This is a genomic window from Acidipila rosea (assembly GCF_004339725.1).
Lineage (GTDB): Bacteria > Acidobacteriota > Terriglobia > Terriglobales > Acidobacteriaceae > Acidipila > Acidipila rosea.
Genome location: NZ_SMGK01000008.1, coordinates 1 through 57671 on the forward strand (window position 1 = coordinate 1; position 57671 = coordinate 57671).

General features: G+C 56.3%; 48 protein-coding genes and 1 tRNA gene (1 of these 49 running past the window's edge). 26 read left to right on the top strand and 23 right to left on the bottom strand.

Annotation, left to right across the window (positions count from 1 at the left end):
• Positions 1-48 precede the first annotated feature (48 nt).
• The 3 genes from C7378_RS18250 (at position 49) to C7378_RS16800 (ending at position 3550) form a co-directional block, all read left to right on the top strand.
• Entirely contained in the window at positions 49-894 is an 846-nt protein-coding gene (locus tag C7378_RS18250; RefSeq protein WP_131999462.1) for a lipopolysaccharide biosynthesis protein, read from the top strand.
• A gap of 125 nt (positions 895-1019) precedes the next feature.
• Positions 1020-2018, top strand: coding sequence for a glycosyltransferase (locus C7378_RS16795; protein ID WP_131999296.1), 999 nt, complete (start codon positions 1020-1022; stop codon positions 2016-2018).
• 89 nt (positions 2019-2107) lie between these two features.
• Positions 2108-3550 (top strand): UDP-glucose dehydrogenase family protein, encoded by a 1443-nt coding sequence (locus tag C7378_RS16800; RefSeq protein ID WP_131999298.1) that lies wholly within the window; start codon positions 2108-2110, stop codon positions 3548-3550.
• Positions 3551-3723: 173 nt separating this feature from the next.
• Here C7378_RS16800 and cysK read toward each other — a convergent pair whose 3' ends face one another.
• The 7 genes from cysK to C7378_RS16835 all read right to left on the bottom strand — a co-directional run bounded on the left by cysK (position 3724) and on the right by C7378_RS16835 (position 12503).
• Positions 3724-4767: a cysteine synthase A gene (cysK, locus tag C7378_RS16805; RefSeq protein ID WP_131999300.1), complete on the bottom strand. Its 1044-nt coding sequence runs from the start codon at positions 4765-4767 to the stop codon at positions 3724-3726.
• Positions 4768-4855: 88 nt separating this feature from the next.
• On the bottom strand, positions 4856-5728 hold the full coding sequence (locus tag C7378_RS16810) for an ABC transporter permease (protein ID WP_131999302.1): 873 nt from the start codon (positions 5726-5728) through the stop codon (positions 4856-4858).
• Positions 5729-5740: 12 nt separating this feature from the next.
• Positions 5741-6661: an ABC transporter permease gene (locus tag C7378_RS16815; protein ID WP_131999464.1), complete on the bottom strand. Its 921-nt coding sequence runs from the start codon at positions 6659-6661 to the stop codon at positions 5741-5743.
• A 50-nt stretch (positions 6662-6711) separates the two neighbouring features.
• On the bottom strand, positions 6712-8139 hold the full coding sequence (locus tag C7378_RS16820) for an ABC transporter substrate-binding protein (RefSeq protein WP_165876866.1): 1428 nt from the start codon (positions 8137-8139) through the stop codon (positions 6712-6714).
• Between the two features lie 265 nt (positions 8140-8404).
• Entirely contained in the window at positions 8405-9853 is a 1449-nt protein-coding gene (locus tag C7378_RS16825; protein ID WP_131999306.1) for a M81 family metallopeptidase, read from the bottom strand.
• A 368-nt stretch (positions 9854-10221) separates the two neighbouring features.
• Positions 10222-11496, bottom strand: a complete 1275-nt coding sequence (locus C7378_RS16830; protein ID WP_131999308.1) for a Gfo/Idh/MocA family protein — start codon at positions 11494-11496, stop codon at positions 10222-10224.
• 11 nt (positions 11497-11507) lie between these two features.
• Positions 11508-12503, bottom strand: coding sequence for a sugar phosphate isomerase/epimerase family protein (locus C7378_RS16835; RefSeq protein ID WP_131999310.1), 996 nt, complete (start codon positions 12501-12503; stop codon positions 11508-11510).
• A 424-nt stretch (positions 12504-12927) separates the two neighbouring features.
• Between C7378_RS16835 and C7378_RS16840 the strand changes: the two genes are divergently transcribed.
• Both C7378_RS16840 and C7378_RS16845 read left to right on the top strand, forming a co-directional pair.
• Positions 12928-14076 carry an ROK family transcriptional regulator gene (locus C7378_RS16840; protein ID WP_243648327.1) on the top strand — a complete coding sequence of 383 codons (1149 nt, stop codon included), beginning with the start codon at positions 12928-12930 and terminating at the stop codon, positions 14074-14076.
• 32 nt (positions 14077-14108) lie between these two features.
• Positions 14109-15341 (top strand): lactonase family protein, encoded by a 1233-nt coding sequence (locus C7378_RS16845; protein ID WP_131999314.1) that lies wholly within the window; start codon positions 14109-14111, stop codon positions 15339-15341.
• Here C7378_RS16845 and C7378_RS16850 read toward each other — a convergent pair.
• The 4 genes from C7378_RS16850 to C7378_RS17875 all read right to left on the bottom strand — a co-directional run bounded on the left by C7378_RS16850 (position 15331) and on the right by C7378_RS17875 (position 19316).
• On the bottom strand, positions 15331-16329 hold the full coding sequence (locus tag C7378_RS16850) for a nucleoside hydrolase (RefSeq protein ID WP_131999316.1): 999 nt from the start codon (positions 16327-16329) through the stop codon (positions 15331-15333). The two genes, C7378_RS16845 and C7378_RS16850, sit on opposite strands and share 11 nt — an antisense overlap.
• A 38-nt stretch (positions 16330-16367) precedes the next feature.
• A complete protein-coding gene (locus C7378_RS16855) occupies positions 16368-17297 on the bottom strand; it encodes a ribokinase (protein ID WP_131999318.1) in 930 nt (309 codons plus the stop codon).
• Positions 17298-17395: 98 nt separating this feature from the next.
• Complete coding sequence (locus tag C7378_RS17870) at positions 17396-17968, bottom strand: hypothetical protein (RefSeq protein WP_207901466.1); 573 nt, start codon at positions 17966-17968, stop codon at positions 17396-17398.
• Positions 17943-19316: a hypothetical protein gene (locus tag C7378_RS17875; protein WP_207901467.1), complete on the bottom strand. Its 1374-nt coding sequence runs from the start codon at positions 19314-19316 to the stop codon at positions 17943-17945. Before C7378_RS17875 ends, C7378_RS17870 begins: the two co-directional genes overlap by 26 nt.
• 460 nt (positions 19317-19776) lie before the next feature.
• On the opposite strand from C7378_RS17875, the gene C7378_RS16865 reads away from it, so the two are divergent.
• Both C7378_RS16865 and C7378_RS16870 read left to right on the top strand, forming a co-directional pair.
• Positions 19777-20130, top strand: a complete 354-nt coding sequence (locus C7378_RS16865; RefSeq protein WP_131999320.1) for a PadR family transcriptional regulator — start codon at positions 19777-19779, stop codon at positions 20128-20130.
• The gene (locus C7378_RS16870; protein WP_131999322.1) at positions 20127-22778 is read left to right on the top strand and encodes an ABC transporter permease; all 2652 of its coding nucleotides are present in this window, start codon (positions 20127-20129) and stop codon (positions 22776-22778) included. Before C7378_RS16865 ends, C7378_RS16870 begins: the two co-directional genes overlap by 4 nt.
• Positions 22779-22988: 210 nt before the next feature.
• On the opposite strand, the gene C7378_RS16875 is transcribed toward C7378_RS16870, so the two are convergent.
• From C7378_RS16875 to C7378_RS16910, 8 genes are all read right to left on the bottom strand, one after another.
• Positions 22989-23213 (bottom strand): hypothetical protein, encoded by a 225-nt coding sequence (locus tag C7378_RS16875; protein WP_131999324.1) that lies wholly within the window; start codon positions 23211-23213, stop codon positions 22989-22991.
• A 1-nt stretch (position 23214) separates the two neighbouring features.
• A complete protein-coding gene (locus C7378_RS16880; protein WP_131999326.1) occupies positions 23215-23733 on the bottom strand; it encodes an NADH-quinone oxidoreductase subunit B family protein in 519 nt (172 codons plus the stop codon).
• Positions 23734-23742: 9 nt separating this feature from the next.
• The gene (locus C7378_RS16885) at positions 23743-25290 is read right to left on the bottom strand and encodes a hydrogenase large subunit (protein WP_131999328.1); all 1548 of its coding nucleotides are present in this window, start codon (positions 25288-25290) and stop codon (positions 23743-23745) included.
• 2 nt (positions 25291-25292) lie between these two features.
• Positions 25293-26747, bottom strand: coding sequence for a hydrogenase 4 subunit F (locus tag C7378_RS16890; RefSeq protein WP_131999330.1), 1455 nt, complete (start codon positions 26745-26747; stop codon positions 25293-25295).
• Position 26748: 1 nt separating this feature from the next.
• Positions 26749-27414, bottom strand: coding sequence for a formate hydrogenlyase (locus C7378_RS16895; RefSeq protein ID WP_131999332.1), 666 nt, complete (start codon positions 27412-27414; stop codon positions 26749-26751).
• Positions 27407-28372: a respiratory chain complex I subunit 1 family protein gene (locus C7378_RS16900; protein ID WP_207901468.1), complete on the bottom strand. Its 966-nt coding sequence runs from the start codon at positions 28370-28372 to the stop codon at positions 27407-27409. The genes C7378_RS16895 and C7378_RS16900 overlap by 8 nt, the downstream gene beginning before the upstream one ends.
• Entirely contained in the window at positions 28369-30453 is a 2085-nt protein-coding gene (gene hyfB / locus C7378_RS16905) for a hydrogenase 4 subunit B (protein ID WP_341539163.1), read from the bottom strand. The genes C7378_RS16900 and hyfB overlap by 4 nt, the downstream gene beginning before the upstream one ends.
• 169 nt (positions 30454-30622) lie before the next feature.
• On the bottom strand, positions 30623-31018 hold the full coding sequence (locus C7378_RS16910) for an ArsR/SmtB family transcription factor (protein ID WP_243648329.1): 396 nt from the start codon (positions 31016-31018) through the stop codon (positions 30623-30625).
• Positions 31019-31636: 618 nt separating this feature from the next.
• Here C7378_RS16910 and C7378_RS16915 point away from each other — a divergent pair.
• The 4 genes from C7378_RS16915 to C7378_RS16930 all read left to right on the top strand — a co-directional run bounded on the left by C7378_RS16915 (position 31637) and on the right by C7378_RS16930 (position 36112).
• The gene (locus C7378_RS16915; RefSeq protein ID WP_131999334.1) at positions 31637-32041 is read left to right on the top strand and encodes a hypothetical protein; all 405 of its coding nucleotides are present in this window, start codon (positions 31637-31639) and stop codon (positions 32039-32041) included.
• 218 nt (positions 32042-32259) lie between these two features.
• On the top strand, positions 32260-34455 hold the full coding sequence (locus tag C7378_RS16920; RefSeq protein WP_243648330.1) for a glycosyltransferase family 4 protein: 2196 nt from the start codon (positions 32260-32262) through the stop codon (positions 34453-34455).
• A 191-nt stretch (positions 34456-34646) separates the two neighbouring features.
• Positions 34647-35522 carry a glycoside hydrolase family 130 protein gene (locus tag C7378_RS16925; protein WP_243648331.1) on the top strand — a complete coding sequence of 292 codons (876 nt, stop codon included), beginning with the start codon at positions 34647-34649 and terminating at the stop codon, positions 35520-35522.
• Positions 35523-35734: 212 nt separating this feature from the next.
• The gene (locus C7378_RS16930; protein WP_243648332.1) at positions 35735-36112 is read left to right on the top strand and encodes a hypothetical protein; all 378 of its coding nucleotides are present in this window, start codon (positions 35735-35737) and stop codon (positions 36110-36112) included.
• 252 nt (positions 36113-36364) lie between these two features.
• On the opposite strand, the gene C7378_RS16935 is transcribed toward C7378_RS16930, so the two are convergent.
• Positions 36365-36441, bottom strand: a tRNA-Val gene (locus C7378_RS16935).
• 139 nt (positions 36442-36580) lie between these two features.
• On the opposite strand from C7378_RS16935, the gene C7378_RS16940 reads away from it, so the two are divergent.
• Positions 36581-36760, top strand: a complete 180-nt coding sequence (locus C7378_RS16940) for a hypothetical protein (RefSeq protein ID WP_131999340.1) — start codon at positions 36581-36583, stop codon at positions 36758-36760.
• A gap of 8 nt (positions 36761-36768) precedes the next feature.
• Here the strand turns inward: C7378_RS16940 and C7378_RS16945 are convergent, their stop codons facing one another.
• Positions 36769-38931 carry a M28 family metallopeptidase gene (locus tag C7378_RS16945; protein WP_131999342.1) on the bottom strand — a complete coding sequence of 721 codons (2163 nt, stop codon included), beginning with the start codon at positions 38929-38931 and terminating at the stop codon, positions 36769-36771.
• 191 nt (positions 38932-39122) lie between these two features.
• Between C7378_RS16945 and C7378_RS16950 the strand changes: the two genes are divergently transcribed.
• The gene (locus C7378_RS16950) at positions 39123-39320 is read left to right on the top strand and encodes a hypothetical protein (RefSeq protein ID WP_131999344.1); all 198 of its coding nucleotides are present in this window, start codon (positions 39123-39125) and stop codon (positions 39318-39320) included.
• A 1-nt stretch (position 39321) separates the two neighbouring features.
• On the opposite strand, the gene C7378_RS16955 is transcribed toward C7378_RS16950, so the two are convergent.
• Positions 39322-40437, bottom strand: coding sequence for a glycosyltransferase (locus C7378_RS16955; RefSeq protein WP_243648334.1), 1116 nt, complete (start codon positions 40435-40437; stop codon positions 39322-39324).
• A 139-nt stretch (positions 40438-40576) separates the two neighbouring features.
• Between C7378_RS16955 and C7378_RS16960 the strand changes: the two genes are divergently transcribed.
• Positions 40577-41617 (top strand): CgeB family protein, encoded by a 1041-nt coding sequence (locus tag C7378_RS16960; RefSeq protein ID WP_165876867.1) that lies wholly within the window; start codon positions 40577-40579, stop codon positions 41615-41617.
• A 68-nt stretch (positions 41618-41685) separates the two neighbouring features.
• Complete coding sequence (locus C7378_RS16965; RefSeq protein ID WP_131999350.1) at positions 41686-43101, top strand: UDP-glucose dehydrogenase family protein; 1416 nt, start codon at positions 41686-41688, stop codon at positions 43099-43101.
• Here the strand turns inward: C7378_RS16965 and C7378_RS16970 are convergent.
• Complete coding sequence (locus tag C7378_RS16970; RefSeq protein WP_131999352.1) at positions 43098-44048, bottom strand: SDR family oxidoreductase; 951 nt, start codon at positions 44046-44048, stop codon at positions 43098-43100. The genes C7378_RS16965 and C7378_RS16970 overlap by 4 nt on opposite strands.
• A gap of 46 nt (positions 44049-44094) precedes the next feature.
• On the opposite strand from C7378_RS16970, the gene C7378_RS16975 reads away from it, so the two are divergent.
• The 11 genes from C7378_RS16975 to C7378_RS17025 form a co-directional block, all read left to right on the top strand.
• Positions 44095-45042: a type I phosphomannose isomerase catalytic subunit gene (locus C7378_RS16975; RefSeq protein WP_131999354.1), complete on the top strand. Its 948-nt coding sequence runs from the start codon at positions 44095-44097 to the stop codon at positions 45040-45042.
• A gap of 11 nt (positions 45043-45053) precedes the next feature.
• Positions 45054-46169: a mannose-1-phosphate guanylyltransferase gene (locus tag C7378_RS16980; RefSeq protein ID WP_131999356.1), complete on the top strand. Its 1116-nt coding sequence runs from the start codon at positions 45054-45056 to the stop codon at positions 46167-46169.
• A gap of 41 nt (positions 46170-46210) precedes the next feature.
• A complete protein-coding gene (locus tag C7378_RS16985) occupies positions 46211-47659 on the top strand; it encodes a phosphoglucomutase/phosphomannomutase family protein (protein ID WP_131999358.1) in 1449 nt (482 codons plus the stop codon).
• Between the two features lie 70 nt (positions 47660-47729).
• The gene (gene pgi, locus C7378_RS16990; protein ID WP_131999360.1) at positions 47730-49355 is read left to right on the top strand and encodes a glucose-6-phosphate isomerase; all 1626 of its coding nucleotides are present in this window, start codon (positions 47730-47732) and stop codon (positions 49353-49355) included.
• A gap of 100 nt (positions 49356-49455) precedes the next feature.
• Positions 49456-50712 (top strand): BON domain-containing protein, encoded by a 1257-nt coding sequence (locus C7378_RS16995; RefSeq protein WP_131999362.1) that lies wholly within the window; start codon positions 49456-49458, stop codon positions 50710-50712.
• Positions 50713-50920: 208 nt separating this feature from the next.
• Entirely contained in the window at positions 50921-54493 is a 3573-nt protein-coding gene (locus C7378_RS17000) for a carboxypeptidase-like regulatory domain-containing protein (protein ID WP_131999364.1), read from the top strand.
• Positions 54494-54557: 64 nt separating this feature from the next.
• Positions 54558-54773, top strand: coding sequence for a sulfur carrier protein ThiS (gene thiS / locus C7378_RS17005; RefSeq protein WP_131999366.1), 216 nt, complete (start codon positions 54558-54560; stop codon positions 54771-54773).
• The gene (locus C7378_RS17010) at positions 54774-55784 is read left to right on the top strand and encodes a metallophosphoesterase family protein (protein ID WP_131999368.1); all 1011 of its coding nucleotides are present in this window, start codon (positions 54774-54776) and stop codon (positions 55782-55784) included.
• A 148-nt stretch (positions 55785-55932) separates the two neighbouring features.
• A complete protein-coding gene (locus tag C7378_RS17015; RefSeq protein WP_131999370.1) occupies positions 55933-56826 on the top strand; it encodes a phosphoribosylaminoimidazolesuccinocarboxamide synthase in 894 nt (297 codons plus the stop codon).
• Between the two features lie 8 nt (positions 56827-56834).
• Positions 56835-57392 (top strand): CvpA family protein, encoded by a 558-nt coding sequence (locus C7378_RS17020; protein ID WP_131999372.1) that lies wholly within the window; start codon positions 56835-56837, stop codon positions 57390-57392.
• Between the two features lie 62 nt (positions 57393-57454).
• Positions 57455-57671, top strand: the 5' portion of a protein-coding gene (locus C7378_RS17025; protein WP_131999374.1) for a helix-turn-helix domain-containing protein. It continues 68 nt past the right edge of the window; the window shows 217 of its 285 coding nt (coding positions 1-217); it begins with the start codon at positions 57455-57457; its stop codon lies beyond the right edge, outside the window.

Sequence of the window (57671 nt, forward strand, 5' to 3'; positions counted from 1 at the left end):
TCCCACTTCCCCACACCCCCGACGGCGGCTACTTGAACTCAGAAATAGCTGCGCTACACTAACTCATCCAACGGCACAAAACATCGGGCACGCCAGGAGCGCGGACTAGCACGAAGAATGCTTGCCTATGGTTTAAGTTATAGCGGTGCGATAATGATATGGCAGTTGCGTCTGCTTGTTAACCCTCTTGTTGTCGGTAGATTTGCCGGCGCGCAAGGTGTCGGTTTCGTGGCTCTGGCTATACGCCTCGTGGAGGTGCTTGCTTTCGTCAAGCAGGCTACATGGAGAGTTGCGATGGCGGCTCTTGCTAAATTAGATGGAGATAGTACAAGGCTTAGGAGAAGCATCAGCGAAGGTATGCGGCTACAGGCCATTGCGGTCGGGCTACCCCTGACGATATTTGCAGGAGTTGGACCCATACTGTTGCCCTATATATTCGGGCCTCGGTGGAATCCTGCTTTCAAATTGTTCCCCTTCATAGCTCTCTCGTACCTGATTAGCGCAACGTTTAATCTACACACTTCGGTGTTAGCTCTTCTCCGTCATAATCTTGAAATTATGAAGTTCCATGTTGCCCATGTATTCCTGTTTGCAAGTGTCGCCGTATTGCTTGTCCCCAGGTTCGGATACATTGGCTATGGATGGGCCGAGATAGGCGCTTTCGCTAGCTATTACTTATTACATCGATATATCAGCGAAAGAGTTAACAGTCCTGACTATCGGTCCCCATTGATATGGTGCCTTGTGTGCTGCATTATCTTGGTGATTTGTGGCACAGTAGGCAAGCTGGGTATTGTCTCGCTCGTGCTTCTTCCAGTGCCGCTGCTATTTGCACGAGAGAGAGAATACCTAGAAGTATATGTTCGTATATTGATGAGGGACAGTATTGCCTAGGCGCCTCCGGAAAAGTTGGCTGGTGCTTGTGTCTGGGCCTAGTGAACTTCCTCTATGCCACCGATGATGAAGTGCAGAAAGCTCCTTAAGGCAGTGGTTAAAGTGAATGCGACAAGAGGAAGCCGGTGAAAGTTCTTATTGCTACCGCCATGTATCCCACGGAGGGTAATCCCGCCTTTGGATCATTTGTGCGTTGCCAGGAGATATTCCTGAGGCGCGCCGGGGTTGACGTTGATGTTCTTGTGTTGCGCGGCCGCTATCGCAAGCTGATTTACCCTAAGGGTATATTCCAACTGAGACAACGTCTTAATGATATTTCCCTAGTGCATGCCCACTATGCCTATGTCGGATTAGTCGCTAGGGCGCAGTGGCAGGTTCCTCTTGTACTTACATATCATGGTGATGATGCACTGGGTACAGTCACTAAAGAGGGAAGTGTAAGCAGGAAGAGTCGTATTGTCGCAGCTGGATGTCGCAAGCTGGCCCACTATTGTGATGCTGTGATAGTCCAAAGTAAACGGATGGCGGGCAAGTTCCAGGAGGAATGTGTTCATGTCATTCCACATGAAGTTGATCTAGATAAGTTCCACCCCACAAATATCAATCGGGCGAGGGAGCAGCTTGGGTTGTCGCATTCGAAAAACTACGTTTTGTTCGCAGCAGATCCCGCAATCCCTGTCAAGAACTTCCCGCTTGCAAACGCTGCAGCAGCGTTACTACGAACCCGGACTAAGGATGTAGAGCTCTTAGTCGTTTGCAGGGAAACGCAGGAGAGACTCGCCTTGTACATGAGCGCCTGTGATGCGCTTGTCTTTCCTTCCTATCAGGAGGGATCCCCCAATATCATCAAACAGGCTATGGCCTGCAATTTACCGATTGTCGCAACAGATGTGGGTGATGTAGAAGAAATAATCGGCAGAACAAGAGGGTGTTATATCTCGCAGCCTAACCCAGAGATGTTTGCCCGTTTCCTGGGTACTATTCTTGCCTCTCCATTCAGAACTGCAGGGCGTGATGAAGTAAAACATTTGTCAGGTGAACTCGTGGCGGATCGCCTCATACAAGTCTACGAAGAGGTGCTGCGTAGGCGATATACGAACTCCCTTTCTTCGCTACGGTTCTGATATCCGCTACCATCATGAACCGGCTTGTAAGCGCCGGGTTTAAGCAGATGCCGTTCTCACGATAAGGCTTAATATCAACGAGGATAAATATGAATATTTCTGTCATCGGTGCGGGTTATGTTGGCTTGGTGTCAGCCGTGTGCTTCGCGGAACTGGGACATACGGTTATCGGTGTGGACAATAATCCTGAGAAACTGCTGGCGCTGGACGAAGGAAAAGTTCCTATTCACGAAAATCTTTTGCCGGAGTTACTCCAGAGGCATCTTGGTCATCGGCTAACATTCAGTAGTTCTATCTCACATGCTGTTCGAGAGTCAGATGTAATCTTCATCACTGTAGGTACTCCGCAGTCCGCTACTGGCCATGCAGACCTCGGCTATGTGGAAGCGGTCACACGGGAGATAGCAAAGCATATTACCTCCATGAAGTTGATCGTAGAGAAAAGTACGGTCCCCGTCCGCACGAGCGATGCAATTCGTCGAACGATGACGCTCAATGGGGCTTCCCCTCGCTTATTCTCCGTAGCCTCGAATCCGGAATTTCTCCGGGAGGGGTCGGCGGTTACTGATTTTCTTTACCCGGATCGTATTGTCATTGGGGTTGAAGACTCTTTTAGCGAAGAAAGATTGAGGGAGATATATTCGCCCCTTTGTGATGGCAGCTATTATCGTCGGGAAGACCTGATCCCGGGGTGCGGAGCGAGTGCTGCTCATTTCATTGTCACCAATACGAACAGTGCCGAACTCATTAAGCACACTTCCAATGCGTTCCTCGCCATGAAGATTTCGTTTATGAATGCAATTGCAAATATTGCCGAGCGCGTTGGTGGTGACGTAGATCAAATCAGGGAAGGCGTAGGTGCAGATAGACGGATTGGGACGAGCTTTCTGAATGCGGGAATTGGATATGGCGGCTCCTGCTTCCCTAAGGATGTGCTCGCTTTCCGCGCCGTAGCGCGTGAGGTTGGCTACGACTTTGATCTTCTCGATGCCGTCATGAGAATCAATAAAGATCAGAGACATCAATTCCTACGCAAGGTTCGTGATGCTCTTTGGACACTTCGTGATAAACGGATCGCGGTATTTGGTCTCGCGTTCAAGGCAGGAACAGACGATGTCAGGGAGTCGCCTGCGATTGAGATTGTGGAGGCCCTCGTAAATGAAGGATGCCTGATCACTGCATATGATCCAGTTGCCATGCCTCGGGCCCTGAGCGAACTCGGATTGCGGGTTGGCGAGAATACCGTTAGGATGGCCAGCGACCCCTACATCGCAGCTGAGGACGTGGATGCCGTGCTTATACTTACAGAATGGAATGAATTTGCCAGCCTCGATCTACCCAGGCTTCATAGTCAGATGCGCTTGCCTGTGGTCATTGACGGACGCAATCTTTACCGGCCGGAAGTAATGGAGGCTGCAGGGTTCGTGTACTACAGCGTTGGCCGTGCTGCTGTGTTCCCACTTGGGCGCTTGAATGCAATGCCAGAGTTATTGATTGACGAGGCCGCTTGCTTGTCACATCAGGCTGGTTGACTCAATGCAAGATCGTTAAGATTGATTTGAATTCTATACAAGAGCTCAATGGGATGAGCTTTAGCGGTGCAGGCATTTCTGATCGCAGCGAATCGTATGGTTCACGTTCAGAATATCTTCCCTTGGGAAGCCTTATCCGTGAAAAGCTCTTAGTTGGTTGTTGGGATCGCCGCCTAAATCCATCCACTGGGGGTAGAGTGGGCGATCGCCAGCTCCTCTTCAGTCATATCGATTGAAACATCCCCAAAGAGTGGCGTACTCAGATAGCGTTCACCCGTGTCGGGCAACATGCAAAGTATGGTTGATCCTTTCGGGACATTGGCTGCGACGCGCAGCGCTGCTGCGAAAGTTGCGCCGGAAGTTATACCCACAAAAATTCCTTCCTTGCGGGCAAGATCCTTGCTGCAACGCATCGCCTCGGCAGTCTCGATGCGCAAGACCTGGTTGATGATCTTCATGTCGACGGTGTCACCGACAAGTTTCGCGATGAAGTCCGGACTCCAGCCTTGGAGGGCGTGAGGATGCCATGCCGGGTGTCCGGCTGACGGAGATCCATCCGCGTTTCTCTGCTGTTCGATTCCACTGGCAACCATGGGGGCTTCGTCCGGCTCGCAAACGACGATCCTCGTATCGGGGCGCTCCTTGGCGAGTACCCGCGCAACGCCCTTCAGCGTACCTCCGGTGCCAAATCCTGTAACCCAATAATCCAGCCGCTCACCTTTGAAGTCATTCAGTATCTCTTGCGCCGTGGTGCGTGAGTGCATGTCGGCATTAGCTTCGTTTTCAAATTGGCGCGTGAGAAACCAACCGTGCGTCTCGGCGAGTTCAATAGCTTTGGCGACCATGCCCATGCCCCGACCCGCAGCAGGAGTAAGCACAACTTTCGCGCCTAGGAAGCGCATGAGCTTACGTCGCTCGATACTGAACGTTTCCGCCATTACTAAGACAAGTGGATAGCCCTTCTGCGCGCATACCATTGCCAGACCGATGCCGGTATTGCCGCTCGTTGCTTCGATCACCGTCTGTCCCGGTTTGAGCCGACCGGTTCTTTCCGCATCCTCAATCACTCCGAGAGCAAGGCGATCCTTAACAGAACCGAGTGGATTGAAAGCCTCGACTTTTACGTAGAGGTTTATGTCATCCGGCGCGAGCTTGTTGATTTTGACCACAGGGGTATTACCGATTGTTTCAAGGATGTTGGCATATTTATGTCCCACGGCAATTTCCTCCATCTACACAAGGGGCTCGCGTCGCTTGCGATCATCGCGGCGGTCGAAGGCAGCGCCTTCAGAGTAACTTAAATGATCAGCCTTTGTGAAACCGTGGATCGAAGCGATCGCGCAGACCATCTCCCAGCAGGTTCAGGCCCATCGCGGTCACCGTGATTGCCAGCCCAGGAAAGAGCGTAAGGTAGGTAGCCACTCCAAGGAAGTTTCGCCCGCTTGCCATCATCGCTCCCCACTCGGTTAATGGAGGCTGTGCTCCCAGCCCCAGAAAGCTCAATCCGGATGCGGTCAGCACCACATCACCCGCCGTGAGGGTGGCCTGCACAAGGATAGGAAGCGCTGCATTGGGGAGAATATGGCGGAATAGAATGCGCCCCGGGCTTGCACCCAAGGCTCGTGCTGCTTCAGAAAATTCCGAACCTTTAAGAGTAAGCGTGAGGTTTCGTGCCAGCCTGATATAGGCCGGGATCGCAAAGACAGAAATGGCAATCAAGCTATCAAAGAAGCCAGGGCCTAGAATCGCTACAATCAGGATTGCCAACACGATGCCGGGAAATGCATAAAGCGTATCGCTGGCCCAGAGGATGGTGCTATCCACCATCCCTCCCGCATAACCGGCTAAAAGCCCGAGGGGCACCCCAATGGTCAGTGACATGCCAACGCTGAGCGCTATCTCCAGCAGCGATAGCCGTGCTCCGAAAAGGACTCGTGCAAACATGTCGCGACCATATTCATCCGTTCCGAAAATATGTCCATGGCCGGGTGGCAAAAATGTGATGGCAAGATTCTGGGTATAGGGGTCGCGCTGAGCGAGCAGAGGCGCGAATGCTGCTGCCAGCACCAGCAGGACTATGATCGTTGCGCCTACACTCAGGTTTGCGTAGCGAAGATTTGACCGAACCCGGGCTGTCCAGGGTTGCACTATATTCCCAGGTAGAGTGTCTTCTGTCATGCGATCATTCTCTTACTCAAAACGGATCCTTGGATCCAGCACCCCAATCATGACCTCCACGATCAGATTGATCAGGGTCACGAGCGCGACGGTAAGTAAGGTAATCCCCTGTATGGTGGCATAGTCGCGATAGCGTACCGCATCTACCATCAAACGCCCTAGCCCCGGCCAGTTGAAAACAGTCTCAGTAATCACGGCGCCTCCAAGCAGCGAGCCAAAATTCATCCCCGCAATCGTCACAATGGGGATCAGCGCATTGCGCAACCCATGCTTAATGTAGAGGCCTGCTCCCGTTAGACCCTTTGCCCGCGCTGTTCGCATGTAGTCCTGGTTAAGAATTTCGAGCATACTTGCTCGACACATCCGCGCGATCACTGCCGCCGGCAGCAGGCCCAGCGTGATCGCAGGCAGAATATAGTTCTTCCAGCTATCCGCGCCCAGCAGCGGCAGCCACCCCAACTGGACGGCAAAGAGATTCATCGCCATAAGAGCCAGCCAATAGTTGGCGATGGAGGCACCTGCAATCGCGCTCACCATCACCGCATGGTCGATGGCGCTTCCGGCATAGAGCGCTGCAAGTACGCCTGAGGTGATTCCCACAGCAATAGCAAACAGATAGCTCACGGACGTCAGAGCGAGCGTAAAAGGGAAGCGTTGCGCAATCTCTTCCTCGACCGGCTTATGCGAACGGATGGAGATTCCAAGATCTCCGTGGAGCACACCGCGCAGAAACAGCCCATATTGTATGGCGAAAGGCTTATCCAGGCCTAACCGCGTGCGCGCTGCGTTCACGGACTGCTGATCCGCCTGCATTCCGGCCATCAGTCTTGCTGGATCCCCAGGCAGCAAACGTACCGCTGCAAAAATGAGGAAGGATGCAACAAGCAGGATCATCGGGAGCGCTAGCAGCTTGCGAATCCAGTATCGCCGCATCTTCACCAATTGCCTGATTCCTCCCTTCCTGCCTCGTGGAAGCAACATAACTATTGTCCGTCCAGCACGATCTGACTGCCCGGTAGCAGGTGCACCGCCTCCGGCACCGTGCCGACGTGCTCCGCTGCCACGTCTCGCGTTGCGTAAAGCAACACATGGGGCGCATCCTCGGTAATGATCCGCTGCGCTTGGTAGTAGAGTGCTTTGCGCTTCTCCAAATCGAGCTCGCCTGCAGCCTCTCTGAGCAGCGCATCGAGCCGGGGATTGCTGTAAAATCCGACATTCGCACCGGCTGGCGACCACGCGCTCGTGCGATAGAGTGGGCTCAGTTGATAGTCGGGGTCCGCATTATTTGCTGCCCATGAAGCAAGCACGCCACCGATACCCTGCGCGCGCTTTGCCTCCGGCGAGGCAAAGATAGTCTGGGAGAAAACCCCATGCTCCATGCGGTCAATCTCCAGTCTCACGCCTATCCTCGCCCACATCCCTTGCAGCGCTTCTGCCAGCGGCTCATCCGCTTCCTGCACCACTATTTTGAGTGAGAACCCATTCGGATATCCCGCCTGCGCCAGCAATTGCTTGGCGTAGGCGGGGTCGTACGTGTACCCGCGATTTGCCGGGTTATAGCCGAAGTCGGATGGTGCAAGCGGCGAGTTGGCTGGCGTGCCGAAGCCGCGCAACTGTGTCCGCACAAGTCCCTCGCGATCGACACCATAATTTAGCGCCTGTCGTACACGCTTATCATCAAGTGGTTTCATCTGTAGATTAAGCGCTACCCAGAAGACAGCGGTTGACTTGCCTTCGATCAGTTGTACTTTGCGATTGTGTGAGAGCGCTTCTGCAAAGATGGGTGGTAGTGGATTCACGATATCTGCTTGCCTGGCCAGCACTGACATTTCCATCAGCACCGGCTCCGTTGTCCACATCCATTTCAACTGCTTAACCACCGGACGCTTTCCCCAATAAGCATCGTTACGCTGCTCCAGCACATATTCGCCTGTTCTCCACTCCACGAAGCGATATGGTCCCGTTCCGACCGCATACCGTGACAGAATGCCATTGTTGTCTGCAGCGGGGCTCACGATGGGCGTCACCGCGAGAACCCGCAGGAAGGGAGCATACGGGTTCATAAGCGTAAAAACCACGGTATGGTCTCCCTGCGCCTGCACGCTCCCGATAATCCCCTGAATCCTGCTGCGTCCGGCGAGGCCGCGGGCGGGGTCCATCAGTCGCCTGAAGGAATGAACAACGGCCTCCGCATTAAAGGGTATGCCGTCATGAAAGTAGACGTCCCGCCGCAGCATAAAGGTCCACTGCTTTCCTGATGCATCCACCTTCCAGCTCGTCGCCAGCCACGGCACGATATTGAGATGACTGTCGAACTGCGTCAGGCCTTCATACATAGGACTGAGTACATCTGCTGTCAAACTCGCAGTGTGGTCAGCCGGGTCCATCGTCAGTGGTGCCTCTGATTGCATGATCGTAATGCGAGTGGGTTGATTCTCGCTGTGTCCACACCCAATCATCCCCAGGAGGCAGCTCAGCGCGAGAGCTATAACAGGGAAAGCCCTGTGAGCTGCGCGCCATGCCGGGAGCCGGCATGGCGCTGCCCGTCGCTCGGCAGCGCAGCCATACAGAGTCGTCAACACGCAGCCACCTTAGTTAAGGCGAGAGCGGATGAAAGTCTACCTTCGTTGTCAGATTGCTTCGGCCGCGCTGCGTGGGTATCGGCGGAATAGAATTTCACTCCATCTCCCGATAAGACCGCTTCGAGAGGATTGGTGATGGCTGCCACGCAAGCGTAGGCTCAAATGGATAAGTTGGTGGACGAAACTTGTTCTTCGGCAGCTTGTCCAGGTCCTGCAGAATGGAACCATCTGAGAGTGCCATCAGATTAGGATTGGCAATCGGAGCCAGTTCAGGCGAGAGATAGCCCGATTTCACCACGAGCAGTTTGAAATCAGGAATATTCAGCCCGAGTTTGGTGAAATCGCTGATGTTGTGGAACGGTCGCCGTGAAGCGGTGAGCACGACCGTTACCCCATCGACTCGTACGACAGCGATACGATCGCGCAGGTTGTCAGTCGGCAGCAGAAGCAGCAACTGCGCCGTTACCTTTATGGGACGGCTGCCTTCGGGATCAAGCGCAGCTCCAATCGTCAACTGGAGAGTATCCCCCGGTACATGCTGGTAGCAAATATCTGTAGCAGGAGGGTCGGCAATGCCGGCCACAAGAGCATTCTGAAAGCCTCGCTGTAACAGGACTTCCAGCATCTCTGCGCGATCTCCGACGCCCCCGCCGGTCGGATTGTCGCCGGAGTCTGCGAGAATCACCGGCTTGGTTGCGCATGCCGCGGCGCGGTCTAACATTTCAGAGATTGTGCCAACGGGCACACCAAACTGAAATGCATCCCGTGCATCCCAGTATTGCTGTGCAAGCATGCTCGCTTCATGCTTCAATACGTCTGGGTTAGTGCCGGTCAGCACCGCGCTTGCCGTGGCGCGCGGCTCGTCAGCCCATACGTAGCCCACCAGAAGCGAAGCATCCATAACGCCATCTTTTTCATCGATCGTTGGCAGTTGTGCGTAGAGTCCCTTTGCCGGCTCATCCTCCGTGCTCGTCCGTTCCCCAGGCAATAGTAACGGTATCGGCACCCACACCAGACTGGGGCGCAGCTGTTCGGTTGCGCATCGGACGAGCATGTCACATGCTCGTTGCTGGGTCTCCACCACATCTATGTGAGGTGCAGTGCGATAGGCAGAAAGCATATCGATGTTGTCCACCACGCGTCTGCTTATATTTCCATGCAAGTCATAGCTCGCACTGATCAGACATTCCGGGCCAACGATCTCTCTCGCGCTTGCGATCCAGTCACCTTCCGCATCCTGCATGCCGTCGACGAACAGGGCGCCGTGCATTGGCAGATAGAGACCGTGGAGTGGTAGCAGTTCCTTGAGAGAGCGGAGAAACCCACTTTTCAACGTCTCATACGCATCCCGATCCACAGGCCCCCCCGGAATAGCACGCGCATAAAGCGTGGGGTGAAATTGATGAGGGTAGACGCGCAAATGGGCAAAGTCTGGAGCCGCGGCTAAACTATCGCCGGTCAGCACCTTGAAATCTTCTATCCGAGTCAGTATGTGGCTATAGGTGCTGCATTCAATATGAATGCCTCCGAAGGCAAACCTCATCTAGTTCTCCTGGTTGCGGTATTCCGCAGCTCTTTTAACTCATCATCGTCTTAGACTGCCCGCGAGGGCAAACTTTTTGATCCTCCCCAGCAGTGCTCGACGAGCCCTCCTGTGGAGGGAAGATTGTGCGACTGCCACTTGTGATTGCAGCCTACGGCTCAGAACTGGAGCTTTGCCGCAAATTGAATCAGGCGTGGATTATAGGCGTTCGCTGTGCTTGTGATGGAGCCGTAGCCTGCGCCACCGAGCGATGCGTTCGGATTCGCGAAGCTTACCGTATTGGCGACGTTGAACGCTTTTAGGGTGCAGAAACTCTACCGCATGTGCGAACGGCACAACGGGGACGGATGTTAGATATTGAAGGGGCCCTACGTAAACTGCGCCATGTTCATGTTTAGCGCATATTGTTCACCGTGCTGGAGTTGTTCTTCCCATGTGACTTCCCGGCCCGTGTGTCCGGCCATGCGCCCAAGCATGCAGCTCAATGCGCTGTCTACACCTGCTGCTGCCTGGTTGTGGAATTTCCCGGAGGTGATGCTTTCAATGAAGGCTCGATCTTTGTCCCGATCAGCAAATTTGAGATTGTCTGAGAAGCTGCCATTGGCCGCAAAATGGCCGCTGCCGCTTTGATCTGCGTCTGCAGATGCATCCTTCCAGTCCCACGCGTTTTTGCCGATAATCCGCACCGGCCCCGAGTAGGGTGCTTCCGCAATGCCATCGGCTCCGAACACCCGTTCGGATACATCGAACCAGCTCTTGTCGCCGAACTGAGTCGAGGAAAAGCTGACATGCACATCGTTGGGATAGGTGTAGATGACTTGGTAGTTATCCCAGGTATCACCCTGGTGGGTGGTCACATTTCTTCCGCCTGTCGCGACAGCCTTAAGCGGGCGGCTCTGCAGGATCCAGTTGCATATATCGATGACGTGGATGTTCTGCTCGACGATGATGTCGCCTGAAAGCGTCTTATCCCATAGCCAATTGCGTATACGGAACTCGTCCGGGGACCAGCTTGTACCCTCATGACTTACCGCCGCCGGGGCGTTGTAGTGAGCGGTGATGGATGCGATTTTCCCGAGATCGCCTGCATGGATTCGTCGTACCACCTCAGCAATGGGAGGAGCGCTGCGAACTTGAAATCCAACATCGAGACTTATGCGCCCTTCCGCGCGCTTGCCGATTTCGAGAGCCTGTCTGGTCTGCGCAACATCGACCCCGAGTGGCTTTTCGCAGTACGCGTGCTTGCCGGCGTTCACCACGGCGTCCAGGTGCTGTACGTGAAACCACGGAGGGGTCGAAATCTGAATTGCATCTACGTCCGGTGAAGACGCGAGCTCCTCAAACGCCTTGTAGCCGCGGAACATAAGCTTCGGATCAATCGCAGGGACGCCCAGTCCTGCGTTAACCTCGTCGAAGTGTGCTTTGCCCTTCGCCAGTTGGTCGGGGAACAAATCTGCAAGTGCAACCACGCGAGCCTGTGTGTTTTTCGCGAAGGACGTTGCGACCGAAGTCCCGCGATTACCGCACCCCAGCAGTCCTAGACGCACAGCCGAGTTCGCCGGATAGCCAAAGGCGGACCGAGGGTTCAAAAACAACAGGCCCGAGGCAGCACTGCTTGCGTGTATGAAATCTCTGCGGTTCATCGATGCCTTCCTTAGGCCTTCTGGTTGAGGATTGGAGTTAGTACCCGGTCTAGGTACAACTTTTCGGATTTGACGTCTGCGATCTGTTGGGGGCCCGAGGTCTCACGCTCAATCGTGACTGCGCCTTGGTAGCCAAGCGCATGCAGTTTGCTAAAGACCTGCTGGAAGTTCACATCTCCGGTGCCGATGAGTACTTCCTCGCCGAGCTTCATCGGGTTAGTTGGCCACTTGCCGTCCTTCGCGTGAATGCTCCGCACGTGCGGCCCGATGATCGTCACAGCGTCCACTGGGTTCGCCTTTCCATAAAGAATCAGATTGGCTGTATCGAGTCCCACTCCCAGGTTCGGCTGATCGACATCATGGATTGCACGCGACATAGTGGTTGGCGTCTCCTGTCCCGTCTCCATCAGAAATGCCTGGCCATTTCCCGCGCAGTGCTTTGCCAATTCGCGGATCGCTAGAACTGTTCCTTCATACAATGGATCCTTCGGATCTTCCGGAATAAATCCACAGTGTGTCTGGATCTGCCCAACCCCGAGCATCTTTGCAAAGTCGGACGTCTGCTTCAGCGCGTCCATGCGCGCAGTCCGAGTAGCTGGAGGAACTATCCCGATTGTCGATGGGCCATCAACGAAGTCCCACACAAGCTTTCCGGGTCCGACTACCTCTGCTGTCGTCGCAGTAATTCCGTACTTCTCCAGCAAACCACCCATCTGCTGCGCCAGAGCCTTCGTGTATTTCCCGAGATACGCATCGAGGGAGAGAAAGCAGTTGTCGAAGCCCAGTTCCTTGACGCGGGCGATTGCAACTTCAGGCTGCGGCGAAGGCTTGATAAGCAGACCGAGCGACATCGGTTTCAGGTGGTCTGCGCTTCCTGGAGAGGAGGAAGCTGCGGAACGGATGAAGGTTGAATCAGGTATCCCTTGGTGCAGCGTATTTCGTGCCAGTGCATCTGCTGTAGCCAGTGTCACGGCCGCAGCACCCGTTAGAAAACTTCTTCTGTGCATCACCGCTCCTTCAACACTCCAGGTTTAGCGCATTGGGAGATGGATTCTTCCAATCAGTGAATTAAACATCGCGCCCGACCCGCTTAACACTGTTGAGGAGCATTTAAGCACGATCACCAGTCTGTCTGCAAAGAAAAATCAGGAAAACATAGTGAGAATAACGAAATAACATCTGCCATATAAGACCCACTAAGAATGAGCGTCTTTTCTCTTCTCGGAAGTGACCACTGCGTGTATACATTGCTGGATGATTAATTTCGATTTCAGGATTAAATGAACCTTTGATTAGCTGTTTACTCCCGGCGTCTGCTCGGGCGAGCGGTCCACACTCTGCTGAGCCCACAGTGCTCCACCGCGACCATTCGCGCCCAGCCGTGGCCCGCATCTGCGAGAGAGGGCGAGCGAGGTAGCTATGGAGCGAAAGATGTCTCGCAGCAGCACCTCGCGGACTGTAGTGCTTAAGGCGCTGCTCGAGAGCGGCCCATTATCTCGTTCGGCCGTGGCTGACGCTACCGGGCTAAGCCGATCGCTTATCAGCGAGGTAAGTCAGGAGTTACTCGACATAGGGCTGCTTCTGGAGATGCCCGTGCCGCATGACCCGCAGCGTCGTGGCCGGCCGTCCATTCTGCTCTCCATCAAATCAAGCCATGCGTACTTTGTTGGTGCAAGCATTAGCGAGGCAGAACCCCTCATGGTGCTCACTGATATGCACGGGCGTGTAGTTGGCGAACACACCATGACCCCAGCCGAGAGCCCCCCTGAGGTTGTTGACTCCATGCGGCGAGGACTCACGAGCTTGTTGCGCTCGCGAGCTATTCCCAGAGAGCAGGTCCTCGGAATAGGCATCGCCATGTCGGGCTTTATTGATCATCGTGCTGGAATTTGTTTACATTCTGCTGCTCTCAATTGGCATGATGTCCCTATCGCCGAGATGGTGCACGCCTCCACCCGGATTGCAACCTACCTGGAAAACGACGCGAATGCGGTTGCCACTGCAGAAAAGCTCTTTGGATGCGCGCGGGAGTTCGACGACTTCAGTATCGTCACGATCGGCCGTCAGATTGGTTGTGCTCACTATATGCAGGGGGAGTTGCAGCGAGGCCACGCTGGCGGAGCAGGTGAGATCGGGCATATCACTGTCGAGTTCGAAGGGCCACGCTGCCGTTGCGGCAAACCGGGATGCCTCGATATGTTCGCGGCAAGTACTGCAATGATCGAGGCAGCGAAGGCTGATCACCTCCCCGTCACTCGAGTGCGCGAAATTGAGGCGCTCGCTGCCAACGGCAATGCGTCGGCCATCGCGATCCTGCGCAGCGCCGGCAATGCACTTGGGTTTGCCGTTGCGAGCCTCATCCAGATCAATAACCCCGAGCTGATTTTGTTTGAGGATATGGAGGGAATTGGCAGCGGCCTATTCAGTACCACTGTGCGTCAGGCGATTGAAAACAATATCCTGCCTCGGTTTCTATCATCGACGCGCCTCTTGTTTCATCAGGTGGAGCGCAACGTCCTGGCACGTGGTGCGGCAAGCATTGCGGCTCATCAATATCTGCTCGAACGAGCCGTCAGTTAGATCTGCGACTCCCAGCCATCAGGAGAAAGTTTATGTCCATCGATTCAAATCACCTGGTCTCACGACGCTTCATGCTAAAGGCGTCTGCCGCGTGCGCACTGGCGAGCGCCGCGTCGCGCGTCTTTCCTTTAAGCAGCGCTGCTCCTGTACTTGCCTATATCGGCTCCTACAGCGCTTCAATGGATGGCGGAGCAGGCAACGGCAAAGGGATCTATCTTGCCGAGATGCATCCGGAGAGCGGGGAACTCACAGATATCAGGCTCGTCGCGGAAGCTCGCAATGCGTCATGGCTGTCGCTTGATCCCTCCGGACGGCATCTTTATAGCGTCAACGAAGTTACAGATTATGAAGGCGGTAGTGGGGCGGTAAGCGCCTATGCCGTGCATCGGCCCACAGGAGACCTCACCCTGCTCAACATCGTGAGTTCGCACGGTGCTGGTCCGGCGCACCTGAGCGTTGATCGCCAGGGCAAATATGTCTTCGTTGCAAACTACTTCGGTGGCAGCATTGCGGTCCTGCCGATCCTCGCCAGCGGTGCTCTGGGCTCACCTGCTTTCCTTCATCAGGACATTGGTTCCCTCGGTAAAAAGATTGCAACAGATGCACCTGCTGGTAGCTATGCGATCAGCGGACATGACAAGCCACATGCTCATATGATCCATGCCGACCCGAGCAACCAGTTTGTGTTGCAGACGGACCTTGGGCAGGACCGCATCTATATCTATCGCCTCGATTCAGCAACGGGGAAACTCTCGCCTTCGGCAGATATGCCGTTCGTCTCACTTCCATCCGGCGACGGCCCGCGCCATTTCATTTTCCATCCTAACGGGCAGTGGCTCTACGTCCTTCAGGAGGAGTCATCCACTCTGGCCTTCTTTCATTTTGACCCGCATACTGGCACTCTCCAAGCGCAGCAGAGACTATCTACACTCCCTCCCGGATTCGCAGGCACCAGCTTCACATCTGAACTCGCAATGACAGAGGACGGGCGCTTTCTATACGCAGCTAATCGTTTGCACGATACAGTAGCTCTCTTTGCGGTGGCGCAGAACGGCCGTCTTAGCTATATAGGCGAGACATCCGTCCTGGGTGACTACCCGCGGCACATCGCCATCAGCCCCAACGGGCAGTTCCTTTATGCATCCAATCAGCGCAGTGATGACATCACTGTCTTTCGTATCGATCGAACGAATGGAAAGCTTACCTTCACCGGGCATTATGCAGCGATTGGTAGCCCAACCTGCGTGGTGTTCCTTACTTTGTAGAGATCGACGTAGCGGGGTGCAGATCTTCCGTGAGTATGCGGTGCAGGTAAAAATCGAAAAATCGATCAGGGTCTGATTGCAGGCAGACCTGCGCGTTTGGGATTCCAGGTTCAACTCGGGTGTAGCCCTTGTCGTCTACAACAATATGCATGGGCCGGGTCGGGCAGAGGTCAGGCTGCAATACAAAGGCTACCGCCATAGCGTCAAAGAGTGTGGGCGTTGGGTTCTGTGTTGAGGCTGTCCACTGCTCATAAAGCAGCGCAAGTGTATCGGTGAGCGGCTTGCTTCGACTAAACAGGATATTGCGCTTCACCTCGTCGAGCTTGAGCTGTGTCGAATCGAGCGGCATCACATACACCGGTACCCCTGAAGCAAACAGTTTCCTGGCCGACGGAATATCCATCAGGATGTTGTACTCCGGGCTGGGTCCACGATTTGGCAAGTATCCAAGGTCCCCGTATCCGCGTTGAATCGATCCGCCCATGATCACCACTCGCTTGAGTTTTCTGAAGGTCACGGGATCCCGGTCAATTAAGGCGCCGATATTCGTAAACGGAGAAACCGAAATGAGCGTGATCTGCCCCGGGTATTTGCGAATAGCCCCTAGCGTGAAACTGATGGCATCGGTCCACGGCGATTGCGGAGCAGGGAATCGCTCCGCCCATCGCGCCTGGGTGAATGTTGTCTTGCTGGGGGTATGCAACCCGACGCTTACCGGGATATGGCTCATGCCCGTTTCAGAGAGATAGCGTTCGACCAGCCTCGCACGCAGACCTGTATCGCCATAGGCGGTGGTGAGCCCAAGCAGATCGACCTCCGGGCTTGAGAGCAGCAGCCCCAGTGCGAATGCATCATCAATGTCATCGCCGATATCGGTATCGAAAATGACTTTTTCTCTTGGAGAGGATGGACTGTTCTGTCCATAGACGAAGGACCCCGCGCAGCCAAACAGACAGAGGAGTACCAGTAGATAGATACGACGATTCATGATCTCACCGGGCCTTGGTATCAGCGTGTCTAGCAATGCTATTCGTTACTCCGCTCTCTCAGAAATTCATGAACTTCGTCTCGTGTCGGCATAGAGTCGGTCCCAGGATGAGTTACAGAAAGCGCAGCTGCGGTGCAGGCAAACCGCGCCGCCTCCAGAGCCGTCCTGCCGTGCAGTAGTTCTGTTGCAAAAGCTCCATTGAATACGTCGCCCGCGCCCGTAGTGTCTGCGACGTTTACCCGCCAGGACGGAATTCGCTCAAGAATACCGCTGCTCGTGGCCAGAAGAGCCCCGCGCTCGCCAAGTTTCAATAGAACATTCTTTGCGCCCATCTCGAGCAGCGCCTCGACTTGCAGGTGGATGCCTTCATCGAAATTGTCGCCTATCGCAATCCCCGTAAGATGTCGCGCCTCGACTTCATTTGGAGTAACCCAGTCCGCCGCGTCGAGGATGCTGGATGTGAGGGACTGCGCTGGCGCAGGATCCAGCATTAGCGGAACCTTCGCGGCACTGGTTATTCTGCACAACGCCTCCAGCGTATCAAGTGGGGTTTCCAGCTGCGTAAGTACCATACCGGCCGCTGCGATCACATCCTGATAGCTTTCCACATCTGAAGGACGCAATTCGTGGTTTGCGCCTGGAACCACTACGATGCTGTTCTCTCCTGACTTTATCTTGTGGATGACAGCAACCCCGCAGCTGCCGTCTATCTCGCTGATACCCGCGGTATCAACTCCCACGTCGTTCAGGTGTGCCAGCAGATTCGCCGAGAAAGGGTCTGTACCAATCTTTCCAATCATAGTGACAGGATGGCCAAGTCTGCCGATGGCGGCCGCTTGATTGCCACCTTTGCCGCCATGGAAAATTTCAAAACTGTTTCCGATGAGCGTTTCGCCCGGGGAGGGGTAGCGCTCTGCCGTCACAACAAGATCGATATTGAGGCTGCCAACCACTACGATAGGTTTCATCCTGTCTCATCGTAATTGGATTTCAGGCCAGCAGGTCGTCGCGTTCACCCAAAAGACCCGGTGCCACAGGATGAAATCAACCCGGATCCATTTCACAGCTACTGGTTGAGTAATCCAAACACCGCCACTCCGCTCGGAGTACCCACAAACACGCGGCCATTCGCTACGACCGGCGTGAGGAACTTGTTGCCTGTACCGAAGGCATCGCGCCCATTCGAGGCCTGTGTGCTGTTATAGAGTTCGTTGCCAAGATTGGTTGCGTCGTAAGCATGCAATACTGCGGCGTCGCCGGTTCCACTCTCCAGCGCCCATACAATCCCGTTCTGCGTCCCATTGGCAGATACACTCGGCGTACTTCCAGGATAGGCGAAGCTTGTGCCGGACTGGCTCGTCGGCGATGTGCTCAGCATTGCATTATTGACGGTGTAAGCTCGCAGCACATCTCCCACGCCACCATAGAAAACCGTGTTGTTGAAGTATGCGGGACCAGACCATGCGCCATTTGGCAGCGCTCCGGGTAATTCCTGATAGAGATTGCTGTTGTTAGAAGCACTCTGGTTGAATTTGCCCAGATTGTCTCGATCGCCGACATAGATATTGCCATCTTTGCCCGCTCCCACCACCAGATGACGAACCTTCCCGGCACTATCTTTTACATCTGGCAGCAGCATCGCTCCCCCCCGATCCAAGATCCCGATCCGCAGAGGATTCCGCGACCGTGTTATATGGCTCGAAGTAGTCGCTTACAGCTAGCTTGCTTGCAGTGCTTAACTTCAGCATTGCATTTCCGTAGTCATTCTGACTGGGGAATCCATCGGCGGTGAATGTGCTGTCAAACGTGCCATTGGCAGCCAGCAGATAGATGTTTCCGCTGCTGTCCGCTGCCAGACCATAGCCGCTCATCCAGATCGAGCCTTCACTTCCATTGGGTGTCAGGTTGAGTACCGCTGACTGATGAAGTGTGGCTTCGCTGTAGCCCATAATCCAGCCGGTATAAGGCTGGTTGTCGCAGTGACTCGTCCACCCCGTATAAATTGTCCCGTTGAGTAACAACAGGCCAGCGCGCTCAGCGTATTGGCCGGGGTCGAATACAACGCTACCATTCTCGCTGTTGGCGCCCGTGCCTGGATAGGAAGCTGATATTTCGGTTGGGCTGCCTGTCAGCTCCGCACCAGTAGCCAGGTCAAGAGCGTTTAGTCGTTGATGGTAGCTCCCGCTTCCGTCTTTGCTCATGCCGACCAGAAAGATAGCGCCGTGAGCTCCATAAGACCGGTCGATTACAGGGGTGGCCGTAATACCTATCTCGGGTGCTATCTGATTACAGCTTCTCGGGTCGCTCGGAGTTTCGCCCGACTGCAGGATTGAGGTCTTCCACACTTGCGCGCCCGTTGCCGCATTCAGTGCATAGACGCTGTCATGCTCTGTTGCCACGTAGAGTACGTTGGCGGTCGCACCTGACGGTAGCTTCAATCCACTGACGTAGAGCGGCTGTGCGTCCACTTTCCCATCTACTGGATATACCCCGAGCAGCCCGAAGGAAACTGCATTCACATTCGCAGGCGTTAGTGTGGTCTCCTGCGCGTTCAGGCCGTCACGAGCATTGTCATAGTGGTAGGTAGTTACATCTGTCCCGCCTGGTGACGGACTCGGTGCCGCTGAAGCAATCGTTAGACTTAGCGATGCAGTGTGCGTCAGGCTGCCGGAGGTCCCGGTCAGATGTGCGGTGCCACTACCAGCGATGGCGGACGCGGCTGCTGTGATAGTGATGGGTTGTGCAGCACCGGGAGAGAGTGTAATTGTTGAAGGTGTCGCCGTGAGACCTTGAGGCAGCCCGTCAATCGCGACGCTGACCGGTTTGTTAAAGCCGCTAAGAGAGGCGACTTCCACATTGATCTGGCCTGTACCGCCAGCAGTGAGGGATAAACTTGCGGGGTTTGAAGCAAGGGAGAAGTCGCCCCGTGAGCTGCTGCAACCTGCCGTTGCGAAGACCGCGCCGATAGCGAACAGCAGCCATCGCAATGCTTCTCTCAGCAGTGACCTCCGAGCATTCCGCTGAACTTGCATAGCCTGGTTCTTTCTTCCATTGGCAGGAATGCGAGATGAACAGCAATCTTCTTTCAAAGCAAAAGTCATGGTCGACCCCAATAGACGGGTCAATAGTGAACATAGACGCACAACCCCAAGCATTTGGTTTGCTAGGGCAAGCTCTTTCCCGCAAAGATCGCGCAGAAGTGTATAGCCCGGGTTGCTATTTTCTGCTGTAAGGAACGAGATTATGTTCGATGAGGCATGGAAGATTAGGTCTTCGCGCAAGGAGAGAGCACCGAGCAATCCTAGGACACCGTTACACCTTTCGCGTGGAGTTTATGGACGAATGGCGAAGTAAGGAATCCATCCAAATTCGAAGAGATGCAAATGCCGTGTGGCGTCACCACATGAGATATGCCATACTGATGTCGCATCACCACAGGAGCGGTAGATGGGTGAATCCAAGCTCGATCTTCTACAGGGAACGATGGACATTATGGTCTTGCAGACACTGGAGACCATGGGGTCGCTTCATGGATATGGCATTGCGCGTCGCATTGAACAGGTAAGCGGGAATGAAGTCCTGTTGAACCAGGGCACCATCTATGCCTCGCTGGTGCGATTGCAGCAGCGAGGCTGGATCGCGGCCAAATGGGGTACTTCGGATAATAATCGCAAGGCAAAGTTCTACTCCATCACACGCGGCGGCCAGAAGCAGTTGGCCAGAGACGCTGCGTATTGGCAGCGGCTGACAGAAGTAATGGGTCGAGTTCTCGCCATGCAGAGCGAAGGCGGCAAGCGATGAAACATTCCCTGCAGGAAACCTTCAATCGCATTCGCTCTTTCTTTCGTGAGGCTCCTCTTGATCGCGAGCTCAACGAAGAAATGGCGGCGCATCTGGAGATGGCAGAGGAAGAAAATCTGCGACACGGTATGTCTGAGGATGAGGCACGTCGCCAGGCGCGTATACAGTTTGGCGGCGTTCAGCAGGCGCGCGAGCGGCACCGTGAATCACGTGGTCTGCCCGCGCTTGATGTAATGATGCAGGACCTGCGCTTCACCTTCCGAACATTATCGCGGGAACGCGGCTTCGCTTTCATTGCCATGCTGATTCTGGCACTCGGCATTGGCGCCAATATTGCTGTCTTCAGCATAGTCAACACGATTCTGCTACGTCCTCTACCGTTTCCCGCTTCGCAGCAGCTTGTGCGGATTGTTGAGAAGAATCCAACAGCCGGCGAATCCAGTAAAACGTACACCGCTGATGCCACGCAGGACTTTCAGCAACAGAACCACTCTTTCCAGTCAGTCAGCGGCTACTTCGCATTCAGCGGCCCTGACAATGTCAAGCTTATTGGAAAGGGCCAGCCGATGCCTGCCACGGGAATTCTCGTTACGCAAGGCTTCTTTGAAACACTCGGAGTCCGACCTGCGGCCGGGCGGCTGTTCCGATCTGAAGAATTCGTGCAGCACTCGCGGCCTGCGGTCCTCCTAAGCTACCCCTTCTGGAAGCGGCAGTTCCGTGGAGACCGCAGCATCGTTGGAAAGACGATTAATCTGAGCGACACGTCCTTCACCGTAGTCGGAGTCCTTCCCGACACCTTCGATTTCGGTTCGGTCTTCTCGCCGGGAACGAAGACGGATATGTTCATCCCGTACATCATGGATGATTTTCGTGAAGACGGGAACGACTTAGCGTTGATTGGCCGCCTCAAGCCGGGAGTAAGCTTAGCGCAAGCGCAGAAGGAAGCCGACCTGCTCTTTCCCCAGTTTTATTTCGCGCACAAGCACCCGGAGTTCGGAAAAGGCTACACCGCCCAGCTCACTGGACTCAAAGAATACGTCAGCGGCAAGTTGCGGCGGTCGCTGATCGTGCTTTGGTGTGCGGTAGGTCTTATTCTGTTGATTGTCTGCGTCAATCTCTCGAACCTGTTGCTGGCCCGCGCAGCCGCGCGGAGTAAAGAATTTGCAATGCGCAGCGCCTTGGGCGCAACACGTGGCCGGCTTGTGCGCCAACTGCTCACAGAGAGCTTGGTGCTCGCCATCGCAGGGGCAGTTCTGGGGCTGGGACTTGCTCAGACCGTCCTTACCTATCTCGCTCATCAGGGAGCCATCGCTCTACCACTACTGAGCACGGTGCGCATCGATGGAGTGGTGCTGGCCTGGACGGTATTGATAGCGGTTGCAGCAGCTGTTCTCTTCGGCCTGGCTGCGGGGCTTCGCGGGTCGGCCTGGAATCTTCAGGAGGCTCTAAAGGACGGCGGACACGGCGCTGGTGAGGGCAGAAGGCATGGCCGTATGCGCTCCACGCTGGTGATCACGGAGATAGGGCTGGCTTGTGTACTCTTGGTCGGCGCGGGGCTGCTGCTGCGTAGCTTCCTGCGTGTTCTGGACGTGGACCTGGGCTTCGAGCCCAGCCATGCGGCTGCTGTCAGCGTCGATTACGACGATGGCGGAAACGCAGCAAAACGAGCTGCAATATGGCAGGAAGTTGTCCGCCGCGCTTCAATGATTCCAGGCGTTCAAGCTGCAGGCATATCGGACAACCTGCCCATGAGCCGCAACCGAAGCTGGGGGATTGCGGCGAAAGGCGCACAGAATCCCACTCGTGCCGATTTCGTTGACGCATTTGTCTACGTTGTCTCGCCCGGCTATCTGAAGGCGATGGGGATGCGTCTGATCCAAGGTCGCGATATCAGTTGGGATGACATCGTAAATAATCGCAACGTAGTCATCCTCAACCAGAAGGTAGCCCGAAGGCTATGGCCGGGCCAAAGCCCCATTGGCCGCATTGTCAATGTCGGCGGAGCGCAGACAGAAGTGATTGGTGTGCTCGAAGACGTCCACGAAAGCAGCGCGGAAGATCACGCGGGAGCGCAAATGTATCTGCCTTCCACAAAGCAATTCGGGCCGGAAGGTGCCTATCTCGTCGTTCGTTCCAGCCTGCCTCCAGCCACGCTGGCCATGAGCGTTATGAAAACGTTGCGGGAGATCAACCCTGGACAACCGGCTACGGAATTCAAGCCCGTGCAGGAGTTGGTGGATCATGCCACGTCCCCACGACGTTTCTTTGTGCTACTGGTTGGTATCTTTGCAGGATTGGGACTGCTTCTGGCTTCGTTGGGAATCTACGGCGTCATCTCCTACTCCGTCACGCGGCAGACGCAGGAGATTGGCATACGGATGGCGCTCGGTGCATCGCAAACTCGTGTGCAGCTCGAGGTGATCTCCACGACGCTGCGGCTTGCGCTGATCGGCATTGCTTTCGGAGTCGTCGCTTCGCTCGCGGTCGCGCGCCTGATTGCTTCTCTCCTGTTCCACACTGCGCCATCGGACCCGTTGGCCTTTGTTGGGACGATAGTCCTGCTGGGAGGGCTTGCATTGTTTGCGGGCTATCTCCCGGCGCGAAGAGCCTCGAAAATCGATCCAATGGTTGCGCTGCGGACAAACTGAAATTGAAACGCCTCGCTTTTCCGCGCGCCACTGCTGTGGCGCGCGAGCAGCGTGTGTCGGCCGACATCGGCGTAGTGGCAATCGCTTGCCGGTTGCGCGCGTCTCCGTTTGTCTCGGAGTCGCTGAATCTGAAGGAAGAATCTATCCTGAATAGGAGCTTCCCTCTGGAACGGCGACCGAAAACGCTAGCGTGCCGCATCGCTTCTTTCCTCAATGCACCCCGGGACCGTGCGATGCGTCTTGCTCTTTCGCGAGCTTCTTCCTCGCCTTTGGTAAGAGTTGTAAATATCGTTCTGACTTTTCCTCGCGTAGCGAATCTTCCAGCGCCTTGCGATACCCGCCGGTATAAATCGAATACATCACCGCTAGTGCGCAGCCCACGCCGAAGCCAAAGCCCATGAAGAATCCGATGACGCTGATCCATAGAGGGTCCATATCAGGCTTCAACGATCGCAGATCGCACGGTTTCGAAAATACCCGCCAGGATCGCCGCCGGAGCAGGCGGACAACCCGGGATAGTATGGTTAACCGGGATGACGTTCGCTATGCTGCCGCGGCTGGCGTAACTTCTGACAAAAATACCTCCGCAGGCTCCGCAATCTCCAATGGCAACAACAAGTTTAGGGTCGGGGACAGCAGCATAGGTGCGCTTGAGCGCTTCCTCCATGTTGGCGGAGACAGGGCCAGTGACGAGCAACAAGTCAGCGTGTCGGGGACTGGCGACAAATTGGATTCCCGTGCCTTCCAGGTTGTAGTACGGATTATGGAGCGCCTGGATCTCTAGCTCGCAGCCATTGCATGAGCCAGCATCCACATGGCGGATACAGAGCGCACGTCCGAGAATATTCCAGAGATCGGTCTGCAATGTTCTGACCGCGCTCGACGCTTGAGTAGAAGCCTGAGAGGGTTCTGTCAATATGCCTGTGCGCACCATACGTGAAAGCACATCGAACACAAGTCACCATTACCCGTCTTGTCCGCTGTAGGACAGGTTGAAAGATTTGTTGATTAACGGAAAATCAGGCACGATGTTTCCGAGGATGGCGTATTCAAGCAGTGGCCAGTTCTGCCAGGAGGGATCATGCGCGTGGCAACGCCGAATGCCGCCATCGACGCCTGTCTCAAGCGCTATCATCACTGGGCCGCGCCACCCCTCAATCAGACCAATCCCAAGTGTGTTTGGCTTTGCAAGAGGAACGGCTGCTAGCACAGGCCCTGAGGATAGATTTTCCAGAAGCGCGCGGCATAGCCGCAAAGATTCGAAGATCTCATCAAACCGTATTTGCACCCGAGCAGCGACGTCCCCATAAGTTCGCGTGACAGTTTTGGGGGAGAGCTGGTCGTAAGGCGTCCACGGGTGGTCCGTACGCAGATCGCAGGCAATGCCCGATGCACGTCCGGCTAGTCCAATCGCGCCGAGTTTCTGAGCCAGGTCATGCTCCAAACGCCCAGCTTCGCGAAACCGGTCCTGAACTCCGGCATGCTCGTCATAGATGGAACGCAGGCCAGCGACTTCCTCCTCCAAAACCAGATACTGATTTAAAAGCAGACCAGTGCATCGCTCGGGTAGATCGACTGCGACTCCTCCAGGCACGATGTAGTCCATCAAATAGCGCGCGCTGAACGCATCTGAATTGCTACGCAGTAGATCTTCTTTGAGGCGTGAGAACTGCGTGAGACCGAAGGCGAATCCAGCATCGTTGCCTAGTGCGCCGAGGTCGCCTAAATGGTTGGCGAGGCGCTCATGCTCAAGCGCCAGGGCTCGCAGTACGATTGCTCGCTGAGGGCAGCTTATAGAAGTGATGGATTCAAGAGCCGAGCAATAGGCCCAGGAAAACGCGACCGCGGAATCCCCCGATACTCGCGCTGCGAGCCTGTGGCCTTCTTGTTGTGGAAGACTCTCAAAGAGTTTCGCAACACCCTTGTGTGTGTAACCTAGCCGTGTCTCCAGGCGCAATACCTTCTCGCCTACCACTGAGAAGCGAAAATGCCCCGGCTCGATAGTTCCCGCATGGACCGGACCTACAGCGATCTCATGGACGCCATCGCCTTCTACCGCAACGAACGGATAAGGTTCGGATACGATCGGATAAGGTTGGTTGCCGTCGGTATCCCGCCGCAGGGGGAACAATTTCTCGGGCCAGCCTCCATGGCGAAGCCAGTCGCGCGTGTCCATTTCTTCGGCCGAAATCCCAAGCAAGTCATATACAGCCCGCTGCATACGCGACGCGACCGGGAACAGGAACGCGATACCGGGATAGGCAGGCGCCGTCGTATCTGCAATGGCGTGCTCAACCACCATTACGCTTGTGGGCAATAGGTAGGCAGCATAGATGCAAAAAGTTCCGTTACGATCACGATCATCTGCTCCCCACAGACTGAGAAGACTGGCGCCGGAATCGCGGAAGAACCCGGCTGTCTGGAGCCACTGTTCCCGGTCCACAGACAGAAGATGGCTCTCGACGTTTGAGGGTAATCTGGTTCGTCGATCTTCGAAAAAGTCAGGTGGCATCGTTATCCCCCAATCAGCCGTGCAGCGGCGCGATACCATTCCGCAAGCGCAGGTGGCATATAGAGTCCCAGGGTCAACACCATGGCAAGATGGAGGAAGACGGGCACCATCGCAGGGGAATGCGGCAGAGGCGGCGCATCGCTTTCGCCGAAAACCATTGGCTGGACTTTGCTGAAGATGCCTGCAAAAGCCACCCCCAGCGCGATAAGCAGAATCGGAGTCGACCAGGGATGGTCGCGCATCGCAGTAGTCAGGATCAGGAATTCGCTTGTGAAGACTCCGAATGGAGGCATCCCGAGGATCGCAATCGATCCGAGCATTAAGCCCCAACCGATGGTTGGACTGATGCCGGCCAGTCCCCGGATATCATCGATACGCTGCGTGCCCGCGGCCTGCGACGCATGGCCGGCAGTGAAGAAGATGGAGGATTTTGTCAGCGAGTGAACCGTCATGTGTAGCAGTGCCGCAAAGTTGGCCACCGGCCCACCCAACCCGAAAGCGAAGGTGATGATTCCCATATGCTCAATAGACGAGTAGCCAAAGAGTCGCTTGATATCGCGCTGCCGCCAGAGGAAGAAGGCGCCGAGCACAGCAGACAGCAGGCCGAACCCCATCAGCATGCGACCTGGGAGAGCAGATCCGATTGACCCTTCGGCCAGGATCTTGCACCGGACTACTGCATAGAGCGCTACGTTCAACAGCAGACCGGAGAGAACGGCAGAAACAGGTGTCGGACCTTCGGCGTGAGCGTCAGGTAGCCAGTTGTGCAGCGGGACCAGACCAACTTTGGTGCCATATCCAACCAGGAGGAAGACAAACGCCAACCCAAGCACTCTCGGTTCAAGGTGTTCCTTCACTGCGTCGAGATGCGTCCACAGCAATGCTGTCATGCCTTCCCGTCCCAGTGTCTGCTCCGCGGCAAAATACAGCAGGATCGTGCCGAACAATGCCAGTGCGATACCAACTCCGCAGAGAATGAAATACTTCCAGGCCGCTTCGAGGCTTGCCTTGGTGCGATAGAGCGAGACAAGCAATACCGTCGACAAGGTCGCTGCCTCCATCGCCACCCAGAGCAGGCCCATGTTATTCGTCAAGAGGGCCAGCAACATAGCCGCCATGAAGAGCTGATACATGCTGTGGTAAAGGCGAAGGCGCCGAGGGTTGAGGCGTCCATGATGCTCCTCGATGCGCATGTAGGGGCGAGAAAAAATCGCAGTGGTGAAGCCGACAAAGACGGTCAGGGCAACCAGGAAAACGTTGAAGGAATCAACGAGGAACTGATCGTGCCATACCAGCAGCGGACCATGTCTGATCACGCGCACCACCAGCAAAGTGGCGGCAGCGAGCGTAGCGAAACTGACGCCTATATTGAGTTCACCTGCGAAGTGGCGCGCCCCCAGCAATGCCAGCAAAAGTGTTCCCGCTAACGGTAGTCCAAGAACCAGCAACAATTCCACGTCAATCCTCCCTGAGCGCTTCGAGATGATGCAGATCGAGGCTGTCGAACTGTTCGCGGATTTGGAAGAAGAAGATTCCGAGGATGAAGACTCCGACCAACAGGTCGAGCGCGATACCAAGCTCGATCACCATCGGCATGCCATAGGTGGCACTCGTGGCAGCAAAGAAAAGGCCATTCTCCATCGCTAGAAATCCGATCACCTGCGTCACAGCCTTGCGACGGGTGATCATCATCAGAAAGGAGAGCAGGATGACGGCAAGCGCAATGCCAAGAGTGTTGCGCGTAATCGTAGTGGCCAGCATGCTGATGGGTTGCGCCAGTCCGAAGGCGAAGATTACCAGTGCCAGCCCTGCCAGCATCGTGATTGGAATATTGACGATCGGCTCCGTATCCCATTGTGCGCCGAGCCGCTGAATGAGCCGATGCAGGATCCAGGGAAGCGCGATGACTTTCAGCACCAGAGTGAGTGCTGCGGAATACCAGAGCTCCGTAAGGCCTGCGTCATAGGCTACTAAGCACGTCGATAGAAAGAGGATTGCACCCTGCCACGCGAAGAGAATAACCAGGCGTTGGGTTCTTCGCCGAGAAAGCATTGCGAAGGAAATCAGCAGCAGGCAGGCGGCGAGCAATTTTAGCGATTGAGCGATCAGCTGGGATTTAAGCATTGATGTTCGCTCCCAGAAGAAGGTGGACAAGCAATCCAAGTACGGCGAGCAGAAAGGCCATTGCCAGGTATTCCGGAGCGCGAAAGATGCGCAGCTTGGCCGACAAGGATTCGATCAGTGCTAATGCTGCGCCCGCAACCGTAAGTTTTGCCACCAGAGCCGCGACTGCCGCTAAGAGTGGCACTCCTCCGTCCGCTCCATGGGTTGCGATGCCCCAGGGCAAAAAAAGCGCAAAGCCGATGCAGGCATAGTTGAAGAGTTTTAAGCTGGACGCCCATTCAACCAGAGCAAGATGCCGCGCAGAGTATTCAAGCAGCATCGCCTCATGGATCATCGTAAGTTCCAGATGCGTGCCGGGATTATCGATAGGGATGCGGGCATTCTCAGCTAGCAGCACCATCACAAACGCGACGGCGGCAAAAATCACGCTTGGATCGATTACCGTGTGACGCGCCGCGTATTCATTCACCAGATTGGGTAAGGACGTGCTGCCATAAAGCAAAAACGCATTGAACAGCACCATGAGCAATGCCGGTTCAGCGAGGAAGCCGATCATCATCTCGCGGCGCGCCCCCATCGTGCCGAAAGCGGTGCCTATGTCCATCGCTGCGAGCGACAGGAAGACGCGCGCCGTTGCAAACAGGCCAATCAGCGCAATGGCATCCGCCGCCCGCGCGAAGGGAAGGTCGGTAGCAAGTGAAGGTATAATCGCCGCCGCCAGCACCATCGTTCCGAACAACACATAAGGTGTCCCCCGAAAAAGTAGCGACGCATCCGTCGCCACTGCCGCATCTTTGTGGAACAGCTTGCGCAGCATCCGATAAGACTGCGTCAGCGGAGGGGCGGAGCGGTTCTGCATCCACGCACGGCACTGTGATATCCACCCCATAAAGAGCGGCGCGATGGCAATCGCCAGCGCCACTTCTCCGAACTGCCACACAAAGGTGATGCCTCTCACAGGACGAACACCAGCAGAACAATTAGGGTCAGGAAACTGTACAGCAGGTAGATGGCGAGCCGTCCACCCTGTAAGAGGCCCGCCATATCTGCGAGTCGCTGCACGCCTCGCGCCATCGGTAAATAGAGCGCTCGCCACAGGCGATCCTCGATATGAATTCGATAGCGAGGATTTACATCTGAAGGAGAGGGAAGCTCGCGCTCCATGCGGAAGAAAGCTCCGAACATGTGCCTGATCGGTTGACCCAAACCCTCTGCCGTATCCTGCATTCGAGGCGTCTGCCAGGGATAACCACAGTCCCAGGGGTCTGTCCGGCGCATACGTCCATGCGCTAAAAAGCGCACAAGAACAAAGGTGATGCCGACGACTCCTACAATTCCTAAAAGCAAGATGAGGCCGCTATAGGAGGCTTGCCCCGGAGCAATGGGGACGATCGTCCAGATGGAAGATCGCAAGCTGACAGCCGCTCCGCCCAACACTCTTCCGGTAACAGCGCCTGCCGCCCGCAGCACAATCTGTGGCTGTATTCCGATTGCTATGCAGCCGAATGCTAGCCAACCAAGACCCAGGCGCTCCAGCCAGTTTGCGTCATGGGCATGGCCGAGCGACGCCTCCCGAGGTTGACCGAGAAAAATCACGCCGTAGAACTTCACCATCACGTATGCAGACAAAGCGACGATCAGCGCCAAGGCTGCAGCGCCGAGCGGGACCAGCATATTGAGAAACGCGTGAGGGAGTTGGGGCGTAAATAAAAACGATTGCAGCAGCAGCCACTCAGAGACGAAGCCATTCAGCGGCGGCAGGCCTGCAATGGCCAGCGTGCCTACCAACGCCAGAGTCGCAACCCAGGGCATTCGCCGGATCAGCCCGCCGAGCTTGCCGAGACTGCGCTGGTTGGTCGCATGCAGCACAGAGCCGGTCGCGAGAAAGAGCAGACTCTTGAAAAGAGAATGATTGAGGGAGTGAATCAAAGCCGCGCTGAGAGCAAGTGCGGCAAACAGAGGCAGGTGGCATGTTTCAAATAAAAGTGCGAGGCCGATCCCCGTAAAGATAATCCCGATATTTTCAATCGAAGAATAGGCAAGCAGGCGCTTCATGTCTGTCTGCACTGCGGCAAAGATCGCTCCATACAGCGCAGAGAAGAGGCCCATGGCGAGCATCAACGCCCCCCATTGCCAGAAGCGGACGTGGAGGAGATCGAAACTGATCCGCAACATCCCGTACACTGCGGTCTTGAGCATGATCCCGCTCATCATCGCGGAGACCGGCGAAGGTGCGGCAGGATGGGCTTCCGGTAGCCACGCATGCATCGGTACCAGGCCTGCTTTGGCTCCGAAGCCTACGAGAGCAAGCAGGAATGCAGCGCTGGCCCAGAACGGAGTAAGTGAAGCTCCTCGCATGGCGTCGAAGGTAAACTGCCAGCTGCCGCCCTGCATCACGCCGAAGCAGAGAAGGATGCAGATGGCTCCCAGATGGGCCATCAGAAGATAAAGAAAACCAGCACGGCGAATTTCTGGAATGCGATGCTGTGATGTGACCAAGAAGTACGAGCTAAGCGCCATCGTCTCCCACGCCACCATGAACAGGTAAGCATCGTCGGCGAGAATGACAATAGCCATACTGGCAAGAAAAACGTGATATTGAAGGCAGAGCAGGGCGGGCGCTGTGCCGACACCTGATCGAAAGTAGCCGGCGGCGAACGTGGAAATGCCTGTCCCTGCTATACCCAGCAACAATAGAAAGAAAGCTGACAATGTATCGAGACGCAAGTGAAACGGCAGGCTCGGCAGTCCGAGCGGAAGAATCATGACTTCGGACATGCGGTTTGCAGCAAGAAAGACTCCCGCAACGAGCGCGACGCTGAGGCAGCCTGCTGCGCCCAAAGGAAAGAGCAGATGCGCAACTACGCGCAGGCTACACGGTCGGACCAAACCAGCGAGACCAAGAACGATCCAGAATGCAACAACTATCAAGAGCAGGCGGAGAGCAGGAACAGCTATGGCCGAGGATGTTATGCCGGAAATGTAAAGATGAGCATTCAAAGAAAACCTCGATCTTATTCCGCGGGGAGAAGACGCCAATTGCAGAGGGGTCTATTGCTTGAACCCCGATCGGTAGGGATGGTCATCAGCGCCGGACGTCTTTCGCAACTATCGGCTCGTTCCTTCGTCGCCATCTTTTGAATGGAATAGCAGGAGGCCTTGTCCTGACGGCAAAGCGCCAGGCTTGGAAACAACTGTTCTTGCAGCTTCACTGCCCGGTCCCTGCCGATGCTTTGTCCATCTCATCAAGCATCTCCAAGGCTTCCTTTAAGTGCTTTTGAAAGTAGCGGCGCATAAGAGCCAGCACTTTGAGAATGATCGGGTCACGCACCGAATAGAAGACCTGGTTCCCGGCCTTGCGATTTGCGACGAGTTGTTTGCCGCGGAGCACGGCCAGATGTTGGGAGATATTTGCCTGCTCCATCCCGAGCTTGTCGATAAGCTCGCCAGCGGAGAGCTCTCCATCGTCCAGCAGTTCGATAATAGCGATTCGCGTCGGGTGGGCGAGGGCTTGGAAGATGTCGGCCTTGAAACGGCGTAGTGAATCAGGCATCACGTAAACCCTTGTACATAGGAATATTCGATCCTTCGAATATTGTGCCATATCATCCATGGGGCGTCCATACAATCCGTGAGGCCGATCTCTCTTCCTCTGTAAGAATTGGTATTGCCTTGGACGTGTCGGAGGTCGCTGGCATTCTTCGGTTCGCGCATGTCCGAGCGGCATGGTTGCGATCTTCAGCGGATGGTCCCTCCTCGCACCCTGCAGGTACAAGGCGGCAAGGCGCCGTGAACATTCATTTAAACGAGCAGCTCAACAATCAAGGTATTACGTTCATGAGGCAGCCAATTGGTACGTCTAGCTGGGCCCCGTCTCATTTGCAGCCAAAGCACTCTAACGGCACAGCAGATATTTCAGGCGTATGATCGATAGTAGTTGGATCACCTTTCTCGCCTTCGGCTGTCCCTGCTTCGCTCCAGACGAGCACCTTTCAAGTAAGCAACAGGACGACGGAGTCTCTATGAGCTTCCCTGACAAATCTGATGTAAAGAACCATCTTTCTCGAAGAGTCAGAATTCTTCCTTTCAGTTCATTTGCGGAATCTGATACCACAGTTAGCTCCATTGCAGAGCAGAAGTTTTCTTTAACGCGTAATCCCAGCGCGGCGTTACCTCACGATGGAAATTCAGTTGCTGCACCTGTAATCAGAAAACTGCCAGCATGAAGCCATACGCAGTCTTCCTGCGCACGGGCTGCTCATTGCCCCGAGGATTAGCGCTTACGCAAGAGCCATTTTGCGAGAGGTGGCTGTCCGTCGAAGACACGACTGCGGCTGCCCTTGATCTGGCGTTGCGGAATGCGGACTGGCACTTCATGTGGCTCACGGAAGCGCATTCCCGTAGGGGTTTCGGTCGAACAGTCGAATCGGCTCGTAAGAAAGCGATCACTCTGGCCTTAAAGAAAGTGCCGGAACGATTCAATGCTGCCGAATTGAGCCTGATAAAGATCACAAAATACCTTGGATTTCAGATTGTCCGAGCCACACTTCATACTCGTCAGATCCAACAGAATGCCTCTGTTGGTCTTGTCGATGAGATGATCCTTCGACAAAGCGCCATATCCTGAGCCGGAGTGTGCCCACTCGCTAAGGCCCAACTAAGGTCCAACGTCTCTCGCTACCGCTCACATCAAGAGCGTGAAAGAAGGGCAGTATCGCTCACTCAAGCACCTCGCCAACCATACAGGCATCTCCATTACCTCTGCCCACCCGCATCGCCTTCATCGGCAATTATCTTCCCAGGCAGTGCGGAATTGCGACATTTACAACAGACCTCTGCACTGCAATGGCAAAGGAATTTGGCAGCGAGCGCCTCTTCGCAATTCCTGTCAACGATCCGGACTCCAGCTATCAATATCCTGACCGTGTGCGGATTGAGCTTGAGCAGGAGGATTGCTCCTCTTATGAGCGAGCTGCTGAGTTTCTCAACTTCAACGGAAACGACCTTGTCTGCATGCAGCATGAGTACGGCATTTTTGGAGGAGTTGCGGGCAGCCACGTCTTGGCGTTAATTCGCAAGTTGAAGATGCCGCTGGTGACAACCCTTCACACGGTTCTGCGCGATCCGGACTCCAATCAGCGTGCGGTGCTCGACGAGATTAGTCATCTGTCGGATCGATTGATTGTGATGAGCGAGCATGCGGCGATTCTTCTGCGTGAGGTATATGGTGTGCCCGACGAAAAGATCGACGTCATCCCCCATGGCGTGCCGGATCTGCCGTTTATGGATCCCAATTATTTCAAGGATTTGTTCGGAACCCAGGGAAAGTCCGTGCTGCTCACCTTTGGTCTGCTTTCGCCAAACAAAGGCATCGAAACTGTGATCCGGGCGTTGCCGGCGATCCTGGCAAAGCACCCTGACCTTGTGTACATCATTTCCGGGGCGACCCATCCGCATATCAGACGACGCGAGGGGGAGCGTTACAGGGAAGAGTTGCAGGCGTTAGCAGCAGAGTGTGGTGTTTCCTCGCAGGTAATTTTCAACAATCGTTTTGTGAGCAATGAGGAAATGATCGAGCACGTCGGCGCCGCGGACATCTATATCACTCCGTATCGCCAGGAGGCACAGGTGGTCTCCGGTACGCTGGCCATTGCGCTCGGTGCGGGAAAGGCTATTATCTCCACACCCTATTGGCACGCCAAAGAGATTCTTGCAGGCGGACGTGGTGTCCTCGTGCCTTTCGATGATCCTGATTCCATAGCAAATGCAGCGATCACCCTGCTGGACAATGATGCCGAACGCCATGCAATGCGAAAGCGGGCTTATCTTCACTCGCGCAGCACGACGTGGCAGAAGACCGCACAGGCATATATGGCGAGTTTTCAACGAGCGCGCATCGAGCGGATGCTCCGCCCACGGGCCGCACTGCAGGACATCTTCGCGCCAAAGGCAACGGATACGCTGCCCCCACTTAACACGGCTCACCTGGTGAGCATGACCGACGACACGGGCATGTTGCAGCATGCCATCTTTTCTTTGCCGAATAGTCTTGAGGGATACACGACCGACGACAACGCGCGTGCTCTTGTCATAACAACTCTACTGGCCGAGTCTACTCCTCAAAGCCATGAGCACCTGGCATTGTCGCACCGCTATCTGGCTTTTCTGTGGTTTGCTTTTCATGAGAAGACAGGCAGGTTCAGAAATTTTCTCAGTTACGCTCGCGCATGGCAGGAGGACGTCGGCTCAGAGGACAGTCACGGTCGTGCCTTATGGGCACTCGGCACAGTGATTGGCCACTCAATCGACCCCGGTCTTAGAGGTGCGGCTGGCAGGCTTTTCGAGGCAGCTGTTCCAGCGACACTTACATTCTCGAGCCCGCGTGCATGGGCATTTTCCATCCTTGGGATGCAGGCATATCTGGACTGGTTCCCTGGGGATAGAGTGATCCAGAGCGCATGCAATCTGCTAGCTAATCGGCTATTAGAGATCTACGAACGTAGTCACTCGGCGACATGGAGATGGTTTGAGCAGAGCCTGTCCTACTCGAATGCCCGGCTATCGCAAGCGCTCCTGGTTGCAGGCTGGCGAAGTGACAACAAGAGGATGATCGAAGTAGGATACGAGTCCCTCTACTGGCTGATGAGCGTCCAGCACCATCAGGAAGATGATCTATTCGTTCCGATAGGCTCCAGGGGATTCTTCACGCAGGGCGGAGAAAAGGCACGCTTCGACCAACAGCCTGTCGAAGCCTGTGCAACCATTTCAGCCTGTTTACAGGCATTTCGCCTCACTGCAGAACAGCATTGGCTGGACGAAGCATGGTTTGCCTTCCGCTGGTTTCTCGGGGAGAACGATCTGCAGGTTCCGCTCTACGATGCGACCACTGGCGGCTGCAGAGATGGTCTCCATCCTGATCGCGTCAATGAAAACCAGGGAGCCGAATCAACGCTCTCCTTCCTGATGGCATTGATTGAAATGCGAAGCATAGAAATTCCCATAGCAGAAAACATGAGTACCGAAATGAGCGTTTCTCTTTGACTCCGATTATGCTTTCGGCAACACAGTCCAAGTCTCCTGCCGCCAACCAGCCAGAGCTGCAAGAGCAGGCGGAATATTCCTTATTCACCCGTCATCCTGGCAATCCAATCCTCAGCCGAAAAGATTGGCCGTATCCGGTGAACAGTGTTTTCAATGCTGGAGCAACGCGCTTGCCGGATGGAGACACCCTCTTGCTTTGCCGTGTGGAAGACCGACGAGGCCTGTCGCATCTTTGTGCTGCTCGTTCGGCCAACGGAGTTGATGGGTGGCGAATCGATCCGCAACCGACTCTGGCGCCAAATCCTCAGGAATATCCGGAGGAGATCTGGGGTATTGAAGATCCACGGATCACCTACGTTCCAGAACTTCAGCAATATGCCATTGCTTACACCTCCTTCGCCCGGGGTGGTCCCGGCGTTTCCCTTGCACTGACCAGGGACTTCAAAAGCTTTGAACGATATGGCGTCATCATGCCGCCTGAAGACAAAGACGCCGCATTGCTGCCGCGCAGGATCGGAGGGTTCTGGGCATTGATCCACCGGCCGGTGACGACCATGGGCGCTCACATGTGGATCTCGTACTCACCTGACCTGCACAACTGGGGCAATCATAAGGTGATCCTCCAGGCGCGACGCGGTGGATGGTGGGACGCAAATAAGATTGGCCTTTGCTCGCCACCGATTGAAACGGCGAAGGGCTGGCTGGTGCTTTATCACGGTGTCCGCCATACAGCATCCGGCAGCATCTATCGCCTTGGACTTGCTCTTTTTGATATCGACAGGCCGGATATCTGTCTGCAACGAGGGGATTCCTGGATGTTCGGCCCCGAGGCCGACTATGAACGGACGGGAGATGTTCGCGATGTCGTCTTCCCCTGTGGCCAGACTATCGCGCCGGATGGAGACACAATCCAGCTCTACTACGGAGCAGCCGATTCTTGTATGGCCATGGCCACCGGCAGCATCCGCGCTCTTCTCTCCTGGCTGGATGCGCACTCCACCACGGAGGATGAGAGCGTAGAGCCAGCCGCGCCGGAAGGAGATCAACAATGGATAGCGCAGGTCTGAATTGGCCTGGCAATGTCCCCCGGCTACTCTGGCTGCGTCGAGAATGTCCGCTCTGCAGTTCAATCGAATTCAAAACTGCCGAAGCACACCCTCTTGATCGCCTGCTGAGACTACTTATGCTCCGTCCGGTTCGCTGTGCCAACTGCTGGCGACGATACTATTGGTTCGCAAAGAGAGACGCGGATAAAACATAGCTTCAGGAAATACATGGAATGATGATGAGCAATTCACAATACCCATTCAGTCATACTTCAAACGATCTGCTGTTCAGCCTGGAGGGAGATAGTTCCCGCAAAAGCTTGAACTATGAGATCGTCGCGCAAAGCTTGGAAGAAGTGCAGAACATACAGAACGCACCAGCCGTCAGCATGGGACCGTATCTGATCGACTCTGGACAAAGCCAGCTTTTGACCACAGTTAGTATCTACGCACAAAGAGGCGAAGTGCGGGAGCAGATGCGACTCTTCTATATGAATGACATAGCGCTTCGTATCTGGAAGGCAATGGGCAAGGAACCAAATTTGATCGGTGCGCAGCATCGCCCACCCCAAACTGCTCAACTGGCCTTCGGAGTTCCATTCAGTGAATAGATGCCTGAGTGCGGAACCCCCGCAGCAGGCTAATACCGCACGTTCAGAGTCGGAACAGTTTTTGCCGCGGCACGCCAATGCGATCCTAGCCATATATTTGTATACAAAGGCGATCACGAGCAAAAAGCAGCGGGATCAAAGCCGGGCCGATCACACGATGTTCGGGAAAAAGGATAAGGCTCAGCGCCAGCCAAAATCTGCAACTAACCTCCCTGGTTCGAGGTCTGCCTGCGGCTAAGGTGTGGAAGGATATGGTAGGCACGAGCGGATTCGAACCGCTGACCTCTACCGTGTCAAGGTAGCGCTCTAACCAACTGAGCTACGCGCCTGCGCAATTTTTGAAACACTTGCGGCAAATCCAGTGTAACAAGATTTTGGCATTTGGCAACCATCGCATCATCTTGTACCCACAGGACTTCTTTCTTCATTCAAAGTCCGACCGGCGGGAGTGCGCATCACAAGAGACAAATGAAGTTCAGGCTTCCAGCAACGTACAAAATTTGGTTTGCCGGCTCCGTCGCCTGGTGGATCGACGCCGCTGTCAACCTCCATTACCACCAGCGTGCCCACGCGCTCGCTGCCTTGATCATTGCTGTTATCTTCTTTGCCGCCGGCATCTTCTTCGGCAGCATCGAAAAGTGGCGCTGAGCCACCCTCTACTTTGCCGCTGACTCGAGCGTCGACGTAGCACGAGTCAAAGCAGCGGTCAGGGTCGCCATCTGCGTCTGCGCGCGGCTTACATCTTTGGCATCGATGGCTTCGTTGACCCCCGGTATAACAACTGCTGCATAGCCTGTGTACTCGCCCGGTGCATAGATGGTGTGCTTGAACCATGGCCGGTTAGGGAGGCCTGCGGATGACAGCAGATCGCCCTCCACCTGGCGAAGTTCGCTGTTCAGGTGAGTGGGGTTACCGCTCTCAGCCGTCTGCCGAGAATATGCGGCCTCCGCAGCGCTGGTAAACTTTTGTGCTGCTGCAGTTGCTTCGCTGAAGTCGATACTGCTCAACTGGGCATCGGCTGCCTTCTTTTTCGCGGCCTCAATGTAAGCTTCTATCTCCTTGCCGTAGGTCACATAGTCATAGGGCAGCACATCCGTGTCTGCCATATGGAGCACCTCCAGCCCGAACACCCGCGCCTGTTGCTGCTCATAGACGAATGTCGGATCGGCGTTCTTGATGAACCAGGCGTAGTTGTCGAAAACGGAATGATAGACGCCGTAGGGTCCATCGGAGCCGATATCCGTGGACGGCACACCCAGGTGCTGAATGAACGGGGTATAGTCGGAACCGCTGCCTAGATCTCCAATCTCCACGTCGTTATCAACATTCGCATGTCCGTGGCGCTCATTGAATCCATTGTTGACGTGGTGCCTGCTTCCGTTCGCAGCCTGTTCCGCTTTCCACTGTTCATAGACCGAGCCGCCCTTCGGGCTGGGCACCTCCTTCGTCACGTCTCGCACAAACTGCTTGAGCGAGGGAACGGCTGCCGACTCAAAGCTGGGTCCGGATACGCCTACGTCTGTATTGAAGTAAGCAACCGCGTGGGCTAGCTGGTTCGCATGGTCTTCAGCCCATTCCGTGGAACCGATCAGGCCCTCTTCCTCAGCGTCCCAGCTTGCAAAAATAACCGTGCGCTTGGGCTTCCAGCCTTGGTGCAGCAACTCGCCGATCCCGTGGACGGACTCGAGCATCGCAGCCGTGCCGCTGTTTGGATCGACAGCGCCATACACCCATGCATCGCGGTGATTGCCTGCAACAACCCACTCGTCAGGCAGCTCTGTGCCGGGAATCTTGCCGATCACATCCCAGATAGTGCGCATCGCGTAGTCCTGCTTCAGCAGCATGTGGACCTTAACGCCGGTGCCTCCCAGGTGGTAGTTGAAGGGTAATGCGCCCTGCCATTCCCGGGGTGCACTCGGGCCTCCCAGATTTTCCAGAATCGGCGCGGCATCATGATAGGAGAGCGGCGTGGAAGGAATCCTGGGCATACTGGCCGCCGTTGCCGGGTCAATCCGTTTTGAGGCGGGCAATTCCGGGGTTGACGCTATGCCGGGTGTCGTCGCATCGCCCGGATACTTGAACATATATTGCACTGATCCGCGCTGGACTCCTGTGTCCGGCCGATAGGGACCGTTCGGGTATTTATCGCCACGGTAGTAGCCGTCATCTGCAGGATCGGAGTAGATGATGACTCCCGCCGCCCCGCGTTGCTGGGCTACATAGACCTTCACTCCACGGAAGTTTGCCCCGTAGCGAACGATTACCAGCTTCCCCTTGACATCTATGTGGAGAGCCGCCAACCGGTCGAAATCTTCAGGCCTCCCATAGTTGGCGTAGACCACCTCCGCCGTCACGTCGCCGGAGGGTGATGAGCCGTTGAATCCCGGAGTAACGCGAGGGTCATCCTGATAAGGATCGCCCTCCACATGTTCTCTCGTCGGCCCGTGCATCAGCGTCTTGCCGGTAGCATCATCGGTCGCCGTGACGCTGATCTCCTTCGGCAGATTCAGCCATGCCTTGTAGGGAACGATGCTGGTCTCAAGGCCCGCAGCCTTGAATTTGCCCGCAACATAGACAGCCGTGTCGTAGTCCTCTTTTGAGGCCGCAATATGCGGTGCTGCGGTGAGCGTCTTGAGTTCTTCGCCTGCAAGCTTCGCGCTGGGAACAGCGAGGAACTGCTGATCGATCTTCGCCTGAGCGGAAAAATCACGGTAGCCGAAGACGTGCTGAGGTTCTGTGGGAGCTTGTGCGAGCAGCAGAAACGCGGAGAGCGACAGGCCGACGGTTGAGAGCAGGGCGCTGCGAAAGAACAAAGGCATCTCCTTGAGCGGGCAAAAATTGCGAATGTGGCTGCCAGATTACAACATGAGGACGCGTGAGCGGTAGATTATTCGATCCACGTCGATAAGAAGGCAACTTGTCCCAGATTGAAACAACCTCGTACATTTTCGAGAGATTTCTGAAGTAACGCCAGGTGGTGCCGATAGAGTGCGTGTGAGAGGTGTCGGGCATGGCTACGCAAACCATATCCAACGTTCTGGAAATCGATACCGGCAAGCGCCAGCGAATTGTTGAGCTGCCCTTTGAGATTGAGCCTGAAAATGACGGTCTGGGCTGTATCCGCGGCTTTGCCTTCGCAATGCTGTTCAACGTGGTTTTGGCGATGACGATTTTCGGAGCCTGGGAGATCTGGAAGCATCTCCGGTAAGCTATCGCGCAAAGACTTGCCGGATGGCTTCAGCGCAGCGACTCATCGAGAAGCGACGCTCGTAGCAGGCCTGCGCACGACGGCTCATCGCTCGCCGTTGCTCTCCATCCATCTCCAGCCAGCTTCTAAGTATCCGTTCTGCGCCATCCGCCGTATCGGTATCGACAAGCCCCGCTCCATCTGCCTTGATTCCGTCCCAGATGTTTACCTTGTCTGAGATCAATACCGGCTTGCTACACGCCAGTGCTTCTGCCACTGCGACCCCAAAATTCTCCTGGTGAGAGGGAAGAACAAAGGCCTCGCACGCATGGAAGGCCCCCCATTTCGCCTCGCCCTGCAGCATTCCTGGCCAGTGAATCCTATTTTCTATCTTATATTTGCGTGCCATTCCTTCAAGTTGCTTCTGAAGTTCATCGGCATCCGGCCCAGCCATAACCAGGTCTACTTCCGGATATTGCCCAGCCACCCTGGCATACGCCTCGACGAGCAGATCGCAGCCCTTTTTCTCGTGCAGGCGGGCGAGGAAGAGCACGAAGCGGCGTCCACGCACTCCGGGTACAGCCGCAAAAAATCTCTCAAGCTGCGACGGGGTCTCATCAGGAGCTGGTGCGATGCCGAACGGTACTACCACCCCCTGCCAGCGATGTGGCCAGAAGCTTTCCGTTGCCAGTTGGCGCTCGATATCCGTGGTAAACAGAACCGACGTGGCGTCTCGCAGTACGGGGTATTGGAAGGGCAGCCAGTAGGCCGACTTCTTCAGGTGTTTCAGCGGATACTGTTTCTTGAACCAGGGATCGAGCATGCCGTGCGAGAAAACTGCATAGGGAACTCGGCCTGCCGCTGCCTTGCGTACTGCAATATTGAAGTATTGCCAGAGCCCTTCCACAACCACACCATCAAAGCGCCCCACATTCTGGCGCAGCCACTGCAGCAGCTCAGGGGACCTGCCATAGCCGCCTATCTCCGTTGAAATTGCATGGACAGGGAAGTCAAGTGTCTTCAGGAATGGGGCATCTGGACGATCCTGGCTCAGGACCTCGACCGTGTCCCCTGTACGAATGTGTTCGCTCGCGCGCTGGCGCAGCGACTCTGCCGGGCCGCCAGTCTCAGGTGACATACTGTGGATTACATGGAGGAGCCGCATTGTGGAGATTGTTACCTGTAGCGCCGTGTATAGCAAGGCGAAGCCCTGGCCTTGCGGTTGCTTCCCTGGGAATACTTAATCGAGCACGTTAAATTGACTCATGGGCCACAGCATGAAAAAGAGACGCATTCTCTACGCCGGCTATCTCGATCCCGGTGAAACGTCGAAGTATCGCTGCGACGCCCTTTCACGTCTCGGCCATGAAGTCCGTGGATTCAATGTGCAGCAATATCTGCCCCGCTGGGGTAAGGCGCGCGCCGTTGTGGAGCGCATGCCGGCAGGCCCTTTGATTGCCTCCGTCAACCGCGCGCTGCTCAGGGAAGCCAGCGAGTGGCAACCGGACCTGGTCTGGTTTGACAAGCCTATTTACATCACTCCCCGGTCTCTCCGCCGGCTCAAGGTGAACGGCATCCAGACCGTCTGCTACAACCAGGACAACCCCTTTGGCCCACGCGAGGATGGCTGCTGGCGTCAGCTCAGGAAGACGCTTCGCCTCTTTGATCTTCACTGCATACTCCGCGAGTCCGATATTCAGCGCTACAGCGAATGGCGGCTGCCGTTTGTGAAAGTCCTTTTGAGTTACGAGCCAACCATGCACTTCGCCCCGCCCGAGGGCTGGAGCGATGCCGATCGGGATCGCGGCTTAGCTTACACTGGCAGCCCGCATGAGGACCGTCCCGCCTTTCTCTTGCAACTGGCAGAGCGTTACGGATTACCGCTTTCGGTAGCAGGCCCGAAATGGCCTAAAGTCTGGTCTCCAGAGATCCTCAGCCGATACGTAACCGGAGGATTTCTTGGCGGCGAGGCCTACCGCGAGGCCATCTGGCATTCGCGCATCAACCTGGCCTTTTTGACGCATCTCAATGAAGAGGACATTGCACACAAGGCTATGGAAATTACAGCCTGCGGTGGGTTCCTCCTGGCCGAGCGGTCTGCTGGCCATTCCGCCTGCTTTGAGGAAGATCGGGAGGCAGTTTTCTTTTCCTCGGTAGACGAATGCGCGGCGAAGGCGCGCTATTATCTCGACCATCCCCTCGAACGTGAGCAGATTGCCGCGGCTGGCCGCCGTCGCGCTGTTGCTTCCGGATATAACAACGACACGCAGCTGGAGATAGCACTTAACGCGTTGCCCGCATCACAGTCCGTGAACTGAAACACGGCTGCGATATCATTAGGGTTTGCCGCACCTGTTCACCGTTTTTCATCCATCGAGGGAAAGCTATGTCGAAGTCAATCTCTATTGCTGTCGTAGGGTCAGGATATGTCGGTCTGGTGGCTGCCGCATGTTTTGCCGAGATGGGGCATCAGGTCATTTGCGTTGACAATGACGAAAAGAAGGTGGAGATGCTGCGTGCCGGCGGAGTCCCCATTCATGAGGATTACCTGCCGGAGCTGCTCGCGAGACATGCCAACCAGACTCTGAAGTTCACCACCGATCTACGCGCCGCCACCCAGGCCTCGCAGGTGATCTTCATCGCGGTTGGCACGCCCCAGAGCAAAACCGGGAGCGCTGACCTGTCTTACGTCGATGCCGTGGCGAGCGAGATTGCACGCTCCATCGACGACTATAAGGTCATCGTCGAGAAGAGCACCGTACCGGTCTACACCAACGAGTGGATCCGTCGTGTGATCGAACGCAACGGCGTCCCCCGCGATCTCTTTGATATCGCTTCGAATCCTGAGTTTCTGCGTGAGGGAACTGCCGTCGTCGACTTCCTGCACGGAGACCGTATCGTGGTTGGTGCGGATAGCGAACGTTCCTCCGGACTGCTGGCCAGCATCTACGAACCTCTTTCCTCCGGCAGCTATTACGTCTCTGAACAGGCTGTACCCGGCTTCCGCACGCTGGATAATCCAACCCCCGTGCTCCGGACCACGACCAAAGCGGCAGAGCTCATCAAGCACGCGTCAAATGCCTTCCTGGCGATGAAAATCTCCTTCATCAACGTCGTCGGCAATATCTGCGAGGCCGTGGGCGCGGACGTAGAGCAGGTCGCGCAGGGAATCGGGACGGACTCCCGTATCGGGCCGAAATTTCTCAAGGCCGGTATCGGTTACGGTGGCTCCTGCTTTCCCAAGGATGTGGCCGCCTTCCGTTATGTAGGCGAGCAGCTGGGCGTCGATTTTGGCTTGCTGGCGGAAGTAGAGAAGATCAACGCCGAACAGAAGAAGCGTTTCTTCCAGAAGGTTCGCTCCGCGCTCTGGACATTCCGCGCCAAGCGCATCGCCGTGCTGGGCCTGGCCTTCAAGGGCGGTACAGACGACCTGCGCGACTCACCCGCGCTCGAGATCATCGACTTGCTGCTCAAGGAGGGCTCCATCGTCACTGCTTATGATCCGGCAGCGATGGAGAGAGCCAAGGCCGTGCTGCCACCCAGTGACACGATGCGCTATGCCGCAGATTCCTACGCCGCCGCACAGGATGCCGATGCATTGCTCGTCCTCACCGACTGGCAGGAGTTCGCAGAGCTCGATCTTGATCGCATGCATTACACCCTGCGCTATCCCATCGTGATCGACGGGCGCAATCTTTTTGATCCTGTCACGATGCTGCAGCGTGGATTCACCTATCTCAGCATCGGCCGCATGGGCGTGCACCCGACTCGCGAAGTGGCAGCCGGGCGCAAGCTGCTCTAAGCGGTCCGGTACTGTTCCTTGTACCACTCGACGGTGCGGCGCAGGCCCTCTTTGAACCCGATTCGCGGGTCATAGCCAAAGGCTTCCCGCGCCGCGTTGATGTCGGCCAGCGAGTCTTTGACATCCCCGGCGCGCTCCGGCCCGTACACCGGCTCCTCTTTGAAGTTGAGTAGTTCGGCAAGCACGCGAAAGGTCTGGTTCAGCGTGTGGCGCTCGCCGCACGCCACATTGAAAACTCGTCCTGCCACCTTCTCGGCAGGCCCCTCCAGCGCCAGCAGGTTCGCCGCCACGGCATTCTCCACGTAAGTGAAGTCGCGCCCCTGTTCGCCATCGCCGAAGATAACCGGTCGCTCTCCGCGCATCATCTGCAGGGTAAATCTCGCCATCACCCCGGAGTAGGGCGAGTCCGGCACCTGTCTTGGCCCAAAAATGTTGAAGTATCGCAGGCACACCGTTTCCAGTCCGTACACCTGCCAGTAGCTTCGCATGTAGAGCTCTCCTGCCATCTTCTGTACCGGGTATGGAGCGATCGGCATTGGAACCATCGTCTCTACGCGCGGAAAGCCGGGCTGATTGCCATAGGCAGATGAGGAAGCTGCGAAAACAACGCGCTTGACGCCGTGCAGCCTCGCGCCCTCCAGCACGTTGAACGTGCCGTCGAGGTTGGCAGTGTGGCTGGTGCGCGGGTCGAGCACAGAGCGCGGCACCGACGGCAGGGCTCCCTGATGCAGTATGTAGTCCACGCCCTCGCAGGCCGAAGCCACCGCATCCGCATTGCGCAGGTCGGCTTCTAAAAATTCAATCTGAGGAAGCAGAGGCGCGAGGTTGGCGCGCAGCCCCGTTTCGTAGTTGTCGAGTCCACGTACAGTTTCACCGCGTTCGATCAAAGTTTGCGTGATCCACGAGCCGATAAAACCAGCACATCCGGTTACGAGATATCTTGACATTCTCCACATGGTAAACGGCAGCGCACTTCGGGCATACTGGTAAAGCATGCAAGCTATTTCACCTTTCAGACTCGCACCTTACTTCCGCACCCGCATCTGGGGCTTTCCTGACCTTGCTCCCTGGTTTGACTTCAAGACAGAAGGCGAGCCCATCGGTGAGGTCTGGCTTACCGGCGAGATGTGTGTAGCCGCCACAGGCCCCCTGCAGGGAACAAGCCTTAGTGAGATAACCAGCCAGCATGGTGCAGCCATCCTCGGCGCCGGTCACGCGGGAGAGGAATTCCCTCTGCTCATCAAGATTCTTTTCCCTAAAGAGAAGCTCAGCGTCCAGGTGCATCCCGACGATGCCCTTGCGCAGAAGTTCGGTGAGCCGCGCGGCAAGACAGAGTGCTGGTATGCGCTCGACGCCAGGCCGGGTGCAAAGGTCGCTCTCGGCATCAAGCAGGGGGCAACCGATGACCAGGTACGGGCTTCCATCGACGCTGCCAATCTTGAAGACCTCCTGGACTGGCTGCCCGTCGAGAAGGGCGACATGATTTATGTTGACGCGGGCACCGTCCACGCCATCGGGCCCGGCGCCGTTCTCCTTGAGACGCAGCAGACCAGCGATCTCACTTATCGCATGTACGACTACGGCCGTCCGCGTGAACTTCACCTTGAGAAGTCTTTCGAGGCCATGCGTCTGCAAACCAGCGCAGGCAAAGTAGCGCCGCGCAACGAAAATGACCATCAGGTCCTCATCGATGAAAAATATTTCCGCGTCGAACGTTGGAATCTGGCCGTCGGCGTCAAAGCCGAAGCTCTCACCCAGCCTCAGCCTTATGTGCAGATGATTTTTGTCGCGGAAGGCGCCGTTACCGTCAGCGGCGATGGGTTCGACCCCTTTGTCGTCGAGCGTTGCCAGTTGGCCGTCATTCCTGCTGCCAGCGGTCCGTGGAGCATCCAACCAAAAGGTGCAGCAGAGATCATGCGCATCGTTCCACAGTCTCTCTAGAACGGAGAACTATGTCTGACACTCACGACTTCAGGCCGATCATTCTGGCAGGGGGCAGCGGCACGCGGTTCTGGCCGCGTAGCCGTCGCGCACGTGCCAAGCAGGTATTGGCTCTCGACGGCGAACGCAGCATGATTCAGCGTACCCTCGACCGGCTGGCGCCACTTGCCAGCCCGGCCCGTTGCTGGGTCGTGACCAACGATCTGCTTTCCGATACCATCTGCGGCCAGCTCGATGTCGTACCGGAAGATCAGGTCGTCTGCGAACCCGCCGCCCGCAACACTGCGCCTGCTGCCGGACTTGCCGCCTTTCTCATCGAGCGGACCGCCCCTGACGCGGTGCTCGGCATGTTCCCGGCAGATCACGTCATCGGCGATGAGACCGCCTTTCTGGCCACCATCGAGCGAGCGATCGCGATTGCCGCCTCGGGAGACAATATGGTTGTGCTCGGCGTTAAGCCCACACGGCCTGAGACGGGTTACGGCTACATCGAGACAGGCGCTCCTTACGAAGGTACAGCCGTGCGTGTTCGTCGCTTTACGGAAAAGCCCAATCTCGAGCGCGCCGAAGAGTTCGTCGCAGCAGGGAATTATCACTGGAACAGCGGCATCTTTATCTGGAGCGCGCAAACCTTGGCCAATGCAATTCGAGAGCATTTGCCGGATACTGCGCCCATGCTTGAGGAAATTGCCGCCGCCTACGGTACGCCTCAGTTTCGCGAGGTCTTTGCACGGCTTTACCCCCAGTGTGAAAACATCAGCATCGATTACGCTGTGCTCGAACCTCGCTCCGCCAAAGGCGAGCGCTATTCGCGTCTCTACTGCCTGCCCGCCAGCTTTGGCTGGAACGACCTCGGTTCCTGGGCCGCCCTCTATGAACATCAGCTTGAGCAGTTGAACGGTGGGGACGCCCGCGCCAACGTAACGGAAAGCAATGGCTCGCTGCCCATCGAGGCCAGCGGTAACTATGTCTACAGCCCGAAGAAGTATGTCGCTCTGATCGGTGTCAAGGATCTGGTCGTCGTCGAGACAGACGACGCACTCCTGATCACAACCCGTCACCACTCCCAGGATGTTGGCAAGGTAGTGAAAGAGCTGGCAGCGCAGGGCCGCACGGAACTCATCTAAAGCCGCAAACCAAACCATTTCGCTGGAGACGGAAAGACTGCATGGCGCAATATTCTGGCCCTATCAAATTTGGCACTGATGGCTGGCGCGGCATCATCGCTGACGATTTCACCTTTGAAAATGTGCGTGCTGCCGCCGCTGCCATCGCCTGCTACATCCATGCAAAAACTGGCGAGGACAAGGGTGTCGGCCCGGTCTGCGTCGGCTACGATACGCGCTTTGGCTCCCGGGCTTTCGCTGAGACAGTGGCAGAAGTCCTCGCCTCTACTGGTATCCCGGTTCTGCTCGCAGACCGCATCACGCCCACCCCTGCTCTGTCTTTCGGGGTTCGCGCGCACAGTGCGGCAGGCGGAGTCATGATTACCTCCAGCCACAATCCCGCCCAGTGGAATGGCGTGAAGTACAAGGCTTGGTACGGCGGCTCCGGCAAGCCTTCTATCATTGCCGAAATCGAAACCTACCTCGGCCAAAAGCCGCCTGCAGTCGCGACCGCCGCGCCCATCGCACTCACAGACTTTCAAACGCCTTACATCGAGGCCATCTCGCGCTTTGCTGATCTTGATCTCATCGCCCGCTCAAAGCGGAAGTTTGCGATCGATTGCATGTATGGTGCAGGACGCGGTGTGCTCGCCGGCATCTTCAGCCGCATTGGCGTCGATCATGTTGAGATCCGCGCCGAGCACAATCCTCTCTTTCCAGGCATCAATCCGGAACCCATCGAGCCGCACATTCGCGCACTGCAGGATGCGGTTATCCAGCACGCGTGCGATGCGGGCCTTGCCACCGACGGCGATGCCGACCGCATTGGCGCAGTCGATGAGCACGGCAACTTCGTTGATCCGCATAAGATCTTTGCCGTGCTGCTGGAGTGGCTCCTCAAGCGCAAACAGTGGCCCGGCGACGTTACACGTGCCTTCAACACCACGTGCATGCTCGACCGCATCTGCGCGAAATATGGCCGCACCCTCCACGAGCACGGCATCGGTTTCAAATATGTCTGCGACCTGATGCTCGAGAAAGATATCCTCATCGGCGGCGAGGAGTCAGGCGGCATCGGTATCAGCCGCCATCTGCCGGAGCGTGACGGTTTGCTCAACTCACTGCTGCTCGCCAACGTGATGGCGGAAGAAAACCGCACCCTTGGCCAGTTGGTCGAAGATCTCCAGCAGGAGTACGGCGAACATCAGTATGGTCGCATCGATCTGCATATCAATGACGACCTGAAGAACGCCACAATTGCGAAGGCGCGTGCCGGCGTCTCGGAGTTTGCAGGCATGCCTGTTGAGCGTGTTGAGACGCTTGACGGCATCAAGTTCTTTCTGAAGAACCCTGAAGCCTCCACGAAATCAAATGCCGCGGAAACTTGGCTGCTCCTCCGCGCTTCCGGTACGGAGCCTCTCCTGCGCATTTACTCCGAGTCGTGTTCGCGGGAGTCGGTAGCAAAGCTGCTCGAGGCAGCGCGCCAGTTTGCCATGACCAGCCTCGACTGAAATCTGAAATTCACGGAACGTCCCGTGTGGGCGACGAGTCTAAATAGAGGAAAGGCTAGGCATACAGAAAATGAGCACAACAGCAACTCCCCTTACGCAACTCAGCGCATGGAAGGCCCTTAAGTCGCACCATGAGAAGATAGCTCCGCGCCATCTTCGCGAGCTCTTCGCTGAAGATCCACAGCGTGGAACAAAGCTGGCCGTCGAGGCGCTTGGCATTTATCTCGACTATTCGAAGAACCGCATCACTGAGGAAACTCTTCAGTTGCTGCTCAAACTGGCCGAGGAGAGCGGCCTTCGCGAGCGGATGGAAGCAATGTTCAGCGGCGAAAAAATCAACATCACGGAGAAGCGCGCCGTTCTCCACACCGCGCTGCGCGCTCCCAAGGACGCCGTCATCAACGTGGACGGCAAGAACGTGGTCCCCGAAGTACACCAGGTCCTCGATCGCATGTCTGCCTTTGCCGATCGCGTCCGCAGCGGCGCATGGAAAGGCCATACTGGCAAACGCATCCGCAACGTGGTTAACATCGGTATCGGTGGCTCCGATCTCGGACCGGTAATGGCTTACGAAGCTCTGCGCCACTATAGCCAGCGCGACCTGAATTTCCGCTTTGTCTCCAACGTTGACGGCACTGACTTCGCAGAGGCGACGCATGACCTCGACGCCGAGGAAACCCTGTTCATCGTCTCCTCGAAGACCTTCACAACCCTTGAGACCATGACTAACGCGCAGACCGCGCGCAAATGGGCGCTGGACAAGCTCGGCGATCCTGCTGCAGTCGCCAAGCACTTCGTCGCCGTATCTACCAATGCCGGTGAAGTGTCGAAGTTTGGCATCGACACTGCGAACATGTTCGGTTTCTGGGACTGGGTTGGCGGCCGCTATTCAATGGATTCCGCCATCGGGCTCTCTACCATGATCGCCATCGGCCCGGATAACTTCCGCGCCATGCTCAGTGGCTTCCACGCCATGGACGAGCATTTCCGCACCACGCCTTTTGAGAAGAATCTGCCCGTGCTGATGGGCCTGCTGAGCATCTGGTACAACGACTTTTTTGATGCGCAGACCGTCGCCGTCCTGCCCTACGACCAATATCTCAAGCGCTTTCCCGCTTACCTGCAGCAGCTCACCATGGAGAGCAACGGCAAGCATGTCACGTTGTCTGGTGCGCAGGTGGACTATCAGACGGGTCCCATCTACTGGGGAGAGCCGGGCACCAACGGCCAGCATTCGTTTTACCAGCTCATTCACCAGGGCACTCGCCTCATCCCCTGCGACTTCATCGGATTTGAGAAGACCCTGAACCCTCTCAGCAATCACCATGACCTGCTCATGGCGAATGTCTTCGCCCAGACTGAAGCGCTCGCTTTCGGCAAGACTGCAGAACAGGTGAAGGCCGAGGGCACGCCCGACTGGCTCGTCCCGCACCGTGTTTTCGAGGGCAACCGTCCTTCCAACACCCTCCTGCTCCAGGAGCTCACCCCCGAGACACTCGGCAAGCTCGTCGCTCTTTATGAACACAGCGTCTTCACCCAGGGTGTCATCTGGCAGATCGACTCCTTCGACCAGTGGGGCGTTGAGCTAGGCAAAGTACTCGCCGTCCGCATCATCAAGGAGCTGGAAGGGAATTCGGAGCTGAAGCACGACAGCTCAACCAACGCTCTCATCCAGCGCTACCTCAAAGCCAAATAAGCCGCAGGCTGGCGGGAAGGGATTCGCTCTCTGAATCCCTTCCCCTCACCGCAACTTTTCTTCCTCGCTCGGGTCTAATGGGTTGGATAGAAGGGTGCTTATGCGGGATCCACACAACAGGCATTTTTTCACTCGAACCGGCGCAGCGGCTTTTTGCCTTGGCTGCATCCTCTACCTTCCATCGACCCAGCCATTGCATGCACAGGCGCAGGCTGCTCTCAGCGATGCGGAGATAGAGTCGAGTGTCACCCAGGCGATCCAGTCCGCGCCTCAGCTTCAGAGTCAGGCGATTACCGCTGCCACTATTAGCGGTGAGGTAACACTTTCGGGCGTTGTCGCAGACAATTCCACGAAGCAGGCAGCCGAGCACATTGTCTCTGCCATCCAGGGCGTCCGCGCCGTGCATGACAATCTCACCATCGGTAATCCGGCCGCAGTGCAGGCTGATCAGAGTGCACCCCCCGTAGATCAGCAAGGCTCCCCGCAGATGAGCGTTCCTGAACAGCCGGCTCCGGCCCCTGCGCCGTCCGCTCCAGCACCGCCGCAGAGCGCCCCTGCCGCGCAAATACCGCCTCCGCCGCCAGTGGAAAGCACTACCGCGCCGGCCCCTTATGGCGACGATCAGGGCTACAGGCCTCCTTACAACGGCAACCAGGCAGCCTACGCTCCCACCTACTCCCAGCAGCAGCAACAGCAGCCCTCCGGTCCCGTGACCATTCCCGCCGGCACGCTGCTTCGCATCCGTACCAGCGAGCCATTGGATGTCAGGCAGGTTCAGCCTGGGTCCATGTTCGAGGCCACCGCCGCTGCTGACATCTATGAAGGCAGCGTTATCGCCATCCCACGCGGCGCCACCGTCGAGGGAGAGGTCGTGGATGCCAAGGCTTCCGGCGCATTTGGCGGCAAACCCGAGCTTGCTCTCAAACTCACCACTCTGAATCTTGAAGGCCGCGTCTATCCCCTCGCTAGCGATGTATGGTCCTCGCAGGGAGCGAGCAAGAGCGGCTACACAGCCACCAACACCGCCGGCGGCGCGCTTGTGGGTGCGCTTCTCGGAGCCTTTCTTGGCGGAGGTCCAGGCGCGGCCTTTGGCGCTGTTGCGGGCGGCGTGGGCGGCGCAACTGTCTCCGGCGCAACCGCCGGTCCGCGCATGGTGCTTCCACCGGAGGCCGTGCTCAACTTTCATCTGAGCGCACCCGTGACGGTCCAGCCGGTTTCTTATGAGGAAGCCCAGCGGCTCGCATCCTCCGTTCCTCAACAGCAGCAGCCGCAGCTGCGCCGGCGTCCCGTCTACATGGCTGCGCCTCCGCCGTACTACTATCCGTACTACCCCATGTATTACGGACGCTTCTGGTAAGACCAATCTTTCCTGCTTCAACATCTGCCCCGGCGAATGCTCTTCGTCGGGGCAGATTTGTTTGTGGAAGCGGACCGGGGGGTGGGATGTTGACTCTGGTACCCGTAGCTAGGTAAGCTACCCGACTATACAGGAAGTTTTCTGTGGCCAGAGTGCGTACTACTTTATTAACAAAAACAAAAACTTAAAAAGAAGAAAGGGTGCATAGATGAAACCCCTCGCTTTTGCCACCAGGTTAGCTGGTATCGTTGCCATCCTGGTATTGGCTACCTCCTCCTTTCAACAATCGTTCGGCCAGAATGCGCAAGGCAGCATCGTCGGTCATGTGACAGACTCCACCGGGGCAATTCTCCCCGGCGCAAAAGTCACTGCTAAAAATCTGACTACCAACGTTGCCCGCTCCTACACCACCAATGCCACCGGCGATTATGTCTTCGTGAATATGAACCCCGGCACCTACCAGATCGCCGTCGGGGCCGCTGGATTCCAGTCTGCTTCCAGCTCCAATCTTGTCCTTGAGGTGGACCAGACGCTGCGGCAGAATTTCTCTCTCAAGGTAGGCGCAGCAACGCAGGAAGTGACCGTCACTGCAGATGCCCAGATGCTGCAGACTGACAATGAAACAACCGGCCAGGTCATCCAGGGCGACTTGATCGAAAAGCTTCCGCTCAACGGTCGAGACTTCACTAACCTCCTTCAGATCGGCGTTGGCACCACCATCACACCGGGCGGCATTCAGAAGACCGGCTACGTGCTTCACGGGTTGAACCCGAGCTTTCAGGAAGTGAGTGTCAACGGCGCACACGCCGACTCGATCAGTTATTCGATCGACGGCGTCACCGACACTGACTTCTTCTTCAGCGCTCCCACCAATATTCCGGGCGAGCTCGCGATTCAGGAGTTCAAGACCGAGAACGGTCAGTACGGCGCAGAGTTCGGCCAGGGATCGGTACAGGTAAACGTGGCGATCAAGTCGGGGACAAATCAGTACCACGGCTCCGCGTATGACTTCCTGCAGAACAATATCTTCCAGCCGGACAGCCAGCAGCAGATCGCAACCAATCTCCTCACTGGCGAAAATGTTCCGACCAATCTTCCCTTCAAGCAGAACCAGTTTGGCGGCACGCTCGGAGGCCCCGTATCCATTCCGGGGCTCTACAACGGCAAAGACCGCACCTTCTGGTTCTTCAGCTATGACGGCGGTCGTCATCATCAGGGAACTACGCCGAATGCCATTGTGACCCCCACCGCGGGTGAGCGCGCCGGCGATTTCTCAGATTGGCCCTTTCCGATTTATGACCCCGCGACCACTGGAATGGCTCCTGTAACTCCGAACAACCCGGCTGGCCGTATAGCTTTCGCCAATAACCAGATTCCATTGAACAGGATCGATCCTACTTCCGCGAAGATCGTCAACGACTTCGTAGCTCCGAACATCTCAAGCTGCACCGATCTCGCCAGCGGCTGCAAAAACTTCTCTCAGTCTGTGCTGAACACGATTGGAACGGACACCGAGACTTTCCGCATTGATCAGAATTTTCATAACTACGATCATGTCTTCTTCACCGGAATCCTCTCGCGCGACGACACCCGGAATCCATCGGTGCAATTCGGACAATCAGGCCAGTCTTTCTCGCGTTCGAGCCTCTTCGGTCTCACCTGGGAGCATACATTCAGCTCCAACACCATCAACCAGGCAACGCTCGGCTATGACCGGCAGCACTTCTTCACCGGCCCCGACACCGCCAATGGTCCCGATCTGGCCACGCAGGCAGGCTTAAACAACTCGCCAAATATTCCAGCTTATTTCGATCTGCCGAGCGTCTGCTTCTCCAATCAGTACGCATGCATCGGTGGCAGCAGCCCTTATGAGCAGTGGGACAACATCTATCAGGGGGTAGATACCCTCACCCTCATCCGTGGGCGGCACACCCTCAACATGGGCATTGACTTCCGGCGCGTCAATCTCAAGGATCGCGACTCCTACAACGCAATGGGTGTGCTCAACTTCAACGGTCAGTACACGGCGTCCAACCCAACGGTTGCTGGCGGCAATCTGCAGGACCCGACCAAGGGACCGTACGAAGGGAATGCCTTTGCCGACTTCATGCTCGGCCAGACCAACTCTGCATCGGGTCCACCTCCGCTTGGCAGCGATCTCTACTGGCTCTGGGGCAACAACTACAACCTCTACTTTCAGGATGATTTCCGCGTCACCTCAAACCTGACCGTCAATGCCGGTCTGCGCTGGGAGCGTCCGGTATCGTTCCATAGCATCCACAACAGCGGTTATGCCTTCAATCCCGCCGGGCAGGGATCCATTGAGTGGGCCGATCCTAACTTCACCAACCCAATCCTCGCCGCGGGCGGCAATCCTAACTACCTTGGCTGCTGCGTCAGCAACCAGCTGGTTCACCTCGACACGAAGGACTTTGCTCCGCGCATCGGCTTTGCCTATCGTCCGCCTGCTTCCGACAAGCTGGTGATCCGCGGCGGCTACGGCATCTTTTACGACACCTATAACCGCTTCTATGACGGCACCCAGTTCGATGAGAACAGCCTCTATAACTTCGTAGCCGCGCCCTACCTCTCAACAACCGGGTACGAACCACAGTCCACCGCCCAGGTCAGGAATCTCTGGACCGCTCCACTCACCGCGGACCAGTCCTTCAAGCTGCCTTCTTACCAGGGGCCTTTTGGTCAGGTCTACTGGCCGTATAACCACAATCCCTATAACCAGCAGTGGACACTCGACTTCGAGTACGCTCTCACTCCCAGCCTGCTGGTGGATGCCGGATATGTGGGCTCCCACGGTGTCCACGAGTCGACGCAGTTGCTCATCAATGTAGCCTTTCTGCCGAAGGTCGCGGGCGACCCTTGCAACACGCTGCTCGATGCCTCGCAGGCCACCGGCAGCAATGCAAACTGCGCCAGCGATCCGAATTTCCAGCCGATCGACACGCGCCAGATATGGAGCAACCTGCCGCCGACGCTCTATGCCAACGCCAACCTGCTCAACTCCAACTACAACGCGCTGCAGCTGCAGTTAATCCAGCGCCCTGTCCACGGCCTGCAGTATCACGTGAACTACACCTACTCCAAGAACATGGATGAGAGCTCGGGCATCAACAACATCTCCGGGGAAAATAACCTCATTCAGGACCCACACAATGTGCGCACCGAATACGGCCCTTCGGCAGCGGACCAGACCCACCGCATCGTAGCTACCTATAGCTATGAGCTTCCGGCTGGTAAGGGGCATGCTCTCGATGTGCATGGGCTCAACTGGCTGATAGGCGGCTGGACAACCAGCGGCATTTATCAGATAGCAACCGGCTTCCCATTCGCGGTCTTCGGTGGCATCTCGCAGGATCAGACCTCGAATAACTGGCCGGGCCGTTTCCTGGCCAACTCCACCTTTGCTAAGCCCGTGGGCTTTCACAGCAGTCTTTCTCGCTACTTTGACACCTCGCGTTACTCTCAGCCCGAACTGGGTCGCTACGGCAACTCAGGGAAGGGGCCTGAGCGGACGCCTTACTACACCAACTTTGACGCCTCTTTCGGAAAAGACTTCACCATCACCGAACGCCAGCATGTGCTCTACCGGGCTGAAATCTTCAACCTGGGCTCAACCTGGCACAGCAATACCAGTCTGATGTTCCCGGATTCCACCGTCACGGATCAGAACTTTGGTTCGTTGCTCGGCAGCAATCCGGCCATCGCCAACGCCAACCTGTTCAACCCGCGCATCATTCAGATGGGCCTGCAGTACACCTTCTAACCCGCGCACGTGAACCAAAGCGGCGCAGCCTTCCATGGCTGCGCCGCTTTGTTACTCTCAGAGTATGCAACTGCTGATGAATGGAAATCTGCGCGAGTTTCCCTCGCTTGCAGACGAGTGCAGCCTCGCGGATGTGGTGGAAGCGCTGGGCCTGAAGGGCGACCGGATCGCTATCGAACATCAGGGAAACATTGCTCCGCGTGCCGCGTGGGCGCAGACCCCCGTCCGCAACGGAGACAAGCTGGAAGTGGTCCACTTTGTAGGAGGCGGCGCGCTTTAAATGAAGCTCACCGTGCTTCGTATCCTGCTGGTAGCAGCCTCGGTTCTGGCAGGCGCGGCTCCTGGCATTGCGCTGCCTGACAGCCCTCCGCCGCCGCTCCTCGGGGCCACCATCCGGCCTGCGGTTTCCCCGCACGATTCCTCCTTCCGGCTCATCGTCTACGGAGACACGCGCTTCACTGATCCAGCCAACACCACGGCCACCAACCCTCGCGTGCGCCAGTATCTCGCCTCGAAAGTAGCCGAGGAAAAACCCCTCGCGATGTTGCTTACAGGCGATCTGCCCTTTATTGGCGCGAAAGCTGCGGACTGGCAGCGCTACCGTGACGAGACGGCTGCGTGGCGCAGCCAGCGGATCGCCCTCTTTCCTACCATTGGCAACCATGAGATGAGAGGCGGCTATGCAGCAGGTCGTCTGAACTTCCTCGCCAATTTCCCTGAGTTAAAGGGCTACCTTTACTACTCGGCGCAAGTTGGCAATGTCTATGTCATCTCCCTCGATGAAACCCAGTCCACCGGCCCCGGGTCTGTGCAGCGCAAATGGCTGGCTTCGCAGCTGGAACACCTGCCCGCATCCGCCGATTTCGTCTTTATCCTCGACCATCTGCCGCTCATGGCTGACCTGCAGAGCCAGATGGTAGCGAGTCTGCCCGCTCCTCCTGAAATCGATCTCCGCAACTTTATCGAATCGGAGGCAGCACACTCGACCGCAAAATTTATGGTGGTCAGCGGCCACATTCATAACTACGAACGTTTTGAGCACGGCAGGGTGACCTATGTCACCAGCGGCGGCGGCGGCGCGAAGCCTTACTACGTTATGCTCCGAGGCGATCAGGATCTTTACACCGGGAAAGATCTGATCAATTACAACTATGTTGTTCTCGATGTGGCAGGAAAAACGATTCATGCCACGATGTACCGGGTCAAAGATCCGACTGCCCCGGCTCTGGAGGTGGAGGCCAGGGATTTCTTTACCCTGCAGGCTCCAGAGCGGCCCTCTGCGCCAAAATAGTCATTTAGCGACTCTTGACAAGTATGAGCGCATGATGGCAAACCACTGCCGCACCCGCGCCACGTCTGCCTGGAACGCGCATTGACAAACCGCTTCTGCGGCAGCAGAATCGAATGTCAGTACCCACTCCGGAAAGGCTGATTCCCACTTGCCAGCACTCATTGAAACCGAACTCGGTGGATTGACATTGCACGCGCGCGGAAAGGTGCGCGATCTCTATGCCGTGGGAGAATACCTGCTGCTCGTAGCCACCGATCGCATTTCAGCATTCGATCATGTGCTCGCGAGTGGAATTCCCGGCAAGGGCAAGGTTCTCACCCAGCTTTCGATCTTCTGGTTTGATCTGCTGCGGGATATCGTGCCCAACCATCTGGTCACGGCAAACGTGGATGAGTTTCCCGCCGAGCTGCGTGAATACGCCGACGAGTTGCGGGACCGCTCGATGCTGGTCAAGCGAGCCCAGATGTTCCCGGTGGAGTGCGTCGTACGCGGCTATCTCTCCGGCTCCGCGTGGAAGGAATACACGGCCACAGGCGCCGTCTGCGGCATTCGCCTCGGCCCTGGCCTGAGCGAGTCAGACAAGTTGCCTGAGCCGATCTTTACCCCGGCCACCAAGAGCCTTCACGGCAGCCATGATGAGAACATTCCGTTCTCCCAGATGGTTTCGCTCGTGGGCAAGGATAGTTCGGAGCGCCTGCGTGAGTTGAGCCTTGCCATTTATCGCAAGGCGTCGGACTACGCTGAGCAGCGCGGCCTGATTCTGGCCGACACCAAGTTCGAGTTTGGGACGACAGCTGAGGGCATCATCCTCGCGGATGAGGTATTGACGCCGGACTCCTCGCGCTACTGGCCCAGCGAAGGCTATGCGCCGGGCGGCGCCCAGCCCTCCTTTGACAAACAGTATGTGCGCGACTACCTGGAGAGCATCCGCTGGAACAAGCAGGCGCCGGCGCCGGCGCTGCCCGAGGATGTGGTAAGGCGCACGCAGGAAAAGTATCTTGAGGCCTACCGTTTGCTCACGGGCAAGCAGCTCGTGGTATAGGTTGACCGATGTCACTGGTCGACTGGGTTATTGCCGTTTTTCTGCTGGTATCGGTGCTCAGTGCGGCCAAGAAGGGCTTTTTCCTGGAAGCTTTTTCGCTGGCTGGGCTTGTTCTCGGGCTCATGCTCGCGAGTTGGAATTATACGAAGCTGCTGCCCTGGGTTTCCGCATGGGTCAGGCCTATTGCCGTTGCTGAGATGGTATGCTTCGTCGGTATCGCCCTCGTCGTGATGCTGGTCGCTGGGCTTGCAGGCCGGCTGGTGCGATGGGCAGTGCGATCGGTGGGCCTGGGATGGGCCGACCGCTTTGCTGGTGCAGTGTTCGGTTTTTTGAAGGGCTGTGTGTTAATTACGTTGGCTGTTGTTGCAATGGCAGCTTTTATGCCTCAGGCCAGCTGGCTTGGGCAATCCAAGTTTGTACCGTATTTTTTGAGTGCTGCACGACAGACCGCGATCGTAACTCCTGAGGAGTTAGGCAAGCGGATACGGCAAGGGGTGAGCCTGATTCAGAATGTTCAGCCAGGATGGCTGAAACCGGATGAGGGTCCTGCGCCGGAGCACAAGTAGCCCAGGGAAGCGGTAGAAAGCAAGAAACCCGCATAGATGCGGCAGCAAGGAGAATTACTTTCGTGAGAAGAGATCTGGATAATCTTGTGACGCAGATGCACTCTGGTGGCATTACCTACACCGAGGCCGTGCGCGAATTCAAAAAGCGCTTCATTCTCGAAGTGTTGGCGCATCACAAGGGAAACCAGTGCAAAGCGGCGAAAGAACTCCAGATGCACCGCAATACCCTCAGCCGTACCATCGCCGAACTTGAGATCAATCCCACCGAAGTTCGCCTCT

Excerpts from the sequence above, each read along its gene's own strand:
- C7378_RS16800 (WP_131999298.1), top strand. The coding sequence starts at position 2,108 with ATGAATATTTCTGTCATCGGTGCGGGTTATGTTGGCTTGGTGTCAGCC.
- C7378_RS16810 (WP_131999302.1), bottom strand. The coding sequence starts at position 5,728 with ATGACAGAAGACACTCTACCTGGGAATATAGTGCAACCCTGGACAGCC.
- C7378_RS16815 (WP_131999464.1), bottom strand. The coding sequence starts at position 6,661 with ATGCGGCGATACTGGATTCGCAAGCTGCTAGCGCTCCCGATGATCCTG.
- C7378_RS16820 (WP_165876866.1), bottom strand. The coding sequence starts at position 8,139 with ATGCAATCAGAGGCACCACTGACGATGGACCCGGCTGACCACACTGCG.
- C7378_RS16825 (WP_131999306.1), bottom strand. The coding sequence starts at position 9,853 with ATGAGGTTTGCCTTCGGAGGCATTCATATTGAATGCAGCACCTATAGC.
- C7378_RS16830 (WP_131999308.1), bottom strand. The coding sequence starts at position 11,496 with ATGAACCGCAGAGATTTCATACACGCAAGCAGTGCTGCCTCGGGCCTG.
- C7378_RS16835 (WP_131999310.1), bottom strand. The coding sequence starts at position 12,503 with ATGCACAGAAGAAGTTTTCTAACGGGTGCTGCGGCCGTGACACTGGCT.
- C7378_RS16840 (WP_243648327.1), top strand. The coding sequence starts at position 12,928 with ATGTCTCGCAGCAGCACCTCGCGGACTGTAGTGCTTAAGGCGCTGCTC.
- C7378_RS16845 (WP_131999314.1), top strand. The coding sequence starts at position 14,109 with ATGTCCATCGATTCAAATCACCTGGTCTCACGACGCTTCATGCTAAAG.
- C7378_RS16850 (WP_131999316.1), bottom strand. The coding sequence starts at position 16,329 with ATGAATCGTCGTATCTATCTACTGGTACTCCTCTGTCTGTTTGGCTGC.
- C7378_RS16855 (WP_131999318.1), bottom strand. The coding sequence starts at position 17,297 with ATGAAACCTATCGTAGTGGTTGGCAGCCTCAATATCGATCTTGTTGTG.
- C7378_RS17870 (WP_207901466.1), bottom strand. The coding sequence starts at position 17,968 with ATGCTGCTGCCAGATGTAAAAGATAGTGCCGGGAAGGTTCGTCATCTG.
- C7378_RS16865 (WP_131999320.1), top strand. The coding sequence starts at position 19,777 with ATGGGTGAATCCAAGCTCGATCTTCTACAGGGAACGATGGACATTATG.
- C7378_RS16870 (WP_131999322.1), top strand. The coding sequence starts at position 20,127 with ATGAAACATTCCCTGCAGGAAACCTTCAATCGCATTCGCTCTTTCTTT.
- C7378_RS16875 (WP_131999324.1), bottom strand. The coding sequence starts at position 23,213 with ATGGACCCTCTATGGATCAGCGTCATCGGATTCTTCATGGGCTTTGGC.
- C7378_RS16885 (WP_131999328.1), bottom strand. The coding sequence starts at position 25,290 with ATGCCACCTGACTTTTTCGAAGATCGACGAACCAGATTACCCTCAAAC.
- C7378_RS16895 (WP_131999332.1), bottom strand. The coding sequence starts at position 27,414 with ATGCTTAAATCCCAGCTGATCGCTCAATCGCTAAAATTGCTCGCCGCC.
- C7378_RS16910 (WP_243648329.1), bottom strand. The coding sequence starts at position 31,018 with ATGGCACAATATTCGAAGGATCGAATATTCCTATGTACAAGGGTTTAC.
- C7378_RS16915 (WP_131999334.1), top strand. The coding sequence starts at position 31,637 with ATGAAGCCATACGCAGTCTTCCTGCGCACGGGCTGCTCATTGCCCCGA.
- C7378_RS16920 (WP_243648330.1), top strand. The coding sequence starts at position 32,260 with ATGGCAAAGGAATTTGGCAGCGAGCGCCTCTTCGCAATTCCTGTCAAC.
- C7378_RS16930 (WP_243648332.1), top strand. The coding sequence starts at position 35,735 with ATGATGATGAGCAATTCACAATACCCATTCAGTCATACTTCAAACGAT.
- C7378_RS16940 (WP_131999340.1), top strand. The coding sequence starts at position 36,581 with ATGAAGTTCAGGCTTCCAGCAACGTACAAAATTTGGTTTGCCGGCTCC.
- C7378_RS16945 (WP_131999342.1), bottom strand. The coding sequence starts at position 38,931 with ATGCCTTTGTTCTTTCGCAGCGCCCTGCTCTCAACCGTCGGCCTGTCG.
- C7378_RS16950 (WP_131999344.1), top strand. The coding sequence starts at position 39,123 with ATGGCTACGCAAACCATATCCAACGTTCTGGAAATCGATACCGGCAAG.
- C7378_RS16955 (WP_243648334.1), bottom strand. The coding sequence starts at position 40,437 with ATGTCACCTGAGACTGGCGGCCCGGCAGAGTCGCTGCGCCAGCGCGCG.
- C7378_RS16960 (WP_165876867.1), top strand. The coding sequence starts at position 40,577 with ATGAAAAAGAGACGCATTCTCTACGCCGGCTATCTCGATCCCGGTGAA.
- C7378_RS16965 (WP_131999350.1), top strand. The coding sequence starts at position 41,686 with ATGTCGAAGTCAATCTCTATTGCTGTCGTAGGGTCAGGATATGTCGGT.
- C7378_RS16970 (WP_131999352.1), bottom strand. The coding sequence starts at position 44,048 with ATGTCAAGATATCTCGTAACCGGATGTGCTGGTTTTATCGGCTCGTGG.
- C7378_RS16975 (WP_131999354.1), top strand. The coding sequence starts at position 44,095 with ATGCAAGCTATTTCACCTTTCAGACTCGCACCTTACTTCCGCACCCGC.
- C7378_RS16980 (WP_131999356.1), top strand. The coding sequence starts at position 45,054 with ATGTCTGACACTCACGACTTCAGGCCGATCATTCTGGCAGGGGGCAGC.
- C7378_RS16985 (WP_131999358.1), top strand. The coding sequence starts at position 46,211 with ATGGCGCAATATTCTGGCCCTATCAAATTTGGCACTGATGGCTGGCGC.
- pgi (WP_131999360.1), top strand. The coding sequence starts at position 47,730 with ATGAGCACAACAGCAACTCCCCTTACGCAACTCAGCGCATGGAAGGCC.
- C7378_RS16995 (WP_131999362.1), top strand. The coding sequence starts at position 49,456 with ATGCGGGATCCACACAACAGGCATTTTTTCACTCGAACCGGCGCAGCG.
- C7378_RS17000 (WP_131999364.1), top strand. The coding sequence starts at position 50,921 with ATGAAACCCCTCGCTTTTGCCACCAGGTTAGCTGGTATCGTTGCCATC.
- thiS (WP_131999366.1), top strand. The coding sequence starts at position 54,558 with ATGCAACTGCTGATGAATGGAAATCTGCGCGAGTTTCCCTCGCTTGCA.
- C7378_RS17010 (WP_131999368.1), top strand. The coding sequence starts at position 54,774 with ATGAAGCTCACCGTGCTTCGTATCCTGCTGGTAGCAGCCTCGGTTCTG.
- C7378_RS17020 (WP_131999372.1), top strand. The coding sequence starts at position 56,835 with ATGTCACTGGTCGACTGGGTTATTGCCGTTTTTCTGCTGGTATCGGTG.